The sequence below is a fragment of the Agrobacterium bohemicum genome (genome assembly GCF_002896715.1).
Taxonomy (GTDB): Bacteria; Pseudomonadota; Alphaproteobacteria; order Rhizobiales; family Rhizobiaceae; genus Agrobacterium; species Agrobacterium bohemicum.
In genome coordinates this window covers 173,014-230,684 of sequence record NZ_PGEL01000028.1, presented here as the reverse complement: position 1 = coordinate 230,684, position 57,671 = coordinate 173,014, and the positions used below count along the sequence as shown (strand labels likewise).

Sequence of the window (57,671 nt, the reverse complement as noted above, 5' to 3'; positions counted from 1 at the left end):
CTTCGGCCACGATGGTTTCCAGCGCCTTTCCGGCGTTGCCGACGAGCGAAACGCCTGCTTCCACCTGCGTTGTCGAGGCGCTGATAAGGACCTTGATTTCCTTCGCGGCGTTTGCGGAGCGCTGTGCCAGTTCGCGCACTTCCTGTGCGACCACGGCAAAGCCCTTGCCTGCTTCACCGGCGCGCGCGGCTTCCACACCGGCGTTCAGGGCAAGAAGGTTGGTCTGGAAGGCGATTTCATCGATGACACCGATGATCTTGGAAATACCGGACGATGATTGCTCGATACCTTCCATTGCCTTGACGGCGTCACCGACAACGACGCCGGACTGTTCGGCATTGGTGCGCGTGCGGGCGACCAGACGACCAACTTCTTCGGCACGCTTTGCCGAATCCTTGACCGTGGTAGTGATTTCTTCAAGCGCTGCTGCGGTTTCTTCCACCGATGCGGCCTGCTGTTCGGTACGCTTGGCAAGATCGTCGGCAGACTGGCGGATTTCGCTGGCACCGGCGTCGATGGCGCGTGCATTGTGGCCGACATTGACGAGAGCGCCGTTCAACTTGCTGATGGAGGCGTTGAAATCCTCACGCAGCCGGTCGATGCGCGCCACGAATGGCGTGCTGATGCGGTAGTTCAGGTCGCCGTCGGAGAGGTGGGCGAGACCCTTTGCAAGCGAGTAGACTGCAAACTGGATATCGGCAGTGTCCTTGGCGGAAAGCTGTTCGCGCTCGTTACGCTCGTGTTCCGAAAGACTGCGCGTCTGTTCGGCATCGCCTTCGAGGCGAAGGCGCTCCTGCGCATTGGTGCGGAAAACGGCAACGGCAGCCGCCATGGAGCCGATCTGGTCCTTGCGCTCCTGTCCGGGAATTGTCGCATTCAAATTGCCAGCCGCCAATGCGTCCATGGCCGATGTCATCTGCGTAACAGGCTTGATGACGAGGCTGTTCACAAGGAATGCCAGAAACGCGATCATGCCTGCTACAGCCAGAATAGTGGCAATGACGGCGGCGATACGGAACTGCGAGATGGATGCAAACGCCGTTTTGCTGTCGATGACAAGGCCCACGGACCACTCGACACCGGGAAGACCTGGCACGGGAATGAAGCTGGTGATCTTTNCAGCGCCGCCGATTTCGGTCTGCGAAACGGCCTGGGAAATCTTGGGCGTCGCCACGGGGAAGAGATCAGTCAGCGTCTTGTTGATCATGGCTTCGTCTGGATGAATAAGGATCTTGCCATCCTTGTTGACCAGAAACGCATAGCCCTCGTCACCGGCATCGACGGAGCCGATCATGGAAACCAGTGTCGTCAGCAGGAAGTCGCTTGCGGCGACGCCAACCAGTTTGCCGTCGCGCTTGACGGGTAGGGCGGCGCTGACCACGAGCTTGCCGGTGGTGGCATCCGTATAGGGTTCAGTCAAAACGGTGGAGTTGGCCTTGACGGCCGCCTGGTACCACGGACGCTGGCGTGGGTCATAACCCTCGCGCATCTTGGTCGATGGGAAGTTGTTGAAGACACCGGCTTCATCGCCGAAGTAGGTGGATTTGAACTCGCGTGCCAGCACATCATTGTGCAGGGCAAGCTCCAGCTTTTCCTGGGTCGTTGCCGTTACCATGGATGCACCGACCATTTCGGTCATCATCACACGGCCGTTCAGCCAGTTGGCAATGCTCTGGGCAGACTGTTTACCGGCAGCGTTAATTTTGTCTTCTACGAAATGGTTTGCCGCATTGCGCTGGAGCCCATCGATATAAATCGAAANCCCTGCGAAAGCTGCGACGACGACGCAGGACGCCGCGACGACGATCCGCGTCATCAAATTGGATTTTTNGGACAATTCGGGACCTCAATAAGAGACCGGGATTACCGGATTTTGATGAAAACATGCCTGTGGCTGTCGCGGCGTGCTTCATGCACCCAAATATTTTTGTCTTTTGATGGAACCTTTATCGCGCAAGCGTAAACAAACTTCATAATCCTCCAGAGGAAGATACCGTTTTCGTGATAAGGCGTTGTTCTCATTAAAACATTATATTTCAGTGACGGTATTTTACGCATGTGCCGCATTCTTGCGCATTAGCCGCAAATGACATAACCAGACGTTGCGCCGCTTGCCCGGCTTGCAGGTAAGCGGCTTTTGCTTTTTNGAGGTGATGTCATGTCTTCGTCGGTCCCGGTTGAAAACGCCCNTGTGGTTGCCAACTCCTGGGGCGCGCATTTGCGCGCAACGCTTGCGTTGGGAATTCCGCTGATTGGTGCGCAACTGGCGCAGCTCGGCATTCACACCACTGACATGATCATCGTTGGCCAACTGGGTGCCGAAAAGCTGGCCGCCATGGTACTGGCCGGACAGTTTTATTTCGTGGTTTNCATTTTCGGCTCGGGCTTTTCAGTTGCCGTCGTTCCCATGGTCGCCAATGCCTACGGGCAGGGTGATGCCACGACGGCGCGTCGAGCGTTGCGCATGGGCATGTGGGTGGCAACAGTCTATTGGCTGCTGACCGTGCCGCTTTNCATGAGCGCCGAAAACATCCTTTNGGCGCTTGGCCAAAACCCCTCTGTTTCCGCGCAGACTGGACAGTATCTGGCCATTGCGCAATTCGGCCTGCTGCCGGCGCTTCTGTTTTACGTCATGCGCGGGCTTGTCAGCGCCATCGGGCGCGCGGGCATTATCCTTTACGTCACTATAGCGATGCTGGTGATCAACGGCTTTCTTGCCTATGCGCTGGTTCTCGGTCATTTCGGTTTNCCGGCCTTCGGCATGCTTGGCGCCGCCGCTGCCGCCGTTATCGTCAACGCTTTCAGCCTGCTTTTCATCGTCGTCTATATCCAGACACGCGATGAAACACGTCGTTATGAGCTGTTTGTGCGGTTCTGGAGACCGGATTTTCATGCGCTATGGGAAGTCATTCGCCTCGGTCTTCCCATCAGCGTCACCATTCTGGCCGAAGTCACGCTGTTCTCGGCGGCTTCGATTCTCATGGGGCAGATTGGAACTCTGGAACTGGCAGCACACGGCATTGCGTTGCAGCTGGCATCCATTGCCTTCATGATTCCGCTTGGCCTTGCTCAAGCCGCGACGGTGCGCGTCGGCGTCGCACATGGGCAAAAAGATTACCCCAACCTCGTGCGCGCTGCGATCACCGTTTACGGCGTGGCCTGCGTCATCGCTGCCTGTGGCGGGCTGCTGTTTGCGCTGGCACCCCGATATCTGGCCAGTTGGTTCCTGGACCCCAGCCTGCCGGGCGCATCGGACGTTCTCGCCTATGCCAGCACGCTCGTCATTATTGCCGGTGTGTTTCAGTTGGTGGACGGTATGCAGGCGGTTGCTGCCGGTCTGTTGCGCGGTCTGAAAGATGCGCGTGTGCCGATGATACTGGCGCTGATTTCCTATTGGCCCATCGGTCTTGCACTGGCCTGGGTTGCCGCTTTCCCGCTTGGCTTTGGTGGGCCGGGTGTCTGGTTCGGCTTCGTATTCGGCCTGTCGACTGCCGCCATCCTTCTCACGACCCGCTTCTACCTGATGGTGAAGCGTGAAATGCAAACGNCCCGCTGATAGCGGGCCGCGTAATCTCTACATCTTGTTAAATCGTATCAGCGCTCTGCAAGGGCAGGTTCGCCCTTCTTCTCACGCAGCAAGTTGACGAAGCGGCGGAAAAGATAGTGACTGTCCTGCGGGCCGGGGGATGCCTCCGGGTGATGCTGGACCGAAANGACCGGCTTGCCGGTAATGCGAAGGCCGCAATTGGTGCCATCGAACAGCGACGTATGTGTTTCCTCAACGCCATCAGGCAGTGTCTTCGCATCCACCGCAAAGCCATGGTTCATGGACACGATTTCAACCTTGCCGGTGGTGAAGTCCTTGACCGGATGGTTCGCGCCGTGGTGGCCCTGATGCATCTTTTCCGTTTTTGCACCAACGGCCAGACCGAGCATCTGGTGACCAAGGCAGATGCCGAACAGCGGCAGTTCACTCTTGATCAAATCCTGAATGACCGGCACGGCGTAGACGCCTGTTGCAGCCGGGTCGCCCGGGCCGTTGGACAGGAAAACGCCATCCGGCTTCAGCGCCATGATGTCTTCGGCAGATGTCTGGGCAGGCACGACGGTGACCTTGCAATCCAGACCAGCGAAGAGGCGCAGAATGTTACGCTTCACACCGAAGTCGACGCAGACGACGTGGTACTTGGCATCGGCTTCATCAAGCTTGCCGTAACCTTCGTTCCAGACCCAGGGTGTTTCGCTCCAGACAGATGACTGGCCGGATGTGGCTTCGATGGCGAGGTCCAGTCCTTCCAGACCGCTCCATGCCTTGGCTTCCGCCTTCAACGCTTCGATATCGAAANCGCCGTTCGGGTCGTGGGCGATGACGGCGTTCGGCGCACCGTTTTCACGGATCCAGGCGGTCAGCGCGCGGGTGTCGATACCGCAAAGGCCGATGATGCCGCGCGCCTTCAGCCATGCGTCGAGGTGCTTGGCGGCGCGGTAGTTCGATGGCTCGGTGATGTCGGCCTTGAAGATGACGCCGACTGCGCCGCGCCGTGCGGCGGGCGTCAGGTCTTCGATGTCTTCTTCATTGGTGCCGATGTTGCCGATATGCGGGAAGGTGAAGGTGACGATCTGGCCGAGATAAGACGGGTCGGTCAGGATTTCCTCATAACCGGTCAACGCGGTGTTGAAGCAGACTTCCGCCTGAACCTTGCCGGTTGCGCCGATGCCGGTTCCCTCGATCACGGTGCCATCGGCCAGAACGAGCATGGCGGTGGGTTTGCGGGTGGTCCAGGGTGCTGTCTCGGTCATCTCGTTTCCCGTTTCTGCCACTTGCGCCCGCCTCTTGAAAAGCAGGTGCAAAGCGGTCATCTTTTTTCGCGGATAAGGGCGCGCGAAAGCCTTCGCGTCGTAACCTTCGTTAAAATCCTGTGCAGGTGCCGGAAANTAACGAAACGGGCGCAAAGGGTCAACCGCGGCCCTGTGGATTAGCTGGATTTAAAATCCAGTTGATTCAGATGCTTATGTAAATGATTTGCCGATACCCGGTTGCTCGTTTATGTCACGGCCAAAATTATGACGGAAATGCCGGACCCGGACATGCCGGTCGACAGGGCTTTTCCCAAGGAGAAAGACATGATCCGCGATACCTTCGCCGCCGCTTTGAAAGACGCCATGAAAGCCCGCGAACCACGCCGGCTTTCGACAATCCGCCTTGTCCAAGCCGCCATCAAGGATCGCGACATTGCCAATCGTGGCATCGGCAAAGAGGCGGTTTCCGACGAGGAAATCCTGCAAATCCTGGCCAAGATGATCAAGCAGCGCGAAGAGTCCGCCGGTATTTACGAAAAGGCCGGTCGCGCCGAACTCGCCGAGCACGAGCGCGAGGAAATCGTCATCATCAAGAGCTTCATGCCGGAAGAAATTCCAGAGGAGAAAGTGCGCTCGATCCTCGAAGGTGTGATTGCCGAGACCGAAGCATCCGGCTTGCGCGACATGGGCAAGGTCATGGCTGTCTTGAAAGAGCGCTATCCCGGCCAGATCGATTTCGGCAAGGCATCCGCCCTGATCAAGGAATTGTTGAAGTAGAAGCGGGTCGATAAAANCGTAAAGGCAGGACACATGTGGGTGTCCTGCCTTTTATGTCTGGACGCTGTCTTGAGCAGACGCATCGTCGGGCTCGATCGGGGGAAATCGCCCGTACATTCCAGCATTACGCTACACTCGGCATCATGCCGACACACGCAAACTACGCCGTTTGATGCCTGCTATCAACTTACAAAGGCGTAATGTTTTGCGAGAAACTCTTCGCAACAAGTTTGCCTGGTGTTGGCGTATCGGTGTGATCTGCGTTTGGCATCGGTGCCTGTGAATAACGGGTAACATCTGTTTCTGCCCTTGGTAATCACGGCTTGCTGCGCTTATATGAAAGACTGGCCGAAANCAGGCACTGATCCCAGGTAACCATGCGCTTTTCAAACTCATTTCTCGACGAGATACGTGACCGAGTGAACATCTCTGATGTCATCGGCAGACGTGTGACGTGGGACAGGAAGAAGAGCAACGCGTCCAAGGGTGATTATTGGGCCTGCTGCCCGTTCCATGGCGAAAAGAGCCCCAGCTTCCATTGCGAGGACCGCAAGGGGCGATATCACTGCTTCGGTTGTGGTGTATCCGGCGATCATTTCCGCTTTCTGACTGACCTCGACGGCATGGGTTTNCCCGAAGCCGTGCAGCAGATTGCCGATATGGCTGGCGTTTCCATGCCGCAGCCGGATGTGCAGGCGGAACGGCGCGAGCGTGAGCGGGCCACATTGCAGGACGTCATGGAAATGGCGACGCTGTTCTTTCAGGACCAATTGCAGACCTCGGTCGGTGCGCGGGCGCGGGCTTACCTGCGGGATCGAGGTTTGAGCGGTCGCACCATCGAGACGTTCCGGTTGGGTTTNGCGCCCGACAGCCGTAACGCGCTGAANGAGCATCTGGCATCCAAGGGCATCTCCAAGGAACAGATGGAGGCCTGCGGTCTCGTGGTGCATGAGAATGTGCCCGTTTCCTATGACCGCTTTCGTGATCGCATCATGTTTCCCATTCTGTCATCGCGGGAAAAGGTGATTGCCTTTGGCGGTCGCGCCATGGCTGCGGATGCGATGGCGAAGTATCTCAATTCCAATGAGACCGAGCTTTTCCACAAGGGCAACGTTCTTTACAATTTTGCGCGTGCACGCCGTGCCACGCAGACCTCCGGCGCTGTAATTGCCGTCGAAGGCTATATGGACGTCATCGCGCTTTATCAGGCCGGTGTTGAAAATGCCGTGGCACCTCTCGGCACCGCGCTGACGGAGAACCAGCTCGACCTTCTCTGGAAAATGTCGACGCAGCCGGTTCTCTGCTTCGATGGGGATGGCGCAGGCATACGCGCTGCCAGCCGGGCCGCCGATCTTGCACTTCCGCACATCAAGCCCGGTCGTTCGGTCAGCTTCGCACTTCTGCCCGACGGCAAGGACCCGGATGATCTGGTCCGCCATGAGGGCAGGGCGCCGTTTGACCGGGTCCTTTCCGAAGCCAAGCCGCTGGCTGCGATGATCTGGAGCCGCGAAACGGCGTCTGTCACCTTCGATACGCCGGAAAAGCGCGCCGAACTGGAAAACCGTTTGCGGCAGATCGTATCCGTCATCGGTGATGAAAGCGTGCGCCGCTTTTACCAGCAGGACATGCGCGACCGGCTGAATGCGTTTTTTCAGCCGCAGTTTCAGCGCAGCAACGGACCGAACAGAAACTTCGGGCGAGGCGACGGCAATCAGAACCGCAATGGTCAGAGAATACCGGCACGAGGAAGCACGACGGGTGCAGGCAGCATATCCGACCGTCTCAGCCAATCCGGTCTTGTGAAGGGCTATCTGGCAGCGCCTGCCTTGCGTGAAAGCGTTCTGGCCCTGACCATCGTCAATCATCCGCAGCTTTTGCTGGAAGAGTATGACGAGATTGCCGCTATCGATTACGAGAACCGCGATCTGCAACGGCTGTGGTCGCAGGTACTGACCTACGCCGCAGAAAATGCAGCTGAGCTGTCGCGGGATGGATTGCTGTCCCGGCTTGAAGCGCAAGGGTTCGACGTGCTGCTGAAAGCCATGAACCAGCAGGTGCGAAATGCACGACTGTGGACTGCGACGGAGCAAGCTGCCCCGGAAGATGCGCGGGAGGGTTACACGCAGTCACTTTCTCTGCACAAGCGGACCAAGGCGTTGCGCTGGCAGAAGATCGAGCTTGAACGCGAGGTTGCAGAGGCGACAGAAGTGGGAGACGGCGAGCGCATGGTGCAGTTGATGCGGGCGCTTTCCGAGGTCCAGCTGGAAATTGGACGTATGGAAANTCAGGAGGCGATTATCGATGGTTTNGGGGTTATGTCGGGCAGGGTCAAGGGGGCGGCCTACAGCCACGGTTAGTGCTTTTGCATCGTTAAAGACTTGTCTTTTGCCCAGAGAGACCTAAATAGAGGATAAGTCTGGGAAGGCCCGCAAAACGTTGTCGCAATCGCGGCTTTTTTGGTTTTTAGCCCTCGCTTGGGCCATAAAGGCTTGACGTGACGGGAAATAGCGGGAATCACCATTCCAGGAAAAGTAAGGTGGAATTGACCTTGGCGGATCGAAATTGCAGGAAAAAGCATTTCTGGATGCGCAGTCTTGGTAATCCGCCGGTGGTAGCCGTATTTAATCGGCAGTTAAAGATCACTCCGTTAGGTGTTTAACAGTGATTCGCGGCCAGTGCCGGGTGCCTTTCGAGGCAATCAGGCTTGCGGCGAAGCGGATGTTAGCGTCAGGGAAAGCGACGAGATAGATGGCAACCAAAGTCAAAGAAAACGAAGAAGCAGAAAACGAACGCGATAGCGCTACGGATGGGCCGCTTCTCGATCTTTCAGATGACGCGGTCAAAAAGATGATCAAGGCCGCGAAAAAACGCGGCTACGTCACTATGGATGAGCTGAACGAAGTTCTGCCATCGGATCAGGTCGATCCTGATCGCATCGAAGACATCATGGCGATGCTCAGCGAAATGGGCATCAATGTCGTTGAGGACGAGGACGCTGAAGAGGCGCCCGCTGAAGCCGAAGACAAAGACGCCGAGGATGAAGAATCCGAGGGTGGCGAACTTGCGCCGTCCGCTGGCACTGCTCTCGCCACAGCCAAGAAGAAAGAGCCGACAGACCGTACCGATGACCCGGTGCGCATGTACCTGCGCGAAATGGGCTCGGTCGAGCTTTTGTCGCGTGAAGGCGAAATCGCCATTGCCAAGCGCATCGAGGCTGGCCGCGAGACGATGATCTCCGGCCTGTGCGAAAGCCCGCTGACGTTCCAGGCGCTGATCATCTGGCGCGACGAACTCAACGAAGGCACGACGCTGCTGCGCGAGATCATCGATCTCGAAACCACCTATTCCGGCCCTGAAGCCAAGGCAGCGCCACAGTTCCAGAGCCCGGAAAAGATCGAGGCTGACCGCAAGGCTGCCGAAGAGAAGGAAAAAGTTCGTCGCCTGCGCAATCCGGGCGGTGAAGACGATGTGACCAATGTCGGCGGCGAAGGACTTCCGCATGAAGAGGAAGAAGAGGACGACGACGAGTCCAACCTTTCTCTGGCTGCGATGGAAGCCGAACTGCGCCCGCAGGTCATGGAAACGCTGGATACCATTGCCGACACCTACAAGAAGCTGCGCAAGCTTCAGGACCAGCAGGTCGAGGCGCGTCTGGCTTGCACCGGCACGCTGTCCACCGGCCAGGAACGTCGCTACAAGGAACTGAAAGATCAACTGATCACGGCGGTTAAATCGCTGTCGCTGAACCAGAACCGCGTCGATAGCCTTGTCGAGCAGCTTTACGACATTTCCAAGCGTCTGATGCAGAACGAAGGTCGCCTGTTGCGTCTCGCCGAATCCTACGGCGTGAAGCGTGACGGCTTCCTCGAGCAGTATCACGGTGCGGAGCTTGATCCGAACTGGATGAAGTCGATTGCCAATCTGGCCGCGAAAGGCTGGAAGGAATTCGCACGCGAAGAAAACAACACGATCCGCGATATCCGTCTGGAAATCCAGAACCTTGCTCAGGAAACCGGCATTTCCATTGCTGAATTCCGGCGCATCGTTTCCATGGTCCAGAAGGGCGAGCGCGAAGCGCGTATCGCCAAGAAGGAAATGGTGGAAGCCAACCTGCGTCTGGTGATTTCGATTGCCAAGAAATACACCAACCGTGGTTTGCAGTTCCTCGATCTTATTCAGGAAGGCAACATCGGTCTGATGAAGGCCGTGGACAAGTTCGAGTATCGCCGCGGTTACAAGTTCTCGACCTATGCGACATGGTGGATCCGTCAGGCAATCACCCGTTCGATTGCCGACCAGGCCCGTACCATCCGTATTCCGGTGCACATGATCGAAACGATCAACAAGATCGTTCGCACATCGCGCCAGATGCTGCATGAAATCGGCCGCGAACCGACACCGGAAGAACTGGCTGAAAAGCTGGCCATGCCGCTCGAAAAGGTGCGCAAGGTTCTGAAAATTGCTAAGGAGCCGATCTCGCTCGAAACCCCCGTGGGTGACGAAGAGGATTCGCATCTGGGTGACTTCATCGAGGACAAGAACGCGCTTCTGCCAATCGATGCTGCCATTCAGGCCAACCTGCGCGAAACCACGACACGCGTTCTGGCCTCGCTGACGCCACGCGAAGAGCGCGTTCTGCGTATGCGCTTCGGCATCGGCATGAACACGGACCACACGCTGGAAGAAGTCGGACAGCAGTTCTCGGTCACCCGCGAACGTATTCGTCAGATCGAGGCCAAGGCGTTGCGCAAGCTCAAGCACCCAAGCCGTTCGCGCAAGCTGCGGTCGTTCCTGGATAGCTGAGTATTCGCCAGTGGAAGACATGAAGCCCGGTCAGTTTTCTGGCCGGGTTTTTCTTTTTTCGGATGGCGATTGCACCGGAAACCGCTATTTCTAGCAATCAAAGGACATGATGCCCTGATGGTAACGACTGGCAAGAACAAATGGTGGCAAGGGAGCTGGACAATCCCGCTCTCGATCATGCTGCATGTTCTTGTGGGCACGACCTATCTGCTGTGGCCGGGAGCTACGCTGGCACCCGCAGAGCCCGAACCGGAAAGCGTCAGCGTGGAAATGGTGGAGCCGCCCAAAGAGGAGCCGCCGCCTAAGCCCGAAGAAAAGAAGCCGGAAGAGAAAANGGCAGAAGAGCCACCGAAGCCTGCTGAAGAAAAGCCCAAGGAGCCGCCTGCGCCATCGCAGATGCCGAACGTGGCCGTTCGTCCCGGTCCGACGCAGATGGATGAACGCGATGAACCTGGTAGCCAAGAGGCGGGTGGTCAGGAGCAGAAGACGCCGGATAAACAGGAGGAGGCCCCGCAGCCTGCGACCCCGCCGTCTCCTGATACCGTTGAAAATGACCCAAAGCCGGAGCCGCCGCCGCCAACTCCGACAGCTGAGCAGGGAGAAATACCCGCTTCTGACGCCGCCGTGCCAAATGATATGGCGGCCGTGGCTGTTCCGATACCCAAGCCGGAAGTGACGCCTGCGCCTGCCCGACCGGCAAAAGCACCGCCGGATGGCGAGGGTGATCCCAACCTCAAGCCTGCGAAAAAGATACTCGTCGGTGCAAAACGCCCGGGTCCGATGTTGCGCCAAATCATGGGCAACCTGCCACCCCGGGAGAGGGTGGGCCAATTATGCGTGGCCGAGGCTATGGCCCAGATCAAGGAAGACAGAAANGGGCATTATGACGGGCTCGAGCCGCACACCGGCAAGAATTACCCGATTGTCGGAAATGTCATGGATGCGAAAGGCGCGTTCAATGTCGGCACGCAGTGGTTTCCCATCGATTACCGCTGCGAAGTCGATATCGACAATTACCTCGTCACCGACTTTCGGTACAGGATCGGCGCGAAACTGTCTCCCGACGATGTCAAGCGGCTAGGGCTGGTCGTGCGATAGTCGCAACGGTTCAGGCCGTCACCGTCTTGTGCACCAGCCGTCCAATAATGGCCATCAAAGCCTCTTCGTCATATGGCTTGCGAATAACCGGGACATGCGCGAACTCGGGCGGGATCATGATGCCATCGGCGTAACCGGTTGCGAACATGAACGGAATGCTCCGGCGCAGAAGTTCATACGCTACGGGGATGGAGGTATCCGTGCCGAGATTGATGTCGAGAATAGCGACATCTGGCGACATGGTCTTCAGCTTATCCAGCGCCATAGCTGAAGATGTGGATGTTTCGATATTGGTTATGCCGTGAGCTTCCAGCATGTACTCGACATCCATGGCGATAAGCATTTGATCTTCGACTAGAAATACCCGCAATGGTTCCTCCGCGGAATAGGGTGTGTAATCTTTGTGAGTTCCCACCGCAGTCTCGTGCACGGCAGCAGATGGTCCCGCAGTTGCATGGCGGGCAGGAAGCACGATTTCGGCCTGAATGCCGTGTGTATGGTACGTAACTTTGCTTTTGCCGCCCAGATCATAGGGCACACTTCGGCTGATCAAGGCTGAGCCGAAGCCGGTTCTCGTTGGCGGCGTAACGGTTGCAGCCACCGTCTCATGCCAGGAAATAACGCATTCTCCTACATCATCCAGCGCCCACGAAATAGATAGCTTGCCACCGGCAGGGCCGAGTGCGCCATATTTTGCAGCGTTTGTCGCCAGCTCGTGAAGCACCAGAGCCATGACGGAGAACGCGCGCGAATCGAGCAGGACGCTTGGGCCATAAGCCTCGATTTCGTTGGCGGGAGAGCGGTGCGGAGATAGCTCGGCATCCAGCAAATCTCGAAGCAGTCCGCCGCCTTCGCCACGCACCACCTGATCATGCGCAAAGGACAGTGCCTGAATGCGGCCCTTCAATGCAGAGACATATTCCTGAAGTGTGCGGCCTTCCTGCGTGGGATTGCCGACCAGGGATTTGATGATAGCCAGTACGTTCTTGACGCGGTGGTTCAGCTCTTCGTTCAGCATGCGCTGGCGAACTTCCGCCTGCGCGCGTTCACCGGCCATCAATTCGCTGTGGCGGAAGGCCACTTCAACAAGGGCAACACGCGCCGCTTCGGCAAGCTGCCGGTCTTCTTCAGTCCAAGGCTGCGCCTGCTGGTGCACCGTTTCCTTCCACAATGCGAAGCTTTTGCGCGGCGTCAACCGGTCGCCCAGCGGGCCGGTTTCATAGGACTTATCCGGATTTCCACCCCAGTTCAGCGTCTGCACGATCTCACGCCTAAAGAACATCAGGTAGTCGTTTTTGACCTGAGAGAGCGGAACGGCCAGCACGCCGGCAACGTGGTCGGAAAAGCTTTCCGCTTCAGGCAGGTGGTTGGACAAGGCGTGTGTCGCCCAGACACGACCTTCCGAAACGGAACTCACCAACCGTCCCAACTGCGGTGCCAGCAATTCCGGCGGCGCATAGCCTATGCTGAACCACCGCTCGTTCATCCACACACCGACGCCATCGCAAGGAAGAAGCCGGTTGAAATCCGGCAGGTTTTCGACGAGCAGTTCTTCCACGTTGTTGTGGTGGGCGGCAAGGCGCAGGAATTTGTCCAGCGATGCATGTGCATCATGTGCCGTGGCCAGCTTTTTCTTTTGCTTCAACGCCTGAAGATGCAAGGAGAAGAACTCCCCGAACATTTCAGCCGCAATGCGCATCGACATCGGCAATATGCGCGGCGAATAATGATGACAGGCGATCAGGCCCCATAGCTCGCCATCATTGATGATGGAAATCGACATGGAAGCCGAGACACCCATATTGCGCAGATATTCGCAATGAATGGGAGAGACGCTGCGAAGATGTGAGAACGACAAATCCAGCGGTTCGCCGGATGCATCCAGAATGGGTTCGATAGGCACTCGAACACCGTTGGAGTCGGAGATGATGCGCAGTGTGTTCTTCAGATAAAGCGCGCGCGCCTGCTGTGGAATGTCACTTGCCGGAAAATACTGGCCCAGAAAGCTTTCCAGCGCGGGCTGTTTTACCTCGGAAACAACCTTTCCGGCACCATCCTGCTCGAACCGGTAGACCATGACCCTGTCATAACCCAGCATGGCCTTGACGAGACGTGTGGTGCGCGAAATCAGGCTGTCGACATTATCCGCGTCGCGAATGCGGTCGATCATCAATTGCGCTGTGTGCAGGGGCTGGGAGTCGTCGCTGGCAGGTTCAAGCTCGATGATGGAAACCGATTTGTACCGGTGGATCGCAACGTCGAATGTCTTGCCATTGGGCAGCTTTATCTTGGGAAGCATCGCCGGACGGCTGCTGTTTGCCGTCACCGTCAGCGCATTTCTAAGATCGTGAACCAGGTCATTCCCGAAAAATTCTTCAATCGGNCGCCNGATGATATCATCCGGTAATCCAGAGATTTCACTCCAGTTCGCCGATTTGCGCAGCACCGTACGCATCGCACTGTCGCAAGCGATCAAACAGCCGTGAGGCTGAATATATCCTGGGATGTGAATAGGTTCCTTGTCGCAGTTGGTAAGGTCTACTTGCTGAACTGGCGACGTCATATGGTAGTCTTTCGATGGCAGACTGTGGCGGCTTGTTTCAAGCCTCCTGTCTTCAATAGACGATATTCCGCCAAAAGAAATGTATCGAGCAGATGTGTCGGAACTTGCTCAGGGATTTTGTCGTTTTTGACGGAAGTATTATAGTCCATACGTCGTTTCGTTTCCTTTTGCGCCCGCTAAGTTCGCAATCTCAAACGTCAAAAACTGCACAAAACATTGCGTGATTGCATCAAACGTGGGAACCCCACCCTTGGTTCCCTAGCTGAAAGTAAATAATTCCAGTGCCGCAAAAATTGCTGACGATATCTACCCGCGGCAGGGGCTTTACGAGTTTACGAGCCAGGCCAAAGCCTTCATCGCGTCTTGCGCCGAGGCCGAAGGGCTGCTCACCGTCTTCGTGCGCCATACGTCCTGCTCGCTGCTGATTCAGGAAAATGCAGATCCCGATGTTCAGCGCGACCTGAAAACATTCTTTNCAAGGCTTGTCCCGCCGTCCAGCGATCCCTCGATGAACTGGATCGTTCACACCATGGAGGGGCCGGACGACATGCCTGCGCACATCAAGTCCGCGCTGACGCAGGTGTCTATCGGCATCCCCGTCAGTGGCGGCAAGCTGGTGCTGGGAACGTGGCAGGGCATCTATCTTTTCGAACACAGAAATCAGGCGCATGACCGGCAGATCGTCCTTCATCTTTCTGCGTGAAGCTTGGTTTGCCACATTTTGCGGCCATGAATACAGTCTGAACGTCTGGTTCGGAAANCGTTCACACCGCATTGATTATCGTCACGACAGTCGACCGGGATGTCAGGCATTTCGGCGAACATCAGGAAAACGGAGTATGACAATGATAGGCACATTTGCAAAAGCAAGCGTTGCGGCACTCATCGCCCTCGGCAGCATTTCTGCTACGGCATCCACCGCGTCGGCAGGGCCAGATGTTCAATACCGAATTTACGTGCAGGATGGCTATCGCCACGGCGGCCACCAGGGCTGGGGTCGCCCGGATCGTGGACGTGATCGCGATCGTTGCGCGCCTTGGATGGCTGAGGAAAANGCCAACCGCATGGGCTTGCGCCGCGCACGCGTTGTCGACGTGTCGCCACGCCGTGTCGTCGTTGCAGGTTTTGACCGCGGCGGTCGTGACCGCGTCGTGTTCGCCAACGTTCGTGGTTGCCCGGTGATTCGCCGCTAACTGCGGCCGTGATTGCCGTGCTGTTACAGAAAAACCCCTCGTCATGGTCTATGGCGAGGGGTTTCTCGTTTCAGGTGAGGTGAAAGGGACGCCCTCTGGCGCCCCTCTTATTTTCACGGTTCCAGCGCAAAGGTCACGTTGACATTGACCTTATAGGTGTTCTCGCCGGCTGCGATCGGAACACTGTCGGATTTCTCCATCGCCGCTGCCCGCATCATCGTCTGCGGAACGGGCATTGGCCGCTGCATGTTTTCGCTGATTTCAAGAATGCGGCCGAGCTTCACGCCTGCGGCTTCCGACAATGTCTTCGCCTTGGATATGGCATCGGCCACTGCCGCCTTGCGCGCTTCCGTTACCGTTGTTTCTGGCTTGTCATTGGTGAACGCGATATCGCNACCCTGGTTGATACCAAGCTTTATCGAGCTGTCCAGAATTTCACCCAGCTTGGCCAGATCACGAACCCGCACCGTCAGACCATTGGTGACCTGATAACCGGTGATTTCAGGCGCAACATAAACGCCGTCCTTCGGCTCGAACTGCTTGTAAAGCGGTTGCACGGAGAAATTGCTGGTCTGCAAATCCCTGTCAGCGATGCCTGCGGCTTTCAGCGCAGTCTGAACCTCTTTCATGGCCTTGCTGTTTTCGCTCAGCGCCGCCGCTGCCGTTTCCGCCTGCTTCACCACGCTGAACGACAAAACGGCCATATCAGGTGCCACTGCCGCGTCACCTTCTCCCGAAACGCTGATAACCGGCTCACGCTTTGCGTTTTCCTGCGCGGATACGGCCATGGGCAAAACGGCAAGTGCTGTAAAAGCGCCAAGGGCTACGGTGCGTGCTAGTATCGATGTCATTGAGGTTCCTCTTATTTAGCGTCCCTAACGTTGATGTCGCAGGAGATTATGGGGCTAATGCGGCATAGTTTGCCTGTCCCATGCGACAACGGCTTGTCGCGTCGAAAAAATTCCGCTAAAGCCAACTCCGCGCCGGTTGAACCATTGCAACCCCGCATTCCGACCCGCTTCATGCATTCGGAAGGGCCTGTAGCTCAATGGTTAGAGCCGGCGGCTCATAACCGCTTGGTTGGGAGTTCGAGTCTCTCCGGGCCCACCACATAATCTTGTTCCCCTCCCGCGGCATCGCGTTCCGGCTCAGAGATATTTTGGCACCTTCGCCTCCAATAATGTGACGAGCGGTCTCCATGAATGTATAGTTATCTGGAATATCCAGACAGATCAGGCGTTTACTCTTGAGTGCGGCTCGGTATCTGGCCTGAATTTTCGTGTGATGCGCTTTTNCCATGACGAAGATGATGTCGGCCCATTGGATTAGTTCGGTGGACAGAGGATTCTCGGCGTCGTTGTTTGTCCCGGCAGAAGAGACTTCGATGTGCGGCCAGGTTGAGAAGACCTGTTCGGCGGTCGGGCTGCGGAGTTTATTCTGGCTGCAAACGAACAGGATGTTTTTCAACCCGATGCACCTTTCCTGATTCCTGCGCGCCGTTTATCGCAGGAATGTTATGACGACACTACAAGTGAAAAATGCTTTTCGCATTTTCGGTCGTAAATACGTGACAGGCGTATTGCTTAGACTAATATCTATGATTGCGTAAGGAGAGTATTTTATGAGCGTTATGGTTGATGACCCCAATATTCGCGGCAACGGTGTTCTGGGCGTCGCGTTGCGGGTCGTGCTGATTTCCATCGTTGCCATCATCGGCTGGAATATTGCGCTGCCGGGTCTTGATGCCTCTTTTATGGCGGCGCGGACGGTGGATGGGGTTCCATCGCAGCTTTCCGTCCTGGCGCTGGGTGTTGGTCCTGTTCTGACGGCCTTCGCGCTTGGTCAGATCATCCGGCTATTGGTTCCTCGCTCGAACGGAAGCTTCGCTCTGCACGTCGGTGAAANCGCCGTTGCGCTGTTGCTTGCAGTTTCGCAGGCCTACGCTATTGCGCAGGCCATGTCGGCGATGGGCCTTTNGGTCGGTGATGGTTATCTTGCCTGGGCAGGCTTCGTTGCATCCCTTATCGGCGGAACCGCCGTCTTGCTGTTTTTGTCGCGACAGGTGGTCTTGCCGAGCCTTGTCGCCGGGTTCTGGATTTTGTGGCTCCTGCCAGCTCTGATTGATTTTCCGGCGCAGTTTTCCCTGTCGTTTGATCTGTTGCGAACCGGCGCGGTGGCGGGTTCTCAGCTTCTGTTGACGATGGTGATCGTCATCATTGCCTTTGCACTGGCGATATCAGCAACCCGCATGGTGATGACGAGCCAGAAAAGGTTTGCTCCCACGAAAATCACGATGTCTGTCTTCTTGCTGAATATCGTCGTGTGGCCTCCCTTGCTGGCTGCCAGCGCGGGGAGTTATGTTTTAACGCCACTGGCGTTTCTGTGGCCGGATTCGTTGCCTGATGGCCAGTGGATCAGGATTTACGTGCTGGCGATAACGGCTATTCTCATCCCGGTTTTNGTCTCCGGCTATCGCCGGTTCTTCTCTCACAATGGCATGATGTTGCCAGCCACCACGGCGCTGATGCTTATTGCCGTCCAGATCGCATTGGTGCTGGGCGGTGCTTTGGTATCTGGCCACCTCGTCTTGCCGCTTCCGCTCAGCGGGACGACCATTCTAGTGCTGGTTGGTGTTGCCTATGGCCTGATTGACGTTATGCGCAAGCCTGTCGAAACTGCCACTGGCAATGCAGCATAATCACGAAAAGGTGTTGCCTGCGGAGCCAGGGCGGATGTTTCGGGCTTTGGTTGTTAAAGTGTTTTGCGTGTAGCTTGACACAAAGTATACGCCGCCGCATCGGTGGAGCGACAGACACATTGATCGGGGAGGCACCATGTTCAAACGACTGACGACCACGCCAAAGAGTGTGCAGCCTTTATGATCGTTGGCATTGTTCTGACCGCGATCCTGATGCTTTTTTNGATCGCTTATCCCAAACGCCTCAAGCCCGTGGTCGTCGGTCTGGCGATCGTCTGGGCATGCACGGTCTCCTGGGTGGTGTTTGACTGGTGGCGCTCCGGTGAGCGGTTGAACGCGATCATCGCCACCGCCTCTTTCGACCCGACCTGCACCGATGCAAACGCACCAATTCGGCTGAGCTTTCACAACACCAACGGGGTCTCTGTGCGCCGTCTGACCTATACGCTGGAAGGTTTCGAGGCAGCATTCCGGGCATCGGCTTCCTTTAATCCCTATCAGGTCAGTGAGCATCGGCTGGAGCCGAATGAAACATACGCGGCGTGCCGCCCATTCCGCCTTCGCAACAATGAGAACGTTGATCCGAGAAAGCTGGAATGGCGGGTTACGATCGACTCCGCGGAATTCGATTGAGACATAATGCGCCGATGAAGCCGGTTCTCACGAATTTTNGAAGGCAAATTTCTTCAGCTAAAANTCCGCTAATACAAACTGGCCTGTAACCGCTCCGTTGTCTTTTCGACCGAGCGTGTTCTTATTTCGCTGGCCACTCCGTAACCTCGGTGCTCTTGCTTGTGACATCTGGCAGTGCCATCTGAGCTGCAATTCTTGAAGTTTTCCAGAAGGTCGCGTTTTGGTTTCTGTATCTCGTGTTTTGAAGATTGGCATTCTGTGCCTTGTCGCTTTGCCTGCATCTGTCGGTGCGCATATGGGCATCAACCAGTTGACCGGTAATTTCCATGAGGTCCTGCCGGGTGAACTGTATCGTTCAGCGCAGCCCAGCGGCGACGATGTCAAAAANTATGCCCAGGATTTGGGTATCAAGACAATCATCAACCTTCGCGATGAAGATCGGGAAGAGTGGTACCGCGACGAAAAGAATGCCGCCCAAAGCAACGGCGTTCAGCTTATCGATTTCCCCATGAGCTCCAGTAAGGAACTGCCGCAGGATCGTGCCGAAAAACTGGCGCGCATCATGAGGGATGCGCCAAAGCCCGTTCTCATTCATTGCGAACATGGTGCCAATCGTACCGGCCTTGCCTCAGCCATCTATGTCGGTGCCGTCGCCAAGAAAAGCGAGCAGGCGGCGGAATTCCAGCTTTCACCCTATTACGGGCATGTGCCCATCAAGGGCGTTGGTCGTTACGAGATGTACCAGTCCTGGGACGATTTCGAGGAAACGCTAGGGTTCTGACAGAGGCGAAATCCTTCACCTTCGTCATCCCCGGGCCTGACCCGAGGATCTAACCACGTTGGATGTCGGGGTTCGTTAGACCCTCGGGACAAGCCCGAGGGTGACGGTAGAGAGGTAAGTAGGCTCTCCTGTCAATTTGAGGGGCGTGCTAAAACCGCCCGCCCTTATCCGAAATCACCTTCGTCAAGCTGCCATCCGCTGGAAACAGCGGGATGAGGCAGGCTTGCAGGGCATGGTAGATGTCGCCCTTGCCGGGGAAAATGGTGTTGGCAGGGGTGAGATTTNCCGTCAGTTCCTCATGCCAGCCACCGTTCTGGTGGTCGAGGAAGCTGTTGGCGATGGTGCTCCAGACGCGGCGGTAGCTGTCTTCGTAGAATTCGTCGGCAGGTAGATGCTCGTTCAGGAAGTGGGCGGCACCGGCCGCCTCGCACATCGGCCACCAGAGTTTTTCGCGTTTGGCGGGCGTGTTGTCCCAGTCCAGCGTGTAGAAGAACCCGCCCTTTTCTCGGTCCCAGCCTAGCGACATGGACTGCACAAACAGCGATTTGGCCGCCGTTGGCATCCACTCATGCTTGCGCTCGCCCAGCACCCAGAGCTGGAGAATGAGGCGAGCCCATTCCAGCCAGTGGCCGGGGGTGGAGCCGGAAGGGCGGAACATCTCGTTGCCGCGATAATCCTTGTCCAGGACCCAGTTCTCATCGAAATGCTCTGGCACGCGGAAATCCAGTGCACCGGCGGCACGACGAATGACGAGGTCGGCGATACGCTCGGCCTTGGTCAGATAGTTCCTGTCGCCCGTCGCTTCAAACGCTGCCATCAGCGCTTCGGTCAGATGCATGTTGGAGTTCTGGCCGCGATAATTCTCGATGGGAGACCAATCGCGATTGAATTCTTCTTTGATTGCGCCGTACTTTTCTTCCCAGAACCTGGTCTCAAGAACGTCGGTAATGTCGGCCAGCATCTGGTCTGCCAGCGGATGGCCAACTGTTTTGGCCGATGATGCAGCCAGCAGCACGAAAGCATGGCCGTAACCCTGTTTGCTGGCGTCAATCGGACCGGTCTCATCCACCTGCCAGAAATAGCCGCCATGCTCGGTGTCACGGTGGCTGTTCCACAGATAAGTCATGCCGTGGTCGATGATATCGCCGCAGCCGGGGCGACCAAGCAAATGGCCGATGGAGAAGCAATGCACCATGCGCGCCGACATATGAATGCCCCGAACGGGATTGTCCGGCTGCAACGGTGTACCCTGCCGGTCGAGATCGAAAAANCCACCCTTGGGGTTGATGGCACGATACTGGAAGAAATCAAAAAGGCCTTCCGCCTGCTTTGCCAGCCATTGCCGGTGCCAGGGCAGGGTGCTCCAGTTCGACTTTCCGTGTTCCGCTTCGGTCATCGTTTCCTCCGTATGATACGCTTTGTGCGATTCTCTATATCTTTCGGACGTAACGGTGTCATCCATAACGGAAATTTCGTACCCTTGATGTAGAACGCGAAACCATCGCTGGAAATGAGTGATATATTGACATAAAGATATCTTTATGTGACTTACGAGCGGCGAACCGCCAAGGAAATGAGGAGTGTACCGATGTTGGACGATCTGTTTGGCCCNGCCGGGGGCAACAAGCGTGACGGCGCGGAGATTCTGAAGGCGATCCGTCAGGCCGCTCAGGAACGCATCCTCATTCTCGATGGCGCGATGGGAACTCAGATCCAGGGGCTGGGTTTCGATGAAACCCATTTCCGTGGCGATCGTTTCATCGGCTGCGCCTGCCATCAGCAAGGCAATAACGACCTTCTGATTCTCTCCCAGCCTGATGCAATCGAGGAAATCCATTATCGCTACGCCATGGCGGGTGCCGATATTCTCGAAACCAACACGTTTTCCTCCACGCGCATCGCGCAGGCGGATTACGAGATGGAAGGTGCCGTTTATGACATGAACCGCGAAGGCGCGTTCATCGTGCGTCGCGCTGCCCAGCGGGCGGAACGGGAAGACGGGCGTCGCCGTTTCGTGGCCGGTGCCATCGGCCCGACCAACCGCACGGCCTCCATGTCTCCTGATGTCAACAACCCCGGTTACCGCGCCGTCAGTTTCGATGATCTGCGCATTGCCTATGGCGAGCAGATCGACGGCCTCATCGATGGCGGTGCCGATCTCATTCTCATCGAAACCATTTTCGACACGCTGAACGCCAAGGCCGCCATATTCGCCTGCGAAGAACGCTTCGCCGCCAAGGGCATTCATCTTCCGGTGATGATTTCGGGTACGATTACCGATTTGTCCGGCCGCACGCTGTCTGGCCAGACGCCGTCTGCTTTCTGGAATTCCGTTCGCCATTCCAACCCGTTCACCATCGGCCTCAACTGCGCGCTGGGTGCCAGCGCCATGCGTCCGCATTTGCAGGAATTGTCTGACGTTGCGGATACGTTCATCTGCGCTTACCCGAATGCCGGTCTGCCCAACGAATTCGGTCAATACGACGAAACGCCCGAGATGATGGCAGCGCAGGTGGCGGAATTTGCCCGCGAAGGCCTGGTCAACGTCGTCGGCGGCTGCTGCGGCTCGACGCCCGACCACATCCGCGCCATTGCCGATGCCGTTGCCGGATACGCGCCGCGCAAGGTGCCGGAACACCGCTCTTTCATGTCGCTGTCTGGCCTTGAGCCTTTCGTGCTGACCAAGGACATTCCCTTCGTCAACGTCGGCGAGCGCACCAACGTCACCGGTTCTGCCAAGTTCCGCAAGCTCATCACCGCTGGTGATTATACGGCGGCTCTTGCCGTCGCCCGCGATCAGGTGGAAANCGGCGCGCAGATCATCGACATCAACATGGATGAAGGTCTGATCGACAGCCAGAGAGCCATGGTCGAGTTCCTGAACCTCATCGCTGCCGAGCCGGATATCGCCCGCGTGCCTGTCATGATCGACAGTTCCAAGTGGGAGATCATCGAGGCTGGCCTGAAATGCGTTCAGGGCAAGTCCATCGTCAACTCCATCTCGCTGAAGGAAGGCGAGGAGAAGTTTCTGGAGCAGGCGCGCCTGGTGCACCATTACGGTGCTGCCGTCGTCGTCATGGCATTTGACGAGGTGGGCCAGGCCGACACTTACGAGCGCAAGGTGGAAATCTGCACCCGCGCCTACAAGATTTTGACGGAACAGGCAGGTATTCTGCCTGAGGACATCATCTTCGACCCCAACGTCTTTGCCGTCGCAACGGGCATCGAGGAACACAACAATTACGGCGTCGATTTCATCAACGCCACCCGCACCATCCGCGAAACCATGCCGCTGGTGCATATTTCCGGCGGCGTTTCCAACCTGTCCTTCTCCTTCCGCGGCAACGAACCGGTGCGCGAGGCCATGCACGCCGTGTTCCTTTACCACGCCATTCAGGCGGGCATGGATATGGGCATCGTCAATGCGGGTCAGCTGGCCGTTTATGAAAGCATCGACCCGGAACTCCGCGAAGCCTGCGAAGACGTGGTGCTGAACCGCCGTGCCGATGGCACCGAGCGGCTGCTCGAAGTCGCTGAAAAATTCCGCGGTGGTCCCGGCCGCGAAGCCAAGGTGCAGGATCTGGCATGGCGTGAATGGCCTGTCGAAAAGCGCCTGTCGCATGCGCTGGTCAACGGCATCACCGAATTCATCGATGCCGACACGGAAGAGGCACGCCAGCAGGCGGCACGTCCGTTGCACGTCATCGAGGGACCGCTGATGGCGGGTATGAATGTGGTGGGCGATCTCTTTGGTTCGGGCAAGATGTTCCTGCCGCAGGTGGTCAAATCCGCCCGCGTCATGAAACAGGCAGTAGCCGTGCTTTTGCCCTACATGGAAGAGGAAAAGCGCCTCAACGGCGGCGATCAGCGCAAGGCCGCAGGCAAGGTGCTGATGGCGACCGTGAAGGGCGACGTGCACGATATCGGCAAGAACATCGTCGGCGTGGTTCTCGCCTGCAACAATTACGAGATCATCGATCTCGGCGTCATGGTGCCCGCCACCAAAATTCTCGAAACGGCGATTGCCGAAGAGGTGGATGTCATCGGCCTGTCCGGCCTCATCACCCCGTCGCTGGATGAGATGGTGCACGTGGCCGCCGAGATGGAGCGTCAGGGCTTCAACATTCCGTTGCTTATCGGCGGCGCTACCACCAGCCGCGTTCACACGGCGGTCAAAATCCACCCGCGCTACGAAAAGGGTCAGGCGATCTACGTCACCGATGCCTCCCGTGCCGTAGGTGTCGTGTCAGCCCTGCTGTCCGAGGATCAGAAGCCAGCCTATATCGATGGTATCAGGGCCGAATACGCCAAGGTCGCAGACGCCCATGCCCGCAACGAGCGCGAAAAGCTGCGCCTGCCTTTGGCCCGTGCGCGTGCCAACGCCCACAAGGTGGATTGGACGGCCTATCAGCCGGTGAAGCCGCAGTTTTTGGGCACCAAGACCTTCGAGACCTATGATCTGGAAGAGCTCGCCAAATATATCGACTGGACGCCGTTCTTCCAGACATGGGAGATGAAGGGCCGGTACCCCGCAATTCTCCAAGACGAGAAGCAGGGCGAGGCCGCGCGCCAGTTGTTTGCCGATGCGCAGGCGATGCTGAAGAAGATCATCGACGAACAGTGGTTCCGCCCGCGCGCCGTCATCTGCTTCTGGCCCGCCAATGCGGTGGGCGACGATATCCGCCTCTTCACGGATGAAAGCCGCAAGGAAGACTTGGCGACCTTCTTCACGCTTCGCCAGCAACTGTCCAAGCGCGATGGCCGCCCCAATGTGGCGCTGTCGGATTTCGTCATGCCGCAGGACACTGGCGTGACCGATTATGTCGGCGGCTTCGTGGTTACGGCTGGAATCGAGGAAGTGGCGATTGCCGAGCGCTTCGAGCGAGCCAATGACGATTACTCCTCCATCCTCGTCAAGGCATTGGCAGACCGCTTCGCCGAAGCCTTTGCCGAGCGCATGCATGAGCGTGTCCGCAAGGAATATTGGGGTTACGCAACCGATGAAAGCTTCGGCCCCGATGACCTGATTGGTGAAGCCTATGCGGGCATTCGCCCGGCTCCCGGCTATCCCGCCCAGCCGGATCACACCGAAAAGGAAACCCTGTTCCGTCTGCTGGACGCCACGGAAGAAACCGGCGTGGTGCTGACCGAAAGCTACGCCATGTGGCCCGGCTCCTCCGTCTCCGGCCTCTATATCGGCCACCCCGAAAGCTACTATTTCGGCGTTGCCAAGGTAGAGCGTGATCAGGTCGAGGACTACGCCCAACGCAAGGGCATGCCAGTGGTAGAGATCGAGCGTTGGCTGGGGCCTGTGCTGAACTACGTACCTGTCGAAGCCGAAAANCAGGTCGAGACGGCCACCTGATAATTCGATTCAGGTGGTTGCCGGTTTGATTCCAAACTCGAGCCTTATATATTGATTTAAAAAGACAAAANGCGTGGAGCGATCCGCGCTTTTGTCTTTTTAACCACCGAATTATCCGGTGCGTTTCGGCCAGAAGGCAGAATTGTCGGCAAAGTTTTTACGTAATATTAGATTATTCGAATGTATTTATGGGTTGCTAACTTGATCATCGTTCTCATATGGGAGATCATCGTGCAGCAACTGTCTTCTCTCGTGTTGGTCTTCGTCACACTGACGATCTTAAGCGCCNGTTTCGTAACGGGAGCCGCAAGCGATGGCCCCTGGGNCATCGGAGTCGGTGCACTGTTCATCGGCCCGCTTGTCTTCTTCTTCCTTGCCCACACGGTACTGTATCTCGGAGCGTGGATTTTTCGAGGCAGGGACGGTGTGGCGTCTTACACTGCGAGCAAGATCAATCGTGTCTCGGCGCTGATGACGATTTTCGCGGTGATGGCGGTGGCTTGAGTGGGTTTTCGGTAACGTCAGTGGGGGTGGTTTACCACCTCTGTCCTGCCGGACATCTCCCCNTCGGGGGGGGGGNAGATCAGCTAGAGGCTGGCACTTCATTCCATCCGCAACGTTCAAGATGACCGGAAGCTAACCAGGAGTCGATCTCCCCACCTGTGGGGGAGATGCCCGGCAGGGCAGAGGGGGGTAAACCACACCCACCAACGCCCACCGTCATTCACTCACCTACTCAAACCGATCAATAATACTAATCCCGCTATCCCTAAACGTGTCCATCGCGGGCAAAGCAATCACCGCATCCGACAACGTAATATGCCGACCAATCAGCTTCTCCGGCGAGAGCTTGCCGGAATTAATCATCGCCAGCATATCGTCATAGCGCCAGGCCTGCATGCCGTGGCTGCCGTAGATTTCCAGCTCGTGCGCAATGACCCGCGCCATCGGTATTTGCGGCATGGAATGATCCGCCAGCATCAGGCCCACCTGCACATGGCGGCCGCGACGGCGCAGGTTGGTGATGGAGTTGCAGCAGGTTTGCGGATGGCCCAGCGCATCGACGGAAACATGGGCGCCGCCGCCGGTGATGTCGCGCACGGCCTGCGCGACGTCCGAGACGTCGCGGCTGTTGATGGTAGCGGTCGCGCCCCGTTCTTTCGCCAGTGCCAGCTTGTCTTCGGCAATGTCGATGGCGACGACCTGTGCGCCAAGTCCCGCGCCGATCATGATGGCCGAGAGGCCAACGCCGCCGCAGCCATGCACCGCCAGCCACTCGCCGCCCTTCAGCCGACCCTGATCGACTACGGCCCGAAACGAGGTGGCGAAGCGGCAGCCGAGGCTTGCGGCTGTATCGAAGCCCATCTCATCGGGCATATGTACGAGGTTCTGGTCGGCGTAATCGATGGCGACATATTCGGCGTAGGAACCCCAATGGGTAAAGCCCGGCTGGAACTGCGTTTCGCAGACCTGTTGGTTGCCGGAGCGGCACTCCTGGCAATGGCCGCAGCCGGAGACGAACGGCACGGTAACGCGATCACCCACCTTGAAGCGCATGACGTTTTTGCCGACGGCGGAAATGACGCCCGCAAATTCATGGCCCGGCACATGCGGCAGGCGGATGTCCGTGTCATGGCCCATCCACCCGTGCCAGTCGCTGCGGCAAAGGCCGGTTGCCTTTACTGCAATCACCACGCCGTCCGGCGTCGGTTCCGGGTCCGGCAGGTTGGCGATGATCGGTGCTTCGCCGAAATGTTCGTAGAATAATGCGCGCATGGTGGATCTCCTGAGATGGCTTTTTCTAGCGCGATCTCCCAGTCAGAAACAGTGCGTCAGTCTGCTACAATCATCAAATCTTCTGATGCAAATTTCAGCGTGATGCGCTCACCGATCGCGGGTGGTGTCTTGCCGGGATCGTTGAACATATCGAAGGACAGCGTCGCGCCGCCGACGTCCATGCGGGTGCGGATGACCGAGCCGAGGAAATGGCTGGAGGTCACGGTACCTGATATCGCGACATCGCCCACATTGGCTTCACCCAGAGAACCGGCCTCGGGACGAAGCGCTACCGTCACCGTTTCGCCATTGGCTTTGTTCAGTGGCTTCTTCAACGAAGCCTGCTGGTCACCGATGCGAATGGTGCTGGTCGCGGCATCCACGACGATGGCATCGATCAGGTTCAACGTACCCACGAAGGATGCTACGAACCGGGTCGCTGGCTTGTTGTAAATCTCGAAGGGCGAGCCGATCTGGTCAGCGCGTCCGGCATTCATCACTACGATGCGGTCGGAAATGGTCAGCGCTTCTTCCTGATCGTGGGTCACGAAAATGGTTGTGATGCCGAGCTTGCGTTGAATGCTGCGGATTTCCTCACGCAGCGACACGCGGATTTTTGCGTCGAGCGCCGAGAGCGGCTCGTCCAGCAGCAGAACCTGTGGCTTGGGGGCCAGCGCTCTCGCCAGCGCCACGCGCTGCTGCTGCCCGCCGGACATCTGATAGGGGTAACGATCCGCCAGATGATCCAGATGGATCAGCGCCAGCATTTCCTTCACACGCGCATCGATTTCTGCCTTGGGCTTGCCCGCGATCTTGAGGCCGAAGGCGACGTTTTCGTAGACATTCATGTTGGGAAACAGCGCGTAGGCCTGAAACACCATGCCGATATTGCGCTGGTTGGGTTTCAGCGTCGTCTGGTCCTTGCCGTTGATGACGATGGACCCTTCGCTCGGCGTCTCGAAACCGGCAATCATGCGCAGAATGGTGGTCTTGCCGCAGCCGGATGGTCCGAGGAAGGATACGAATTCTCCCTGTTCGATCGTCATGTTGAAATCATGAACGACCTGAACCTGACCGAAGGATTTTCTGATGTTCTGAAGTGTCAAAAAGCTCATAAAATAAGTCCTCAGGCCTTGGGAGGCGCGCCTTTTTGATAGCGCGAGACGAGTTGGATAAGGCCTAGGCAGCCCCAGGTGATGCCGAAGGAAATGACGGCAAGGGCGGCAGGCTCATAGGCGCGGTTGGCACCCAGCAATTGCATGTAGGGGCCGAATGCCGGGCGGTTCAACAGCGCCGCCATGGTGAATTCACCGATGACGATGGCAAATGTCAGGAACGCACCCGATAGCACCGCCACCAGCACGTTCGGCAGAATGATGCGGGCGAGAATCGTCGTCCATCCGGCTCCAAGACTCTGTGCCGCTTCCGTCAGGGTGGCGATGTCGATGGTGCGAAGTCCGGTGTCGACGGCGCGGTACATATAGGGCAGGGCCAGTGTCGTGTAACCGAATATCAAAAGCAGGTTGGTGCCGGTCGTCGATCCCGTCAGTGGCAGCCAGCTCGACGTGTTGTAAAGCCTGATATAGCCGAACACGATGACGATGGCCGGAATGACGAGCGGCAAANGCGTGATGAACTCGATGACCGGGCGCAGCGCTGGCAGTTTCAGCCGCACCCAATAGGCCGTCGGCACCACGAGCAGGATGCCGAAAATGATGGTGCAGAGCGCCATCATGATCGAGAAGGTGAACGTCTCCTGAAAGCGCGGATCGCCCAGCACCTTGCCATAGGCATCGAAGGAATACTCGCCGCGCCGCATTTTCAGCGAGAAGTTGGTCATGCCGATCAGGGGCAGGGCGAAATAGAGCAGGCCGAACAGCAGCGCGCCCCAGGCGAAAATCCGCTTCATTTCAGCCACCTTTCGCTGCGCGTGCGCATCCAGATATAGAGCGTGTTGGCAATGCAGGTCACCAGGATCATGCCGAAGGCCAGCGCGTAACCGAGATGGGGATTGCCCAGCACGTCACCACGAATTTGCGCAAACAGCAGAATGGGGACGATGTTGAGCGAGGAGCCCGTCAGCGCAATCGCCGTTGCAACTGCGCCGAAAGCATTGGCAAACAGCAGCGAAAANTGTGCCGAGAATGGAGGGCAGTAGAATGGGGAACGCCACCATGCGCCAATATTGGAAGCCGCTGGCACCCAGAATTTCCGCCGCCTCGCGCCACTCGCGCTTCAAGCCATCCAGCGCAGGCGTAATGATGAGGATCATCAGCGGTATCTGGAAAANCAGATAGGTAACGGTCAGGCCCCAGAACGACAGGATGTTGAAGCCCAGCAGGCGCAGATCAAGGCCAAGCTGGGTCTTTAGAAACACGGTGACGAGGCCAACCGGCCCAAGTGTGGCGATGAAAGCAAAGGCTAGCGGCACGCCTGCAAATTGGGAGGCGACCCCGGAAAAGGTCAGAAGCGGCGCGCGTATTTTCTGCGGCAAACCGCCCAGCACCACAGCGGTCGCGACGCCAAAGCCGATCAGACAGCCGAGTGCGGCCGAGGCGACGCTGATCTTGATGGAAATCCAGTAGGCGGAAAGAATGGATGCGGTAAAAAGGCCTGCGAGATTTTCAAGTGTAAAGCTGCCCTCAGGCGTCTGAAATGCGCCAAGGACGATCTTCATCGTCGGCATGATCAAAAAANGCAGAATAAAAATGGCAAATGGCAGAACGCCCAGCCACTCCAGCTTCAGACGTCGCCCGGCTGCTGGTCGCGGTGACGCACCACTGATGTTTGACGACATATGATGTTCCCAAACGCCGCGATCATCGCGGTCTTCTATTTTATAAAACCAGCCGCCCCAGCCTTCGAAAAGATCGGGGCGGCTGTTTCGTTCGTTACTTCACGTTTGCGCCGACAACCTTGTCCCAGCCGCCGGTGACGGCAGCCTTGTTGGCGTCAACGTCTTCCAGCGTCGGGAAAATGGCCTTTTCATAGGCTGCTGGTGGCGGCAGGGCATCCAGAAGATCCTTNGGAATCTTGTTGGCTTTGGCCAGCGCATTGAAGCGGATCGGGTGGCAGAAGCCCTTCAACCAGCCAAGCTGACCGTCGTCGGAGTAAAGGTGCTCCATCCAGAGCTTGGCAGCGTTTGGATGCGGTGCGTAGGCGGAGATGCCCTGCACGTAAACGCCAGCCAGAACGCCGGAGGATGGCACAACGACTTCTGTCGGCGGGTTGCCGTTCAAAGTCTTTGCCCATGACAGCGCGTTATAGTCCCATGCAACGACGATCGGTGTCGCGCCCTGTGCCACGGTGCCGGCCTTGCCGATGACAGGCAGGAAGTTGCCAGCCTTGTTCAGCTCGCCGAAATACTTCAAACCGGCTTCGCCAGCTGCCTTGCCGTCCTTTGCACCGCTGGCGAGACCAGCCGCGAGAACACCGAGAATGGCCTGGTTGGAGGCGCGTGGGTCACCAGCAAGAGCGACCTGACCGGAATATTCCGGCTTCAGCAGATCGGCCCAATCCTTCGGCGTGTTGGTAACGAGGTCCTTGTTCACGAACAGAGACATGACGCCATAATAATCGCCGTACCAGTAGCCTTCGGCATCCTTCACATTGTCAGGAATTTCGTCCCATGTGGAAACCTTGTAAGGCTGGAGAAGACCTTCCTTCTTGGCCTGTGGGCCGAATGCCAGGCCAACGTCGATCACGTCAGGAGCCTGTGGGCCCTTGTTGTCCTTGTTGGCCTTGATGGCCTCGACTTCGTCGGCAGAACCAGCGTCCGGGTTCAGTTCATTGACCTTGATATCAGGATACTTGGCCTTGAAGGAGGCGATGACGTCGCCGTAACCGCACCAGTCGTGGGGCAGGGCGATGGTCGTCAGCATGCCTTCCTTCTTGGCGGCTGCGATGAGTTCTGCGCTTGGCGCGGCAGCGGCAATCGCAGTGGATGCGATGACCATTGCGGTGGTAAGCGATAGCAGTCGGCGGCTATGCGAGATCACGGTTGTTCTCCTCTGTGTGTCTCATGCGTCGGACGACGCTGATACGTGGGTTGCATGAACGTTATGTGACGTGTTGTGCGGCGGTCTCCCGCCCCATCATGGTCCCTGCCGTTTTCTTGCCATCATTACGCCCGTTCGTCGCCATGATATTTGAGAAACGACATAAAAAATTCGTGTTGCGCCATTTCGTCGTTGATAGCGCTTTGTTCAGCTCTCCTCTTTCCCGGGCTTTCGAAAAAGGCGGGTCTGCTCGAACAGGCCTTCCAGCGAATTCATCCGCTTGCGGGTCTCGTCCCAGCCATTGTTCTGCACGGCCTCGATCAGTGCTTCCACGACGAATAGCGTCACCACCGAACTGTCCCAAGCCGACGGGGCCTCGATCCTGACCCGAAACGTATGTTCGGCAAAGCGCGAAACCGGCGATGTCCACTGGTCGGTGAAGAGAAGAATGCGAACATTGTTGTCGTGCGCCACCTGCGCCAGCGTCACCATGTCCTGCTCGTAACGGCGGATGTCGAAGATCACCAGCACGTCACCGGCATTCATGTTCAGCATGAATTGCGGCCATGAGCTGGAGTTGGAGGACATCAGCGACGTCTTGGGGCGGATGACCTGCATGTGCGTGAAGAAGTATTCGGCAATCGCCCCGGTAATGCGCCCACCGACGAAGTATATGCTGCGCTTTCTATCCGCCAGAAGGGTTGCTGCATGATCAAACGATGCCGTATCGAGATCGCTCAGCGTATCGCGCAGGTTCCCGGTGATGGCATCGGCAAAGCGATTGAGGATGTGAAGTCCCGGCGCGTTGCTGGCCCATCGGTCATGCTTGGCAATCGGGTTGGAAATCGTGGCTTCCAGTTCTTGGTGCAACCTTGCCTGAAAATCGGGATAACCCTTGAAACCCAGCTTCTGCACCATTCGCGCAACTGTCGGTGTCGAGACGCCGGCATTTTCCGCAACGATGGTGATGCTACCCAACCCGGAGACCGGGTAATTACCGAGAAGACTTTCCGCAAGGCGCTTTTCGGCACGCGTCAGGGTCTCGTAATGAGCCTGGATAACGTCCGAAACGGTCGCGGCCGAACTGTGCAAATTTTTCCCCTAGCCGAGCTTTTCGCCGGTCTGTTGGCGCTGATTAAGATACGGCGAGGAAAAGGAGTCAATCAAAAAANTGAAGAGAAAATTTCAAAANCCATTTGACACTTTGGCGTGTGTGAAGAATTCTTTNCTAACTGTCGGGGGACAGGTATGTTGATAGCGGGGTACACCATGACGGTGCAAAGGCAGTTTTTCACAAGCGACGAGGCTGCGCCCGTTGTCGTGGAAAACCCGCTCGGGAAGGGCAGGGTGCTGCTGGTTTGCGAACACGCCTCACACACGTTGCCCGCCAGCTTCGGTACCCTTGGCCTCAGCGACGACGTTCTGGAAAGCCATATCGCCTGGGACCCCGGTGCTCTCGCCGTCGCCCGCCTCTTGTCTGCAAGTCTCGACGCTACCGTCATCTACCAGAACTATTCCCGGCTGATTTATGATTGCAATCGCCCGCCGGAATCGCCTTCCGCCATGCCTGCCACCAGCGAAATATACGACATTCCCGGCAATGCGAATTTGAGTGAAGCAGAGCGTTTTGCCCGCACCGCAGCGCTCTACATTCCGTTTCACGACCGCATCAGCGATCTCGTTGCTGCCCGTGACAGCGTCGTTCTGGTAACGATGCATAGCTTTACGCCGGTCTATCACGGCAAGCGCCGCGATGTGGAAATCGGTCTTCTGCATGATGTCGATGCGCGGCTGGTCGACGCGATGCTGGACCATGTGGAGAGCGAAAACTTTCAGGTGGAACGTAACCAACCTTACGGCCCGGAAGATGGCGTCACGCACACGCTGCGTCTCCACGCGCTGCCGAACGGGCTTTTGAACGTCATGATCGAGGTCAGAAATGACCTGATCCAGAATGAGGAGGGGCAGAGGGCTGCTGCCGATTTTTNGAGTGAACTTTTGATAAAGGCAATCGCCACTCACAGCCCATGAATTCGCTTTGGCGGGAATTGCCCCGCCGGGCAAGAATGCCGTTGCATATCCAAAGAAGGCCAAACAGGTCCGGGTGCAACGTGGGAACAGCAGATGTGCATGGCGTGGCTGGATTTNACCACCGCGCTGAGACTGGGNCAAAATCGGCCATTCTGGCTGACAGCCTGTTTTTCTTGATCAGGAGAGAACGGCATGGACAATTCATCATCAGNCGTCAGCTATAAGAAAGCTGACGCATCCTACTTCGAAAAANGAGGGCTCTCGCGTTACGCAGGCGTCTGGTCGCTCTGGGCGCTGGGCGTGGGCGCGGTCATTTCAGGTCATTTTTCCGGCTGGAATTTTGGCTTTGCCACCGGCGGCTGGGGCGGCATGCTGGTTGCGGGCATGATTATTGCCGTCATGTATCTGGGGCTGACATTCTCCATCGCGGAAATGAGCCCGGCACTGCCACATACGGGCGCTGCCTATTCCTTCGCCCGCACGGCCATGGGGCCATGGGGCGGCTTCATCACCGGTCTCTGCGAGAACGTTGAATACGTCCTCACCCCCGCCGTCATCGTCACTTTTATCACGGCCTATGTGAACTCCATTCTGGGGCTCGATCCGGTCTATTCACCGCTCCTGTGGGTGCTGTTCTACGTCATCTTCCTGGCACTCAACGTCTTCGGACTTGAACTATCCTTCAAGGTAACGCTGGTCATCACGCTGATTTCGCTCGCTGTTCTCGTCTTCTTCTGGATCAGCGCCATCCCCAACATGGACTTCTCCCGCTGGGCGCTGAACATCGGCGTCGGTCCGGATGGTGCAGCCGTCGAGCTGCCTGAAGGCAATGGCTCGTTCTTCCCCTTCGGCTTCTCCGGCGTTCTCGCCACACTGCCCTTTGCAGTCTGGCTGTTCCTCGCTATCGAACAGTTGCCATTGGCTGCCGAAGAATCGGTTGATCCCAAGCGCGATATGCCCAAGGGCATCATTCTCGGCATCATCACGCTGATGATTTCCGCCTTCATGATCGTGCTGCTCAACCCCTCACTACCCGGCATCGGCGCCTTCCATCTCGGTTCCTCACTGGAGCCGCTGCTGGATGGTTTCAAGGCCGTCTATGGTGATGGTGGCGTGGTTCTCCTGGGCTTCGTGGCTCTCACAGGCCTCATCGCCAGCTTCCACACCATCCTTTATGCGCAGGGCCGTCAGATCTATTCGCTGTCGCGGGCTGGCTATTTCCCGACGGCGCTGTCCGTCACCCACCCCAAGTTCAAGACACCGCATGTCGCGATGTTGACGGGTGCCATCGTAGGCCTCGCCGTGATGATGACCATCTGGTTTGCACTGGGTGCGACCGAAGGCGGCAGCATCATCGGCAGCGTTCTGCTCAACATGGCCGTATTCGGCGCAATGTTCTCCTACATCATGCAGGCCATTTCCTTCATCATGCTGCGCCGTAACCTGCCGGATATCGAACGTCCCTTCCGTTCGCCGCTCGGTATTCCCGGTGCAGTGCTGACCATCATCATCGCTGTCATCACCTTGCTCTATCAGGTGCAGGATCCGAACTTCACCAAGGGCGTCATTTGGGTGGCGTTGTGGTTTGCCATCGCTATAGCCTATTTCGCGCTTGTCGGCCGTCACCGCCTCATCCTGTCGCCGGAAGAGGAATTCGCGCTGGAGCACAAGCAGGCTGCAGTCAATGCGGCGGCTTCGAAGGCTTGAACCAACTCCAAAGGGCGACCGGCAACGGTCGCCCCATTGAATCAAAGGGAAACATCATGACGACCTACACATTCGACGCGCTTAAAAAAGATGTCGCTGAAGGGCGCATAGACACGGTTCTGGCATGCCTCGTGGATATGCAGGGTCGTCTGATGGGCAAACGCTTCCAGGCGGAATTTTTCGTCGAAAGCGCCTATGAGGAAACGCATAGCTGCAATTACCTGCTGGCCACNGATATGGAGATGGAAACCGTTCCCGGTTACAAATCCACCAGCTGGGAAAAAGGTTATGGCGATTATACGCTGAAGCCCGACCTCTCGACGTTGCACCGCGTGCCGTGGCTGGAAGGCACGGCGCTCGTTCTGTGCGATGCCTATGACCACCACACGCACGCCGAAGTCGCCCACTCGCCGCGCGCATTGCTCAAGAAGCAGGTCGCACGTCTGGAGGCCATGGGCCTGAAAGCCTTCATGGCCAGCGAGCTGGAATTCTTCCTGTTCGACCAGAGTTTCGAGGCCGCCCGCGCCAGCGGCTACCGCGATCTCAATCTGGTCAGCCCCTATAATGAGGACTACCACATCTTCCAGACCACCAAGGAAGAAGAGGTGATGCGAGCCATCAGAAACAATCTGCAAGCCGCTGGCATTCCTATTGAAAATAGCAAGGGCGAAGCGTCTGCTGGCCAGGTGGAACTGAACGTGCGCTACGCCGATGCGCTTACCATGNCGGACCGTCACGCCATCATCAAAANCGCCTGCAAGGAAATCGCCTGGTCCAAGGGCAAGGCCGTCACTTTCCTTGCCAAGTGGAACTACGATGCCGCAGGCAGCTCTTCGCACATCCACCAGTCGCTGTGGAGCCTGGATGGCAAGACTCCAATGTTTCTCGACAAGAACGGTGAACACGGCATGTCCGAGATGATGCGCCATTACGTGGCCGGTCTTCTGGCCCATGCCAGCGAAGTCACCTATTTTCTGGCGCCTTACATCAACTCCTACAAGCGCTTCATGGCTGGCACATTCGCGCCAACCAAGGCCATCTGGAGCACGGATAACCGCACGGCGGGCTATCGCCTGTGCGGTGCAGATAGCAAGGGCATCCGCATCGAGTGCCGCGTGGGCGGGTCGGATATCAATCCGCATCTTGCCATGGCGGCCTTGCTTGCGGCAGGCATTGACGGCATTGAAAATAAGCTGGAACTTGAGCCGCAGTTTGAAGGTGACGCCTATGGCGGCAAGGACATTCGCGAAGTCCCCAAAACGCTTCGCGATGCGACCGACCACCTCAACGGCTCGAAGATGCTGCGCGGCGCTTTCGGTGACGATGTGATCGATCACTATGTTCGCGCCGCAAAGTGGGAGCAGGAAGAATACGACCGCCGCGTTACCGACTGGGAAGTCGCGCGCGGGTTCGAACGGGCATAACAAATCATAGGAAANCCATCATGGTCATGATCCAGAATATCTCGCCGATCGACGGTTCGGTCTATGCCGAGCGCGAGNCGATGTCGCTGGATGCGGCGCGGACCGCCGTATTGAAAGTGCGCGCTGCGCAAAAATCCTGGGCGCGTCGCCCGTTGGAAGATCGTGTTCAACTGGTGCTGAAAGGCGTGGCTCGCCTCAACGAAATGGTGGGCGAAGTCGTGCCGGAGCTGGCCCACATGATGGGTCGCCCGGTTCGCTATGGCGGTGAGTTCAAGGGCTTCAACGAACGCTCGAATTACGTCGCAGCGATTGCAGCTGACGCATTGGCACCGCTTGTCATCGAGGAAAGCGGCGATTTCGAACGCCGCATCGAGCGCGAAGCGCATGGCGTCGTCTTCGTCATCGCGCCGTGGAACTACCCTTACATGACGGCCATCAACACCATTGCGCCTGCCTTGATGGCGGGCAACACTGTTGTCATCAAACACGCCGCGCAGACGCTGCTGGTGGGTGAGCGCATGGTGCGGGCCTTCGTGGAGGCGGGCGTGCCGGAGGATGTCTTCATCAACCTTTTCCTCGATCACCAGACCACGTCGGCGTTGATTGCCGAAAGCCTGTTCAACTTCGTCAACTTCACCGGCTCTGTCGAAGGCGGTCGCGCCATCGAACGCGCTGCCGCTGGCACCTTCACCGGCCTCGGTCTGGAACTTGGTGGCAAGGACCCCGGCTACGTCATGGAAGATGCCGATCTGGATGCGGCGGTCGATACGCTGATGGACGGTGCGACCTTCAATTCCGGCCAATGCTGCTGCGGCATCGAGCGCGTCTATGTCAACGAATCGCTGTTCGATGCCTTCGTTGAAAAGTCTGTGGCGTGGGTGTCCAACTACAAGCTTGGCAACCCGCTGGAGCAGGAAACGACGCTGGGGCCGATGGCCAACAAGCGTTTCGCCAAAGTGGTGCGCCAGCAGGTGGCCGATGCGGTTGCCAAAGGTGCGAAAGCACTTGTTGATCCCAAGCTGTTTGCCGCCGATGATGGCGAAAGCGCCTATGTCGCGCCGCAAATCCTCATCGATGTCGACCATTCCATGGAATTCATGACCGAGGAAACCTTCGGCCCTGCTGTCGGCATCATGAAGGTCAAGAACGACGACGAAGCCATCGCGCTGATGAACGACAGCAAATATGGCCTCACCGCATCGTTGTGGACGCAGGATGCTGACAGGGCAGGGCACATCGGTCGCGAGATCGAAACCGGCACCGTCTTCATGAACCGCGCCGATTATCTCGATCCTGCTTTGTGCTGGACCGGCGTCAAGGATACCGGTCGCGGCGGCTCGCTGTCGGTCATCGGTTTCCAGAACCTGACCCGTCCAAAATCCTACCATCTGAAGAAAGTCACGAAATGAACATCGTCGCAAACTGGAGCTACCCGACCCCGATCAAGATGGGACGCGGCCGGATCAAGGAATTGGCGGACGCCTGCAAGACGCTCGGCATCAAAAAGCCGCTGCTCGTCACCGACAGAGGCCTCGCCAGCATGGCGATCACGGCCCATGCGCTGGATATTCTGGAAGAGGCAGGCCTTGGCCGCGCTATCTTCTCCGAGGTGGACCCGAACCCNAACGAGATCAATCTCGAAGCGGGCGTCAAAGCCTTCAAGGATGGTGGACATGACGGCGTAGTCGCCTTCGGCGGTGGCTCCGGTCTCGATCTCGGCAAGGCCGTCGCCTTCATGGCAGGCCAGACGCGGCCCGTCTGGGATTTCGAGGATATCGGCGACTGGTGGACCCGCGCCAATTCTGAAGGCATCGCTCCCATCGTCGCGGTGCCGACTACGGCAGGCACCGGCTCGGAAGTCGGTCGCGCCAGCGTCATCACCAACTCGCAGACCCATGTGAAGAAGATCATCTTCCACCCGAAATTCTTGCCCGGCGTCGTCATCTGCGATCCGGAACTCACCGTCGGCATGCCCAAGGCCATCACCGTCGGCACCGGCATGGATGCCTTTGCCCATTGCTTGGAGGCTTATTCCTCGCCTTTCTATCACCCGATGAGTGCCGGTATCGCGCTCGAAGGCCTGCGGCTGGTGAAAGAGTTTCTGCCCCGCGCTTATAAAGACGGCACGGATATCGAGGCCCGCTCCAACATGATGGCCGCCGCCGCCATGGGTGCGGTTGCGTTCCAGAAGGGGCTGGGTGCCATCCATTCCCTGTCGCACCCCATCGGCGCGGTCTATAACACCCACCACGGCATGACCAACGCCGTCGTCATGCCCGCCGTTCTGCGCTTCAACCGCCCGGCCATCGAAGACAAAATTGCGCGCGCTGCGGCCTATCTTGGCATCGAAGGCGGGTTTGATGGCTTCTATGATTACGTGCTGGAGCTTCGCAAAGAACTCGGCGTGCCTGAAAGCCTAACGGCTATGGGCATCAAGCCTGACCGGGTGGATGAACTTGTAGCAGAGGCCATCAAGGACCCAAGCTGCGGCGGTAATCCTGTCGAGTTGACGGCTGAGAATACGCGGGCGCTGTTTCTGGAGTGCTTTTGATTTTGGCTGATGATGGAGGGTGGGGCTTACCCCCNTCTGTCCTGCCGGACATCTCCCCCTCAAGGGGGNAGATTGGATGGCCGAGCCACTTTACTTCAATCTCAACGTCGAAGATGTGCGAGAGGTCGCCACGAGTCGATCTCCCCACATGAGGGGNAGATGCCCGGCAGGGCAGAGGGGTGTAAACCACACCCACAAACCTCCACTTCCCCCACCCTAAAAAAATAAAAAAGTTTTCTCCACGGCCATCAACCCCATGCCTACAATCCCCACACCTTCGCGGCTGGAGTGTTTCGCGAGACACTGTCGGGGCAGGCGGAGGGTGGTGATTGGCCGTAGACGTGCGGGTGGTCATCAAAGGCGATGTCCTGTGGGCCTGCCTGCTTCACGGTCCGAAATTCCATAAACGGTTTTCGGTCAGTGGAGGAGGCGAGGTTCACAGGAAGACGACCAAAGCCGGCCCGGTTTGTTCAAGGTCCGGTCTGGCTGATTGAAAGACTGGAGGCCACGCAAATGCGGAGCCCAACACAAACACCATACCAGAGACATTTCCGCATTTGCGTGTGTTCTCACGGGGTAATGACGAAGCAAACCACGGGCGGATGACGTCGCGTGAACGGCGAAGCGTGCCGGGGTTTTTGACACGGCTGGGCTGGGACTTCGCAGGTTTTGCGATCCTTAGAGGGCGTTGCACGACACATGAATCGAACAACAAAAAANGCCGGCCCCAAGGACCGGCTTTTTCCAAGAAATCAAACCACTTAGATCGCAGCTGTCACGATGAACTCAACCTTGTAGTCCGGCGTAGCAAGCGCTGCTTCGCTGGTGGCGCGGGCTGGTGGGTTTGCCGGGTCGATCCAGCCTTCCCAGACGGCGTTCATTTCGCCAAAGGTGGACATGTCGGAAATGTAGATGATGGTCTGTAGGATCTTCGACTTGTCGGAACCGGCAAGAGCCAGCAGGCGGTCGACTTCGGCGAGAGCGGACTTGCTCTGTTCGGTCACGGATGTGCCTTCACCCACCTGACCGGCGAGGTAGACGGTGTTACCGTGAACGACTGCGCCGCTCATGCGCTTGCCGGGTTCGATACGCTTGATGCTCATGCTGAAAACTCCTGTTGGTATTTCGGGTAGAATTAACGGCTACGGTGAAATCAGCCGCGGATGTGATGGGTCTTTTCGTAGATGGCTGTGGAGCGCGCGCCGGAACGGCAGAAGCCGAGCATCGGACGCTGAAGTTCATCCAAAGCATCGACCATGCCCGTCACCGCATCGGCATCCACGCCGAATCGACCGACAGGTACATGCGCGACGGCGATGCCCAATGCCTCTGCGCGTTCGGCAATATCTGCAAACAGCGGCTGGCCTTCTTCTTCATCATCCGGGCGATGGCAAACGATGGATTTGAAACCCAGCGCCTTGACCTCATCGAGGTCGGCAACGCTGATCTGGCCGCTTACGGAATATTCATCGTCAATACGCCTGATATCCATTTTCTCGTCCTCCGGTAACCGTGGCAGCCCGGCACAAATTGCTGTGCCATCCTAAATTTCGCACCCGGTTTAAGGGGTTAAAGAGGGTGCGTCAATGATAAGCCATTCCAATTGCGGGCCTGTTCAGAGAATAGAAAAGCGCAGGCCGTATGTCCTGTTCTCACCCGGATTCAGCATGTGAAACTCACCTGCCGCCTCAAGTTCGGAGCGGCTGACCCAGCGGTGCGATACCGGCTCTATGCCCATGACATGTGCCGGTGCCTGCTGGTTTCGCCACATCTGCAAATAGGGAAGCGTATCCGTGCGGAAGCTGACTTTGAGCGTTCGCCCGCCAATGGTTGCGATTGGCCCCAGCATTATGGTGGCCCAGCCGTCGCCGTCATCTCCCGCTGGCACGCAGAAGACGCCGCCCGGGTCCTCGCCAAAACGCCAGCCAAATCCACCGCCCTCAAACATCGCGCCTTGAAGCTTCACCGCATCGTCGAACAGCCTTGCGCCGACATTCATGTGGTACATGTGGAAGACGGGACGCGTGGCGGCGCTGGTGTTGGTTACGCGGTCGTTGAGGCTGACTTCGCCGGTTTCGCCATCGATGGCCCACTCTCTTTCCAGAAGGGCAGTGCCGCCATCGGCCAGGACCAGCGGAACCCTTGCCCCGGCATTCGCATTACCACCTTCAGTAGACCAATGCGTTATCTCGACGGGNTGAGAGGAAAATGAACCATGCAAAGGATATTTTCTTCCATCCGCGTCACCTTCAATGGCTTCAGGGTGGCGAATATGGTCAGGGCCACAGGTAAACAGAAAGCCTTCTAGCGAATGATCAATACGAGGATCGCCATCATCAGGGATGGCACGCCCNGGAGCAATATCGATACCATCGACCACGCAGGCGCCGATATCGAAAAGGGATGTTTCATCAAGAAAGATTGCGGGAGATTTTCCGGCTTTCAGCGCTCGCATTTTCGCTCCTTCACTGACATGTTGACGTCGCAATCACGCAAANGCTATCGCAACGACGGGAAATTAAGATTGCATTAACCGCGAATTCACCTTTNCCACAATAGGGTCAAGATTAACGTGTGTGTATTGGGAAGAACCCAAGGGATCGCAGAATCGTGAAACTTTTAATTAACGCAATGTTCGGTCTCGCTGTCGCGACGACCTCCGTCCTCCTGCCCGCTGAGGCCAGCGCGCAGCAACGGCAGGTCTATCAGGAACAGCCTATGATGGTAACGCCCGATGGGCGGGTTCTCGATTTCATGCCCGAACGTGGCGACATCGTCATCAGCCGCGACCGGATGGGCCGCACTGTTTACTTTGACCGTTACGGCAACCTTCTTGCAACGGAAATGCAGCAGGGTGCGGCTCCGCGCCGCCAGGCTCAGCAAGATCCCTATTACAATCAGAATGACACCTACTATCCACCAGCGCCGAGCCAGAACCGGGAGCCACAGCGCGATTACGGTTATCAGGGCAACGGCGGCGGCGGGCAGGATTATCGTCAGTACCGTGGCGATGGAAGCGACATAGACCCGTATACGGGGTCTGTCGAAGGGCCGGGCGCTGTCGAAAGCGCGCCGCTGGGCCAACCGATGCCGGGTGAGAGCACTGTCACCGCCGTGCCGCAGCCTGACCACCTCATCGAGCGTAACCAGCCGGTGACGGCTCCTGTCAATCGCTCGCGTCAGGAAATTGTTGCGCTTCAGGTGTTTCTCGACCGCGAAGGCATTTCGCCTGGTGTGATCGATGGCAAGATGGGTGACAACGTCAACAAGGCCATCGCTGCCTGGCAGGACATGACGGGCGACCGTCTCGACCCCAACAATACAGATGACATTCTGGAGCGTCTGCGCAACACCGGCGGTCTGGCCATCGTGGATTATACGATAACCGCAGCAGACGCGGCTGGTCCTTATGTTGCCTCCATTCCGGATGACTACGCCGAAAAGGCGCAGCTTCCCGCCATGGCCTACACGTCCACATCGGAAGCCCTCGCTGAGCGTTTCCACATGGATGAGACATACCTGAAGGAACTCAACCCCGGCGTCGATTTCACTGTACCAGGCACGATCATCAAGGTCGTCAGCCCCGGTGAGCCGAAGAAGGGGCAGGTCGCTCGAATCGTTGCCCACAAGGGCATCAAGCAGGTGTTCGCCTATGACGAAAGCGGCGTTCTGATTGCGGCTTATCCTGCCACTATCGGTTCTTCGGATACGCCTTCGCCATCCGGCACGCATACCGTCGAACGCATCGCGCTCAATCCCGGCTACACCTATAACCCGAAGATCAACTTCCAGCAGGGCCAGAACAGCCAGATATTGCAGATCCCGCCCGGTCCCAACGGTCCCGTCGNTACGGTCTGGATTGCGCTGTCGAAGCCGACCTATGGCATTCACGGCACGCCGGAACCATCCAAAATCGGCAAGACCAACAGCCATGGCTGTATCCGCCTGACGAACTGGGATGCAACGGAACTTGCTAAGATGGTCCGCCCGGGTGTTGTGGTGGAGTTTGCCGAGTAAGAGCAACTCGCTCAACACTCTCTCCAACGTCATCCTCGGGCTTGTCCCGAGGATCTAACGAACCCNGACATTGAACGTGGATAGATCCTCGCCACAAGGGCGGGGATGACGTCCAAATTGTTGGTCCTGCCTTACCCTAACTTATGCACTCGTTTTCCGGCCCGACGTTCCGTCAGGAAACATGCGAAGGCAAGCGCGGGCAGTGCAAAGCCAAGCCATGAGGCTGCGACCCATTGGCCCTGCGAGTAGGCCCAGCCGCCGACCGCTGAACCCACGGCACCGCCCATGAAAAACGTTGCCATGAAGATGCCGTTGAGGCGGCTGCGGAATTCGGCACCCAGCGTGAAGATGGCGCGCTGGCCCAGCACCAGATTTGTCGTGACCGCAAANTCCAGCACGATTGCTGCAACGACCAGCAACGCCAGAGCCAGATGCGAACCTTCCGGCGCAATGTGAGTGATCAGGAACGATGCCATAGCCGCCAGCAGCGCGCCCAAGGTGGCGGCCCATGTCCAGCCGCGATCAGCGAGGCGGCCTGCAATCGGCGCGGCTATGGCACCAGCCGCACCTGCCAGCGCAAACAGCGCGATCTCTCCCTGTGACAGCCGGAAAGCCGGACCGCTGAGATAAAGCGGCGTCACCGTCCAGAACAGGCTGAACGCCGAAAACATGCCAGCCTGATAGATTGCGCGCCGTTGCAGAAGAGGCGTGTTCGCGGCCAGCTTTGCCATCGACGCAAGAAGGGCGCGGTATGGCAGTTTCGCATCCGGCATACGGCGTGGCAGCAGCCGGTAGAGCACCAGTGCCAGTACGGCCATCACAACAGCCGACATCAGAAACACGCCGCGCCAGGAAACCAGTTCGGACAATACACTCGATAGTGGTCGTGCCAGCATGATGCCGACCATCAGCCCGCTCATGATGCTGCCGACAACCCTGCCGCGGCTGGCATCCGGTGTCATATGCGCGGCCAAGGGCAGAATCATCTGCACAGCCACAGAACTGATGCCGACAAGGAAAACAGCCGTGAGAAACTGCGAAGCATGCGGTGCCAGTGCCGCCGCAATCAAAGCCGCGACCGCCATGCCCACAGTCGTTACGATCAGTTTNCGGTTTTCGATCAGATCACCCAGCGGCACGACAAACAGCAGTCCCAACCCGTAACCGATCTGCGTCAGCGTCACGATCAACCCGGTTGCCCCGGCGGAAAGGCCAAGCTCCGCACCGATGACGCCGGCGAGCGGTTGGGCATAATAAAGGTTTGCCACAATCAACCCGCAGGCACTGGCCAACAGAAAAATCATTGCGGAAGAGATAGCCTCTTCCTGTGCAGGCTCGGAACCAAGCACTGTAGATGTCATGTCACGTCTCCAAATTAGGAAATATTCATTTCCAAAATACGCATAAAAATCAGTCGAAAACCTTCATGGCCACATCGACCACCGCGTTAAGTTCCGCTTTCTCAAGGCCGGTCTTGCCGACCACCCGCATGCCGTAAATCAGGCAAAGCACCGTCTTGGCGAGAGCGTCTGCATCCATTGCGTTCGACACCGATCCATCCGCTTGTCCTTCACGCACGAGGCGCCCCAGTATGGTCTCGCGCGCATCAATGGCACGGCGCACGACACGCGCCATATCCTCGTCCAACGAGGCCAGATCGGCAGCAGCACCCACGACGAGACACCCTTGTCCACCGGACTGTCCAATGCAGGCATCGGCATAGAAGTTCATCGCCGCCAGCAGCTTCTCCCGCCCGGTTTTGCCGGTCTGAACGGCCGCCTCGAAGCGCTTCGTCTGCACCAGCCTATAGCGCTCGACGGCGGCGATGTAGATGTCCTTTTTATCCTTGAAAGCCTTGTAGAGGCTGCCCTGCGTCAACTCCATCGCCTGCGTCAGATCACCCACGGAGGTTGCGTGATAGCCACGCTCAGAAAACACGCCGATAGCCTTGTCGATCGCCAGATCGACATCGAACTCACGCGGGCGACCGCGCTGGCGGATAGGGTAAGATGGTGAAGGAGCGTTGGTCATGGTCGCAATATAGAAAACGATCATTTCCAAATCAAGCAGAATTTTGCGCCCGGTCGCAAAACGTGCCGGGCGCTCGAAACTATTGGTAATCAGGCCGCTTTTCGACCGAGGAATTTNCCATCACGGTCAGAACGGACGACACGGACCGGCATCAGGCGCAAAACCTCGTAGGCAAAGTTGCGCACATTCTCCATCGCCTTCTCGACGTTGCTGACCTTTTGACAGTCCAGCGCTTCGAGCGTGCCGCCACAGTCGAAAATGTCGCGGAAGGCGGCGCGTTCGGCAATTGGCGTGTTCAGAACGCGAACGTTCTTCTCCGCCAACAGCGCCTTGACCAGCAGCATGGAGCGCGTGCTGATCATGGCGTTGACGCGGGTCAGCACAACCGAGTGATCGATCTTCATGCCCATCTTGCGATTGAGAAGCTCGATATGCTCCAGCACTTCGGAAGCGCCGCGTGCATCCATGGCGGAACCCTGAACGGGGATCAAGACGTGGTCGGAAATTCCGAGCGCCATCGTCAGCAGTGGACTTTTGGTGCCGGGGAGGTCGATGATGAAACAGTCCGTATTGGACCTGTTTTCACGAATATGCGTTTCCATCGAGGCCATGGTGACGTGTGAGATGACCGAGAGATTGCGCATCTCGCCGGACATTTCGGACCAGCGCGAAATCCACAATTGCGGATCGGCATCCAGCACCGTCACGCGGTGGCCCATGCGGGCAAGTTCGGTGGCAAGCAGCAACACAGCCGTGGTCTTGCCGGCGCCGCCCTTGGTATTTGCAAATGTAATGACTGGCATAAGGGCCCCCGAATGCAGAGCCTGATTTCATCGCTCTTCAACGCACCGCGACATTCATGGTGCGATGCATATTGTTAACGAAGATGGTTAACGAAATGGAAATATCTGCGATGCCTTGTTGCGAAAGTGAAGGATGGCACGGTGAAGATGCTTCTGGTGGTGCCACCCATCAATATCAAAAGGCAAAGGTCGCGAGTTTCGCTTTGATCTGAATCTGTTACCGCTATCACTTCGAGGATTGAGTCAGTACCTTCGCAAGTTGATTCACACTTTCCACGCGCTCGTCAAACCACATCCGGGCAAGGTCACTGACCGAAGCCAGGTCGATACCATCCGGGTCGATCGACGTGATTTTCCACGCGCCGGATTTGCGGCCTGCCAGTACCGCCAGCCGTGATGCCTCGCCCTTGATGACGTTCAGGCGCGAGATTTCGGCCTCCAGCCCATCCGCGCCCGAGAGATCGGTACGCAGATCCGATGGTGTGATATTGCTGGCATTGCGGGCAGGGCCGCCATTGATTTGGACGCCTTCGATATTGAGACGGTAGAGCTGCGTATCCGGTAACGAGAGATAGAGTTTGGCTTTGGGGTAGCGGGCGATATAGCGCGCCTTAGCCAACGGCACTTCGTCATCAACCATCAGCACCGCTTTGCCGACCAGCGTCAGTCTCGGCAGTGTCAGCGCGTCGCCCTTGTTGAAGGGTGCCAGCACCAGCGAGATGCGCGGGTCCGCCTCGATATTGCGGGCATGGAGTGCGAGGCGAGCGGTGAAGAAGAAGGGCGTGCCATCCGGCTCGACGGCGATGTTGGTGGCGGTGTTGTAGGGATAGCCGCTCTGCGGATCAAGCGTGGCGAGACCGGCGGTACGGCAGGTGTGCAGAACGTCCCGCGCCACGCGCACGGCTTCGAAAGGCGCACCGGCTGAGGGTTCTATGTTTGCGTTTCGTGGGGTGATAACTGCCGGTGTCGTCTCTGCCATGATGCTCTCCGTTGTCAGACACGGTTTACATCATGGCAGTCCTATTTNCATTGCTGAAATATCAGCTGCGTTCGCGAATCTGCGTCAACGTCCGCGCAGGAGTAATCGCCTCAGGGTCGAGCTTCACTTCGATAATCGAGGGCTTGCCGCTGGCACGGGCGCGTTCATAGGCAGGGCCGAAGTCTTCGGTTTTCTCGACGATCTCGCCGTGGCCGCCATAGGCTTTGGCGAAGGCGACGAAGTCAGGGTTGACGAGATCAGTGCCGCTGACGCGACCGGGATATTCCCGTTCCTGATGCATGCGGATGGTGCCGTAGGTGCCGTTGTTGACCAGCACGGTGATGATGGGCAGGCCATAGCGCACGGCGGTGATGAATTCCTGCCCGTGCATCATGAAGCAGCCATCACCGGCAAAGCAGACGACTTCGCGTTCCGGAAACAGATGCTTGGCGGCGACTGCGGCGGGCAGGCCATAACCCATGGAGCCGGAGGTGGGGGCCGATTGTGTGTTGAAACGCTGGAAGCGGTGGAAGCGGTGCAGCCATGTGGCGTAATTGCCCGCGCCGTTGGTGAAGATGGCGTCAACAGGCGTATTGGCTTCGATCCAGTCCATGATCGGACCCATCTGCACTGGACCGGGTCCGGTTTTCGGTGGGGTGGACCATGTCAGGTAGGCCGCGTGCATGGCGGCAGTGCGCTCTGCCCATACCGGATTTNCCGGGACTTCCAGTGTGGAAAGCGCTTCCACGAATTCAGTGGACGACGCGCAGATGGCGAGGTCCGGCCTGTAGACGCGCCCGAGTTCTTCCGCCTGCGGGTAGACATGTACCAGTGTCTGCGACGGGTAGGGAATGTCGAGCAAAGTGTAACCGGAAGAGGGCATTNCCGACAGGCGTCCGCCCAGGAGGACAATGAGATCGGACTGCTTGATTTCCGCTGACAGCGCCGGATTGATGCCGATGCCAACATCGCCTGCGTAGGACGGGCTGAGATGATCGAACAGCGCCTGACGGCGGAAGGAGCAGCCGACTGGCAGCTTGAGGCGTTCCGCGAATGTCTTGAACTGCGCAACGGATTGTTCTGTCCAACGGGTGCCGCCGAGAATGACCATGGGACGCTTGGCTGCACCCAGAAGCTCTGCGAATTTGGCCATTTGCTTTGGGCCGGGGTGGTTTTCCACCGGCGTGTAAGGCTTGGCCTCCGGTGCGTCCACCAGATCGACCAGCATATCCTCGGGCAGGCTCAAGACCACGGGGCCGGGGCGACCGGAGGTGGCGACCGCAAAGGCGCGGGTGACGAATTCCGGAATGCGACGGGCATCATCGATCTCGCCGACCCATTTGGCAAATTCGGTGAAGGCGCGGCGGTATTCGACTTCCTGAAAGGCCTCACGCTCACGGGCATCGCGCTGCACCTGGCCGATGAAANGGATCATCGGGATGGAATCCTGCATGGCGATATGCAGGCCCGCAGACGCATTGGTCGCGCCGGGACCGCGCGTTACCATGCAGATACCGGGCTCGCCCGTCAGCCGTCCCCAGGTATCGGCCATCATCGCCGCGCCACCTTCCTGACGGCAGATCACGGTCTCGATGCCGCTTTCATACAGCGCATCCAGCACGGCCAGATAGCTTTCGCCGGGTACGCAGGAAACACGCGACACACCGTTGGCTTTCAAGGCTTCGACAATCAGCTGTCCGCCGGTTCTTTTCATGGTGCCAGGTTCCTTTCTATGTCGTCCAACTCGGCCAGCACTTCTGCCTGATGCTCCCCGAGACGCGGGCTCGGTCGCTCATAATGCAGAGGCGTTTCCGACAATATGATCGGTGTTCTTACACCAGGAATGACGGTGCCGTCTGCGGCTTGAAGATCAACGCGCAGGCCGCGTGCCTGAACCTGCGGATCGGCGAACATTTCATCGATGGAATTGATTGGCCCGGCAGGCACGGCACTGGTTTCGCAGGCCGTCAACAGGTCACGCTTCATCCATTTGAGCGTCTCGGTCGACACGATCTGGCGAACCTCCACCTTGTGCGCGACGCGGGCCTTGTTGGTGGCGTAGCGCTCATCGTCTGCGATGGCATCGATACCGAGGATTTNGCAGAGGCGACGGAATTGCCCGTCATTGCCGACAGCCAGAATGAGGAATCCGTCAGCCGTCGGCACCACTTCATAGGGAGAAATATTCGGGTGGGCATTGCCCAATCGCACCGGCGCTTTGCCGGACATGAGGTAATTCATGTTCTGATTGGCCAGCACGGCCGATTGAACATCCAGAAGTGCCATATCGATATGCTGGCCCTGTCCGGTGCGCATGGCGTGGATGAGAGCGGCCTGAATGGCGGTGACGGAATAGATGCCGGTGAAAATATCGGCAACGGCAACGCCCGCCTTCATCGGCTGGCCATCCGGCTCGCCTGTGATTGACATGAAACCTGACATGCCCTGGACGATGTAGTCGTAACCGGCGAAATCCGCATAAGGGCCGGTCTGGCCGAAGCCGGTGATGGAGCAATAGATGAGCTTGGGGTTGAGCGCTCGCAGAGACTGATAATCCAGCCCGTATTTCTCCAGCCCGCCACGCTTGAAGTTCTCGATCACCACATCGGCGGTCTTGACCAGCCTGCGCACCGTCTGGCGGCCCTCGTCGCTTTTCAGATCGACGGTGATGGAGCGCTTGCCGCGATTGGTGGAATGGTAATAGGCGGCGGAAAGATTATCGCCATCCTTGCTCTCCACAAAGGGCGGCCCCCAGGCGCGGGTATCGTCGCCACCATCGGGGCTTTCCACCTTGATGACATCGGCACCCATATCGGCCAGCATCTGCCCGGCCCAGGGACCGGCGAGCACGCGGGCCAGCTCGATCACACGAATGCCCTTCAAGGGCGGCTGTTTCTTATCGGAAGGTTCTGCCATGTCTATCTCACATATTTCAGAAGTTTATAGACGGACGAACTTCTGCGTGCATGTGAAATTATCTCATGGCGTCATTCCGATTCGACAAATACTCATACGTCATCTTCGGGCTTGACCCGAGGATCTACTGGCGTTTGACGTCGTGGGTCGTTAGATCCTCGGGTCAAGCCCGAGGATGACGTCGAAATAATAGATACCGTTCCCCATTTACGTGAACGCTTTGCGCTACATCCCATTACTTAAAACTGCCACCTTCCTTGCCCAGGCCGCAAAATCCGCAGCCGGAACTTCCCAGCCGATTTCGTGCAGGGTTTCGTGGCGCATGCCGGGGTAGATTTTGTCTTCGACGTTGGTGAAGCCTGCCGCACGGAATTGCTGCGCCAGCCAGACGATTTCGCGGCCGTTGTTGGTCGCGGCGTCTTCGTTGCCGCTGACGAGCAGGATCGGCAGGTCTTTTGGCAAGCGCGACAGGAGTTTCGGGCCGCGATAGGACATTTCGAACACGTCCTGCCAGAGTGAGACGCTGGCTTCGAACTGGCAGAGCGGATCGCCGACATAGGCATCGACGGCCGCCTTGTCGTGGCTGAGCCAATCGGCCATCGTGCGTTTTTCCGGCATCTTGCTGTTCCAGATGCGGAAGGTCGCTTTGGGCAGGATGGCGCTTGGGACGTCAGAGCCTTTCAGCATCTTCTCGATCCGCAGAACGACCTGCGCCAAGCGGCCCATAAGGCCGGGGTGGAGGTTGGAGTTCCAGATCGAAAGGGCATCGAAGCCGCCGGGATTGCTGACGGCGGTGTTGAGAGCGATGAGGCCGCCCATGGAGTGTCCGAAGAGGATGACAGGCAGGCCGGGATGGCGTTCGCCAACCAGAGTGCGCATCGCCATGACATCGCTGATGACCTTGGTGACGCCGTCTTTCCAGGCAAAACGACCGATGGGGGCGTCGTCTGCCTTGGTGCGGCCATGGCCACGATGATCATGGGCGTAAACCTCGAATCCCTGTTGCGCCATGACATCGGCAAAGCGGCGGTATCGGCCCGCATGTTCCACCAGTCCGTGGCAAATCATCAGGATGCCCTTTGGCTGGCCTTGCGCCGGCTCGTGCCGGTAGGTGATGGATGCGCCCGAAGGACTTGCCAGTCGATTGATTTCACTAAAGGCCATATCGTCCATTCATCTCTCCGCGCCTGTGCTTATTGTTGGCCAAGAGGTTGCTCCCTGGCCCTATTTACCCTACATAGCGGCAAATTTCCCATTCGAATTTTCAAATCTGACGCGGAGCATTCGCTACAATGGCACGTCAATTCATCTACCACATGTCGGGGCTGAACAAGTCTTACGGCGCCAAGAAAATCCTTGAAAACGTCAACCTGTCTTTCTACCCGGATGCCAAGATCGGTATTCTCGGCCCCAACGGTGCCGGTAAGTCCACTGTGCTGCGCATCATTGCCGGTCAGGACAAGGAGTTCACCGGCGAGGCGTGGCTGGCAGAAGGCGCGACCGTTGGTTACCTGGAGCAGGAACCGCATCTGGACGAAACCAAGACTGCGTTCGAAAACGTCATGGTGGGCGTGGCCGACAAGACGGCCGTGCTTGAGCGTTATAACGAACTGATGATGAACTATTCCGACGAAACTGCTGACGAGGGTGCCAAGCTTCAGGACATCATCGACAGCCAGAACCTGTGGGATCTGGAACAGCAGGTCGAAATGGCGATGGAAGCCCTGCGCTGCCCGCCGAAGGATAGCGACGTTTCCCTGCTTTCGGGTGGTGAACGCCGTCGTATCGCGCTGTGCCGTCTGCTTCTGTCCAAGCCGGACCTGCTGCTGCTCGACGAACCGACCAACCACCTTGACGCCGAAACCATTGCATGGCTCGAAAAGCACCTGCGCGATTACCCCGGCGCCGTGATGATGATTACCCACGATAGATACTTCCTGGATAACGTCACCGGCTGGATTCTCGAGCTCGACCGTGGCCGTGGCATTCCTTACGAAGGCAACTACTCTGCTTACCTGACGGCGAAGGCCAAGCGCATGCAGCAGGAAGCCCGCGAAGATGCAGGCCGCCAGAAGGCAATTTCGCGCGAACAGGAATGGATCGCATCCAGCCCGAAGGCACGTCAGGCCAAGTCCAAGGCGCGTATCAAGTCCTACGAGCAACTGGTGGATGCCGCCGACAAGCAGCGTCCCGGCGACGCACAGATTATCATCCCTGTTTCCGAGCGTCTCGGCCAGGTGGTCATCGAGATGGAAGGCATCGTGAAGGGCTTTGAAGGCCGCACGCTGATCAATGACCTGTCGATCAAGCTGCCCCCGGGCGGTATCGTCGGCATCATNGGCCCCAACGGTGCCGGTAAGACGACGCTGTTCAAGATGATCACGGGTCAGGAAAAGCCCGATAGCGGTTCGGTTCGCATCGGCGAGACCGTTCAGCTTGGCTACGTCGACCAGAGCCGTGATGCGCTGGATGGAACCAAAACCGTTTGGGAAGAAATTTCCGGCGGCGCTGAAATCATCAAGCTCGGCAAGTTCGACATGAACTCACGCGCTTACTGCGGTGCCTTCAACTTCAAGGGTGGCGACCAGCAGCAGAAGGTTGGCAACCTCTCCGGTGGTCAGCGCAACCGCGTGCACCTGGCGAAGATGCTGAAGGCGGGCGGCAACGTTCTCCTCCTCGACGAACCTACCAACGACCTTGACACCGAAACACTCGGCGCGCTGGAAACGGCACTCGAAAACTTCGCTGGCTGCGCCATCATCATCAGCCATGATAGAATGTTCCTCGACCGCCTTGCCACCCACATCCTCGCCTTCGAAGGCGACGGCCATGTAGAATGGTTCGAAGGCAACTTCGAAGACTACGAGCAGGACAAGGTCCGCCGTCTGGGTGCAGATGCGCTCAACCCGGGTAGCCAGGCGTATAAGCGTCTGACGCGCTGATCTGCCTTATCCACTTGCGACTTCAAAAAGGGCACTGCACAAGCGGTGCCCTTTTTTGTTTGACTGATAATGATGATGCCGAACTTTATTGGCGAGTTATTGGTGCGTCACCGCGGGCACTTCCTATTTCGGGCCCGCTAGCCTACTTGCTCGCTGACTGCTGCGGGGCGGGCCAACTTGCCGGTCCAGTGCCGCTAGAGGGATAAATAGTCGAAAGTAACTCTTGCAGTAGATGGCCTACAGCAGGATTGAGTGAGCCCGCATCAGAAATCTAGTACTTGCTTACGTGGCGCGACGATAAATTCCAGCGCCGAGAAATTCCAGGTATCCGTTGTCGCGTAATATTTGCAGCTGCTGTCTGATTTTTGCTTTTACGTTGTTATTGTTGGGGTAAATCTCGCTCAGATATCGAGTGAAACTGTACACGTTGTCGAGTGTAAAGATGGAGTTTTCGATTTGGTCGATGCAGCTCATAACGTCCACAAGCCAACCGCGTGCGGCAGGCGTGTGTCGCTCCAGAAAAGCCGTTTTTTGCCACCGGGACAGAACATCCGAGCGACTCTTAACAATTCCATCTTGTACAACACAAATCAGTCCGATCTGCGGAATGCGTTCAAGAAGTATATTTGATCCTACCCACCCTGCGCGACGTGCCGAAGGCTTAAGGGGCTTCCTGCGCTCAATCAACGATGCAGTAAAGAAGCGTTTTGGGACCACGTAAAGTTGCCTCACGGCAGCGTCCGCCACGTCATATCTCATCAGGATCAAATTCGGTGATGTATCCGATTCTAGCCTTTCAACTTTTGTCTGATACGCGCCATTTGCAATCTTCCTCCCGAAAGGCTTTTTCTGGCTTTTGAGTTCGTACTGGTCGTTGCATCGCATACAGTAAAAATCGGCTACAGGAAGATTTCGGGGAAATTGTTTGAGACTCTGATTTCCACAGTTAGGGCAGTAGATCGATTGCTCAATCCATGCTTCGGTCAGAACTCGAGCTTTCTGCGAGCCACTCACGTAAGTTCGGTCTGGCTCTGAGAATTCTAATTTCATATCGGACGCGAAAGCTCCGTTGCGAGCTTGCCCAAAANCGACGCTAGAACTGGGATTTTNGTCTCAGCCATGCGGGTGTAATTCGGGGTGTAGTCTGCGTCAGGCGGCGAATAGTATATGGCGATCGTACCGTCGCTGCCTTTCGTCATATAGACTGATAAATCAAGGCACGTGATTGGACTGATGTCAGAAACTTCACAAACTGGACAATCGTCGTCGCACTCACAGGACCAGTCGTCGTTCCACTTCGCTCCACATTCTTCGCAAATATAAAAGTTCCGATACCAAGCCACAGTCCGCTCCCACGACAAACATCAACTAATATGACGTAGGAATACGAAGTTCGCAATCGAGCGCGCTGTGTGGCAATCATCGCGATACCCGTTTGATTAGCATGCATTGCGTCCCATGAGATCAATTACCTATGCGATCTTGCAGGCTTCACCAAANTCGTATAAACATATCTTTATATGTTGATTGGCTTGAGGTTTGTGCATTGGCTTTAGGGCTTGATAATCTGGTGGGGCTGTTGAAGGCGGCGGGGGAGCCGACGCGGTTTCGGTTGTTGGCGCTGTTGGGCGCGGGCGATCTGACCGTGACGGATCTGACCGAGATTCTCGGTCAGTCGCAACCGCGTATTTCGCGGCACCTTAAGCTTCTGGCCGAGGAAGACCTGATCGACCGTTATCAGGAAGGTGCCTGGGCATACTTCCGTTTGAAGCAGGATGGCAAGGCTGCCGAGCTGGTCAAACAGCTTCTTTCCGTCGCGTCTCCCAACGACGCCGTTCTTTTGCGGGATTTCGAACGGCTTTCCTCCGTCAAGCGGGTGAGGGCGGAGCGTGCGCAGGACTATTTCAGCCGCAATGCATCCGCCTGGGACGAGCTTCGCCGTCTTCACGTCAGCGATGACGCGGTGGAAAGCGCTCTTTCGAAACTGATCGGCACGACGCCTGTCGATTCCATGCTCGATCTTGGCACCGGCACGGGCCGCATTCTTCAGCTTCTCAGCGGCATCTATCGCCGCGCAATCGGCATCGATGCCAGCCGCGATATGCTGGCGGTTGCTCGTTCCAACCTCGACAAAGCTGGCGTGGCACACGCGTCTGTACGCCATGGCGATATTTNGAACCTGCCGCTGGAGAGCCAGGATTTCGATCTGGTGGTGGTGCATCAGGTGCTGCACTTCCTCGATCATCCCGAGATGGCAATTGCCGAAGCGGCGCGCATGTTGCGTCCGAATGGCCGTCTGGTGATCATCGATCTGGCGCCGCACAAGCTCGAGTATCTGCGAGAAGACCACGCGCATGTTCGCCTCGGATTTTCGCATCAAACCATGGAAGAGTGGCTGAAAAAGGCGGGGCTTTCGCCCGAGAAGGCGGTTGATCTGCATTCCGGCAATGTGTCCGACCAGTCTCTTGACGTAACAATCTGGGTTGCGCGCGATCCGCGCCTGCTGATTGCGGGCGGGCAGGTGGTCGACGCACCGCTTCTATCAGCCGGGAGGGCATGACATGACAAAAACCGATCCAGACCGACACACGAGCGGAAATTTCAAGCTCTCCTTCGAGTTCTTTCCGCCCAAGAACGCGGATATGGATGTGCAGCTTTGGGAAACGGTCGAGGAACTTGCGCGCTGGAACCCGGACTTCGTGTCCGTGACCTATGGCGCTGGCGGAACGACAAAGGCGCCGACGTTGGTTGCGGTCGACCGCATGATCTCGGTGGCGGGTCTGTCGACAGCCTCGCACCTGACCTGCGTGGATGCCAGCAAGCAGGAAGTGCACGACGTTGTTGAAGAGCTGCGCGGCATCGGCGTCAAGCATTTTGTGGCGTTGCGGGGCGATCCGGCCACTGGCCCCGGCACGGCCTATAAGCCGCATCCCGATGGCTATGAGAATGCCGCAGCGCTGGTTCGCGGTCTGCGCGAGATCGATGATTTNCAGATTTCAGTTTCCGCATATCCTGAGAAACACCCGGAAAGCGAAAGCACCGATGTCGATATCGATATGCTCAAGCGCAAGGCCGATAACGGCGCGACGCGCGCCCTGACGCAGTTCTTCTTCGATAATACGATGTTCGAGCGTTACATGGAGCGCGTGACCAAGGCGGGCATCACGATTCCCATCGTTCCCGGCATCATGCCTATTCAGAATCTGACGCAGTTGAAGCGGTTTGCGGGTCGGTGTGGCACGAGCATTCCAGCGTTTCTCGATGAGCGGTTTGCCGGTCTGGATGACAATCCGGTGGAGCGGGCGAAGGTGGCTGCGGATGTCGCTGCCGAGCAGATTCTGGATTTGCAGCGCCATGGCATCAGTGAGTTCCACCTTTACACCATGAACCGTGCACCGCTGGTGAACGCGGTTCTGGAAAATGTCGGCTATCGCCCCTTGAGGCAATCGGCTGCCTGAACAGCGTTCAATTGAACATAAAAAAANGCGCAGGTTCTGAAAAACCTGCGCTTTTTNAATGGGTTATGATAATCAACGACGGGTGTGCGTGTTAAACCCCAAAGTCGCGCGTCAGATGAAAAGCATCACTCCGACAAACGCAAACGCTACACCGATTGCTAAGGCATTAAGAGAATTTGAAAGTGCCATGCTCTGCCTCCATTGTGTTGACAGTAATCATTATGACCGTTTTGTGTCTCTTGGAAAGCGGTTTCTATGATGCAGTGCACACGAAAGAGCGAGTATTTTCCAACGGTTGGCCTCAATGCATTGAAAAACAACTTATATTACCGTTTGAAAAATTCGGTGCAAATAAGCCTTAAACGTAAACGGCCATGGTTAATGCCATGGCCGTTTGGTCTATGTCGTGATTCTACTGAGCGCCGTCGATCAGAGAGCGTCGAGCAATGCGCGTGTTGGCCAGCCATCGGCGGGTAGACCGAGTCGCTGCTGCTCACGCTGCACGGCGATGCGGGTGCCGGAGCCGAGGATGCCATCGATCTTGCCGACATCATGCGTCTTCGCATCGAGCTTGGTCTGCAGTTCCTTCATGGCAGCATCGTCAAGGCCGGGCTCTGGATTGCCCTTGGCATACACCGGTGCGCCCATGAAGCGGGTGGCGAAGTAGGCGGCTGACGTGGTGTAGATGAAGGACTGGTTCCATTCCAGATAGATGTTGAAGTTGGGGTAGGTGATGAAGGCAGGACCCTTGCGGCCCTGAGGCAGGATGAGGGCTGCGGGCAGGGCGCCGAAGGTCTTGTTGCCATCCTTGGGGGTAACACCGAGGTTGAACCATTCGTTAGCCGTCAGCGTGCCGCCAAGGCCGGATTTTTCCCAAGGCAGATTTTCCGGTACGGAAACTTCCTGAATCCAAGGCTCGCCCTTCTTGAAGCCGAGATGCTGGATGAACTTTGCGGCCGTCAGAATGGCATCCGCGCTGCTGGACTTGACGTTGACGTGGCCATCGCCATCACCATCCACGCCGAAGGCGATGATATCCTTCGGCAGCATCTGTACCTGACCGATTTCGCCAGCCCATGCGCCGGAGTTGGTAGCAGGGTCGAGATCGCCGTGCTGAACCATTTCGGTGAGCGCGATGAGCTGAGGGCGGAACAGTTCCGGGCGGCGACAATCATGCGACAGCGTGACGAGCGCGTTGCGGGTGTTGAAGTCGCCCTGAACGGCACCGAAGTCCGTTTCCATGGCCCAGAAAGCGGCGATGACGCCTGCGGGAACACCGAATTCGTCTTCTGCGCGCTTGAAGGTGGTGTTGAGTTCCTGAATTTTCTTTCGGCCCATATCAAGCCGGCCCTGGCTGACGGTACGCTGGGAAANTTCGAGGAAGGTCTGGCGGAAAACGCCCTGTGCGCGATCGCGCGACAGAACCTTCTGGTCGATCTGCGCGCCAGCCAGCGCCTTGTCCACGGCTTCTGCTGGCACGCCCTTGCCGACGGCTTCCGTCTTTACGCCTTGCAGGAAGGTCGCCAGGTCGCCACCACAGGCGACCTGTTTCGGGTCATCCGGCGAAGCCACGGGAGTGACGGCGAGTGCCGAGCCGCAGGACAGGGTGAAAAGGGTGGCAGCAAGTGCGAGGCTGCGTGGCGAAANGCTGGACATCAGAATTCCTCAAATGTGCGATTTAGACCATGCGTTCGCCAAGTTTTGTGGCGGAAGCGTGGGCAAGACGATGGAAANGCGTCAACAGACGTCTGTTTNCAACGCCATGCGATCAATTCACAGCACATCTGCTGGAATTGTCGCAAAANTCAAGTTGAAATCTATGAGCTAGCCGCGCGNCTGGTTGGCGGATGCCACCCATGTGCGCCAGTTCTTTTCCGAGCCAGCAAAGACATTGATATCTGTCGGAGTGCTGATGCCGGGAATGACGCCGGTGCCGGTATATTGCCAGAAGGCCCATTGGCGGTCGCTGTAGATTTGCGTCGGATGGGCGGCGACGGAGCGGACCCAGAAGGGGTAGCTCTTGAACTGACCGACCAGATTATCGCGGTGGAAATCCACGCTGGTGTAGATGATCGGGCGCTTGCCGTAATGGCGTTCGATGCGGGTGAGGAACTGCTGTATCTCGGCGCGGACCACATCTGGTGAAGGTCGTGTCTTGCAGGTTGGGGAGGCGGGGTTCCATTCCACGTCCAGCACCGGCGGCAGCTTCATGGATTCTTTCGGGACGGTGCGAATGAACCAGTCTGCCTGCGCATCTGCCGACGCACAGAAATAATAGAAGTGATAGGGCGCGTGCGGCACACCCGCGGCTGAGGCTTTGCGCCAAT

Annotated in this window: 40 protein-coding genes, 1 tRNA gene and 3 pseudogenes (2 of these 44 only partly in view); 19 read left to right on the top strand and 25 right to left on the bottom strand. The window is 57.5% G+C overall.

The features are described from left to right. Positions 1 to 1,837 carry the 5' portion of a methyl-accepting chemotaxis protein McpU gene (mcpU, locus tag CUC55_RS19745; protein WP_103088913.1) on the bottom strand. Its footprint begins 248 nt before the window's first position, so 1,837 of the gene's 2,085 nt are visible here — the first part of the coding sequence; the start codon lies at positions 1,835 to 1,837; its stop codon lies beyond the left edge, outside the window. A gap of 321 nt (positions 1,838 to 2,158) precedes the next feature. Between mcpU and CUC55_RS19740 the strand changes: the two genes are divergently transcribed. Next, a complete protein-coding gene (locus CUC55_RS19740) occupies positions 2,159 to 3,556 on the top strand; it encodes an MATE family efflux transporter (RefSeq protein WP_103088912.1) in 1,398 nt (465 codons plus the stop codon). A 38-nt stretch (positions 3,557 to 3,594) separates the two neighbouring features. Here CUC55_RS19740 and carA read toward each other — a convergent pair whose 3' ends face one another. After that, positions 3,595 to 4,800 carry a glutamine-hydrolyzing carbamoyl-phosphate synthase small subunit gene (gene carA, locus CUC55_RS19735; protein ID WP_103089205.1) on the bottom strand — a complete coding sequence of 402 codons (1,206 nt, stop codon included), beginning with the start codon at positions 4,798 to 4,800 and terminating at the stop codon, positions 3,595 to 3,597. A gap of 324 nt (positions 4,801 to 5,124) precedes the next feature. On the opposite strand from carA, the gene CUC55_RS19730 reads away from it, so the two are divergent. The 4 genes from CUC55_RS19730 (at position 5,125) to CUC55_RS19715 (ending at position 11,478) form a co-directional block, all read left to right on the top strand. After that, entirely contained in the window at positions 5,125 to 5,577 is a 453-nt protein-coding gene (locus CUC55_RS19730; RefSeq protein ID WP_067645616.1) for a GatB/YqeY domain-containing protein, read from the top strand. Positions 5,578 to 5,954: 377 nt separating this feature from the next. Next, positions 5,955 to 7,934, top strand: a complete 1,980-nt coding sequence (gene dnaG, locus CUC55_RS19725; protein ID WP_103088911.1) for a DNA primase — start codon at positions 5,955 to 5,957, stop codon at positions 7,932 to 7,934. Positions 7,935 to 8,325: 391 nt separating this feature from the next. Continuing rightward, positions 8,326 to 10,380 (top strand): RNA polymerase sigma factor RpoD, encoded by a 2,055-nt coding sequence (gene rpoD, locus CUC55_RS19720; RefSeq protein WP_067645150.1) that lies wholly within the window; start codon positions 8,326 to 8,328, stop codon positions 10,378 to 10,380. Between the two features lie 117 nt (positions 10,381 to 10,497). Continuing rightward, positions 10,498 to 11,478: a DUF930 domain-containing protein gene (locus CUC55_RS19715; RefSeq protein WP_103088910.1), complete on the top strand. Its 981-nt coding sequence runs from the start codon at positions 10,498 to 10,500 to the stop codon at positions 11,476 to 11,478. Positions 11,479 to 11,488: 10 nt separating this feature from the next. On the opposite strand, the gene CUC55_RS19710 is transcribed toward CUC55_RS19715, so the two are convergent. Continuing rightward, positions 11,489 to 14,062: an HWE histidine kinase domain-containing protein gene (locus tag CUC55_RS19710; protein WP_425352892.1), complete on the bottom strand. Its 2,574-nt coding sequence runs from the start codon at positions 14,060 to 14,062 to the stop codon at positions 11,489 to 11,491. Between the two features lie 260 nt (positions 14,063 to 14,322). Here CUC55_RS19710 and CUC55_RS19705 point away from each other — a divergent pair. Together CUC55_RS19705 and CUC55_RS19700 are read left to right on the top strand one after the other, a co-directional pair. After that, positions 14,323 to 14,744 (top strand): annotated as a pseudogene (locus CUC55_RS19705) (secondary thiamine-phosphate synthase enzyme YjbQ). 142 nt (positions 14,745 to 14,886) lie between these two features. Further along, on the top strand, positions 14,887 to 15,234 hold the full coding sequence (locus CUC55_RS19700) for a hypothetical protein (protein WP_103089204.1): 348 nt from the start codon (positions 14,887 to 14,889) through the stop codon (positions 15,232 to 15,234). A 113-nt stretch (positions 15,235 to 15,347) separates the two neighbouring features. Here the strand turns inward: CUC55_RS19700 and CUC55_RS19695 are convergent, their stop codons facing one another. Beyond that, on the bottom strand, positions 15,348 to 16,085 hold the full coding sequence (locus CUC55_RS19695; protein WP_103088908.1) for an SIMPL domain-containing protein: 738 nt from the start codon (positions 16,083 to 16,085) through the stop codon (positions 15,348 to 15,350). A 183-nt stretch (positions 16,086 to 16,268) separates the two neighbouring features. Here CUC55_RS19695 and CUC55_RS19690 point away from each other — a divergent pair. After that, positions 16,269 to 16,344, top strand: a tRNA-Ile gene (locus CUC55_RS19690). A 237-nt stretch (positions 16,345 to 16,581) separates the two neighbouring features. Here CUC55_RS19690 and CUC55_RS23705 read toward each other — a convergent pair. Beyond that, positions 16,582 to 16,701 (bottom strand): annotated as a pseudogene (locus CUC55_RS23705) (arsenate reductase/protein-tyrosine-phosphatase family protein); the annotation flags it as partial. 2,084 nt (positions 16,702 to 18,785) lie between these two features. On the opposite strand from CUC55_RS23705, the gene CUC55_RS19675 reads away from it, so the two are divergent. Further along, positions 18,786 to 19,346, top strand: a complete 561-nt coding sequence (locus CUC55_RS19675) for a dual specificity protein phosphatase family protein (protein ID WP_103088905.1) — start codon at positions 18,786 to 18,788, stop codon at positions 19,344 to 19,346. 148 nt (positions 19,347 to 19,494) lie between these two features. On the opposite strand, the gene CUC55_RS19670 is transcribed toward CUC55_RS19675, so the two are convergent. Next, positions 19,495 to 20,742: an AGE family epimerase/isomerase gene (locus CUC55_RS19670; RefSeq protein ID WP_103089203.1), complete on the bottom strand. Its 1,248-nt coding sequence runs from the start codon at positions 20,740 to 20,742 to the stop codon at positions 19,495 to 19,497. Between the two features lie 192 nt (positions 20,743 to 20,934). On the opposite strand from CUC55_RS19670, the gene metH reads away from it, so the two are divergent. Beyond that, positions 20,935 to 24,711 (top strand): methionine synthase, encoded by a 3,777-nt coding sequence (metH, locus tag CUC55_RS19665; protein ID WP_103088904.1) that lies wholly within the window; start codon positions 20,935 to 20,937, stop codon positions 24,709 to 24,711. 732 nt (positions 24,712 to 25,443) lie between these two features. Here metH and CUC55_RS19655 read toward each other — a convergent pair. The 6 genes and pseudogenes from CUC55_RS19655 to CUC55_RS19630 form a co-directional block, all read right to left on the bottom strand. Continuing rightward, positions 25,444 to 26,487, bottom strand: a complete 1,044-nt coding sequence (locus CUC55_RS19655) for a zinc-dependent alcohol dehydrogenase family protein (RefSeq protein ID WP_067645180.1) — start codon at positions 26,485 to 26,487, stop codon at positions 25,444 to 25,446. A 56-nt stretch (positions 26,488 to 26,543) separates the two neighbouring features. After that, positions 26,544 to 27,602 carry an ABC transporter ATP-binding protein gene (locus CUC55_RS19650; protein ID WP_067645183.1) on the bottom strand — a complete coding sequence of 353 codons (1,059 nt, stop codon included), beginning with the start codon at positions 27,600 to 27,602 and terminating at the stop codon, positions 26,544 to 26,546. An 11-nt stretch (positions 27,603 to 27,613) separates the two neighbouring features. Next, the gene (locus tag CUC55_RS19645; RefSeq protein ID WP_103088902.1) at positions 27,614 to 28,396 is read right to left on the bottom strand and encodes an ABC transporter permease; all 783 of its coding nucleotides are present in this window, start codon (positions 28,394 to 28,396) and stop codon (positions 27,614 to 27,616) included. Continuing rightward, positions 28,393 to 29,284 (bottom strand): annotated as a pseudogene (locus CUC55_RS19640) (ABC transporter permease). Before CUC55_RS19640 ends, CUC55_RS19645 begins: the two are co-directional and overlap by 4 nt. Before the next feature lie 94 nt (positions 29,285 to 29,378). Beyond that, a complete protein-coding gene (locus CUC55_RS19635; protein WP_067645192.1) occupies positions 29,379 to 30,485 on the bottom strand; it encodes an ABC transporter substrate-binding protein in 1,107 nt (368 codons plus the stop codon). Positions 30,486 to 30,692: 207 nt separating this feature from the next. Next, positions 30,693 to 31,577, bottom strand: a complete 885-nt coding sequence (locus CUC55_RS19630) for a MurR/RpiR family transcriptional regulator (RefSeq protein WP_067645195.1) — start codon at positions 31,575 to 31,577, stop codon at positions 30,693 to 30,695. A gap of 177 nt (positions 31,578 to 31,754) precedes the next feature. Here CUC55_RS19630 and CUC55_RS19625 point away from each other — a divergent pair, with 177 nt between their 5' ends. The 5 genes from CUC55_RS19625 (at position 31,755) to CUC55_RS19605 (ending at position 38,198) form a co-directional block, all read left to right on the top strand. Then, positions 31,755 to 32,516 carry an N-formylglutamate amidohydrolase gene (locus CUC55_RS19625; RefSeq protein WP_103088901.1) on the top strand — a complete coding sequence of 254 codons (762 nt, stop codon included), beginning with the start codon at positions 31,755 to 31,757 and terminating at the stop codon, positions 32,514 to 32,516. Between the two features lie 192 nt (positions 32,517 to 32,708). Then, the gene (locus tag CUC55_RS19620) at positions 32,709 to 34,223 is read left to right on the top strand and encodes an amino acid permease (protein ID WP_103088900.1); all 1,515 of its coding nucleotides are present in this window, start codon (positions 32,709 to 32,711) and stop codon (positions 34,221 to 34,223) included. 56 nt (positions 34,224 to 34,279) lie between these two features. Further along, positions 34,280 to 35,647, top strand: coding sequence for a glutamine synthetase family protein (locus CUC55_RS19615; protein WP_103088899.1), 1,368 nt, complete (start codon positions 34,280 to 34,282; stop codon positions 35,645 to 35,647). 20 nt (positions 35,648 to 35,667) lie between these two features. Then, positions 35,668 to 37,056, top strand: a complete 1,389-nt coding sequence (locus CUC55_RS19610) for an aldehyde dehydrogenase family protein (RefSeq protein WP_103088898.1) — start codon at positions 35,668 to 35,670, stop codon at positions 37,054 to 37,056. Next, complete coding sequence (locus CUC55_RS19605; protein WP_067645206.1) at positions 37,053 to 38,198, top strand: iron-containing alcohol dehydrogenase; 1,146 nt, start codon at positions 37,053 to 37,055, stop codon at positions 38,196 to 38,198. Before CUC55_RS19610 ends, CUC55_RS19605 begins: the two co-directional genes overlap by 4 nt. A gap of 761 nt (positions 38,199 to 38,959) precedes the next feature. On the opposite strand, the gene CUC55_RS19600 is transcribed toward CUC55_RS19605, so the two are convergent. The 3 genes from CUC55_RS19600 to CUC55_RS19590 form a co-directional block, all read right to left on the bottom strand. Then, the gene (locus CUC55_RS19600) at positions 38,960 to 39,301 is read right to left on the bottom strand and encodes a RidA family protein (RefSeq protein ID WP_067645210.1); all 342 of its coding nucleotides are present in this window, start codon (positions 39,299 to 39,301) and stop codon (positions 38,960 to 38,962) included. A gap of 50 nt (positions 39,302 to 39,351) precedes the next feature. Next, complete coding sequence (locus CUC55_RS19595) at positions 39,352 to 39,690, bottom strand: protein tyrosine phosphatase family protein (RefSeq protein ID WP_067645213.1); 339 nt, start codon at positions 39,688 to 39,690, stop codon at positions 39,352 to 39,354. Positions 39,691 to 39,813: 123 nt separating this feature from the next. Next, on the bottom strand, positions 39,814 to 40,653 hold the full coding sequence (locus CUC55_RS19590) for a DUF4432 family protein (protein ID WP_103088897.1): 840 nt from the start codon (positions 40,651 to 40,653) through the stop codon (positions 39,814 to 39,816). A gap of 155 nt (positions 40,654 to 40,808) precedes the next feature. Between CUC55_RS19590 and CUC55_RS19585 the strand changes: the two genes are divergently transcribed. Continuing rightward, positions 40,809 to 42,215: a L,D-transpeptidase gene (locus CUC55_RS19585; RefSeq protein WP_103088896.1), complete on the top strand. Its 1,407-nt coding sequence runs from the start codon at positions 40,809 to 40,811 to the stop codon at positions 42,213 to 42,215. A 131-nt stretch (positions 42,216 to 42,346) separates the two neighbouring features. Here the strand turns inward: CUC55_RS19585 and CUC55_RS19580 are convergent, their stop codons facing one another. The 7 genes from CUC55_RS19580 to CUC55_RS19550 form a co-directional block, all read right to left on the bottom strand. Continuing rightward, positions 42,347 to 43,576 (bottom strand): MFS transporter, encoded by a 1,230-nt coding sequence (locus tag CUC55_RS19580; RefSeq protein ID WP_103088895.1) that lies wholly within the window; start codon positions 43,574 to 43,576, stop codon positions 42,347 to 42,349. Positions 43,577 to 43,625: 49 nt separating this feature from the next. Further along, on the bottom strand, positions 43,626 to 44,270 hold the full coding sequence (locus CUC55_RS19575; RefSeq protein ID WP_067645225.1) for a TetR/AcrR family transcriptional regulator: 645 nt from the start codon (positions 44,268 to 44,270) through the stop codon (positions 43,626 to 43,628). A 65-nt stretch (positions 44,271 to 44,335) separates the two neighbouring features. Continuing rightward, positions 44,336 to 45,049: a ParA family protein gene (locus CUC55_RS19570; protein ID WP_067645228.1), complete on the bottom strand. Its 714-nt coding sequence runs from the start codon at positions 45,047 to 45,049 to the stop codon at positions 44,336 to 44,338. A gap of 226 nt (positions 45,050 to 45,275) precedes the next feature. After that, complete coding sequence (locus CUC55_RS19565; RefSeq protein WP_067645232.1) at positions 45,276 to 46,028, bottom strand: HugZ family pyridoxamine 5'-phosphate oxidase; 753 nt, start codon at positions 46,026 to 46,028, stop codon at positions 45,276 to 45,278. Between the two features lie 61 nt (positions 46,029 to 46,089). Next, positions 46,090 to 47,742 (bottom strand): thiamine pyrophosphate-binding protein, encoded by a 1,653-nt coding sequence (locus tag CUC55_RS19560; protein WP_103088894.1) that lies wholly within the window; start codon positions 47,740 to 47,742, stop codon positions 46,090 to 46,092. Continuing rightward, positions 47,739 to 48,944, bottom strand: a complete 1,206-nt coding sequence (caiB, locus tag CUC55_RS19555) for a succinate--glutarate CoA-transferase (RefSeq protein WP_103088893.1) — start codon at positions 48,942 to 48,944, stop codon at positions 47,739 to 47,741. The genes CUC55_RS19560 and caiB overlap by 4 nt, the downstream gene beginning before the upstream one ends. A gap of 225 nt (positions 48,945 to 49,169) precedes the next feature. After that, positions 49,170 to 50,117 carry an alpha/beta hydrolase gene (locus tag CUC55_RS19550; protein WP_067645241.1) on the bottom strand — a complete coding sequence of 316 codons (948 nt, stop codon included), beginning with the start codon at positions 50,115 to 50,117 and terminating at the stop codon, positions 49,170 to 49,172. 119 nt (positions 50,118 to 50,236) lie between these two features. On the opposite strand from CUC55_RS19550, the gene ettA reads away from it, so the two are divergent. Then, the gene (ettA, locus tag CUC55_RS19545; protein WP_103088892.1) at positions 50,237 to 51,886 is read left to right on the top strand and encodes an energy-dependent translational throttle protein EttA; all 1,650 of its coding nucleotides are present in this window, start codon (positions 50,237 to 50,239) and stop codon (positions 51,884 to 51,886) included. A gap of 282 nt (positions 51,887 to 52,168) precedes the next feature. On the opposite strand, the gene CUC55_RS19540 is transcribed toward ettA, so the two are convergent. After that, positions 52,169 to 52,936, bottom strand: coding sequence for a DpnI domain-containing protein (locus CUC55_RS19540; protein ID WP_067645246.1), 768 nt, complete (start codon positions 52,934 to 52,936; stop codon positions 52,169 to 52,171). Between the two features lie 496 nt (positions 52,937 to 53,432). Between CUC55_RS19540 and CUC55_RS19535 the strand changes: the two genes are divergently transcribed. Then, entirely contained in the window at positions 53,433 to 54,446 is a 1,014-nt protein-coding gene (locus CUC55_RS19535) for an ArsR/SmtB family transcription factor (protein ID WP_103088891.1), read from the top strand. A gap of 1 nt (position 54,447) precedes the next feature. Beyond that, a complete protein-coding gene (metF, locus tag CUC55_RS19530; RefSeq protein ID WP_103088890.1) occupies positions 54,448 to 55,344 on the top strand; it encodes a methylenetetrahydrofolate reductase [NAD(P)H] in 897 nt (298 codons plus the stop codon). 429 nt (positions 55,345 to 55,773) lie between these two features. Here the strand turns inward: metF and CUC55_RS19525 are convergent, their stop codons facing one another. Beyond that, on the bottom strand, positions 55,774 to 57,000 hold the full coding sequence (locus CUC55_RS19525; protein ID WP_103088889.1) for a lytic murein transglycosylase: 1,227 nt from the start codon (positions 56,998 to 57,000) through the stop codon (positions 55,774 to 55,776). 168 nt (positions 57,001 to 57,168) lie between these two features. Beyond that, positions 57,169 to 57,671, bottom strand: partial view of a glycoside hydrolase family 25 protein gene (locus CUC55_RS19520; protein ID WP_103088888.1) — the 3' portion only. It continues 289 nt past the right edge of the window; only the last 503 of its 792 coding nucleotides appear in the window; its start codon lies off the right edge, out of view; the stop codon is at positions 57,169 to 57,171.

Coding starts and splice junctions, on each gene's coding strand:
- CUC55_RS19730 (WP_067645616.1), top strand. CDS start 5,125: ATGATCCGCGATACCTTCGCCGCCGCTTTGAAAGACGCCATGAAAGCC.
- rpoD (WP_067645150.1), top strand. CDS start 8,326: ATGGCAACCAAAGTCAAAGAAAACGAAGAAGCAGAAAACGAACGCGAT.
- CUC55_RS19655 (WP_067645180.1), bottom strand. CDS start 26,487: ATGCGCGCATTATTCTACGAACATTTCGGCGAAGCACCGATCATCGCC.
- CUC55_RS19650 (WP_067645183.1), bottom strand. CDS start 27,602: ATGAGCTTTTTGACACTTCAGAACATCAGAAAATCCTTCGGTCAGGTT.
- CUC55_RS19600 (WP_067645210.1), bottom strand. CDS start 39,301: ATGAGCATCAAGCGTATCGAACCCGGCAAGCGCATGAGCGGCGCAGTC.
- CUC55_RS19595 (WP_067645213.1), bottom strand. CDS start 39,690: ATGGATATCAGGCGTATTGACGATGAATATTCCGTAAGCGGCCAGATC.
- CUC55_RS19575 (WP_067645225.1), bottom strand. CDS start 44,270: ATGATCGTTTTCTATATTGCGACCATGACCAACGCTCCTTCACCATCT.
- CUC55_RS19565 (WP_067645232.1), bottom strand. CDS start 46,028: ATGGCAGAGACGACACCGGCAGTTATCACCCCACGAAACGCAAACATA.
- CUC55_RS19550 (WP_067645241.1), bottom strand. CDS start 50,117: ATGGACGATATGGCCTTTAGTGAAATCAATCGACTGGCAAGTCCTTCG.
- CUC55_RS19540 (WP_067645246.1), bottom strand. CDS start 52,936: ATGAAATTAGAATTCTCAGAGCCAGACCGAACTTACGTGAGTGGCTCG.